The organism is Aquirhabdus sp., from assembly GCF_046462495.1.
In the GTDB taxonomy this organism is placed as follows: Bacteria; Pseudomonadota; Gammaproteobacteria; order Pseudomonadales; family Moraxellaceae; genus Aquirhabdus.
On record NZ_JBKGVE010000001.1, the window covers coordinates 1 to 41,032 of the forward strand.

The 41,032-nt window shown below is 45.2% G+C and carries 31 protein-coding genes, 4 tRNA genes and 1 pseudogene; 24 read left to right on the forward strand and 12 right to left on the reverse strand.

Annotated features, from left to right (window positions below):
* Together ACLHG7_RS00005 and ACLHG7_RS00010 are read right to left on the reverse strand one after the other, a co-directional pair.
* Window positions 1-639 (reverse strand): hypothetical protein (locus tag ACLHG7_RS00005; RefSeq protein ID WP_410209056.1); only part of this gene is annotated, 639 nt, incomplete at its 3' end.
* A 6-nt stretch (window positions 640-645) separates the two neighbouring features.
* Window positions 646-1,293 (reverse strand): hypothetical protein, encoded by a 648-nt coding sequence (locus ACLHG7_RS00010; RefSeq protein WP_410209057.1) that lies wholly within the window; start codon window positions 1,291-1,293, stop codon window positions 646-648.
* Between ACLHG7_RS00010 and ACLHG7_RS00015 the strand changes: the two genes are divergently transcribed.
* From ACLHG7_RS00015 to ACLHG7_RS00050, 8 genes are all read left to right on the forward strand, one after another.
* Window positions 1,280-1,852: a YadA family autotransporter adhesin gene (locus ACLHG7_RS00015; RefSeq protein ID WP_410209058.1), complete on the forward strand. Its 573-nt coding sequence runs from the start codon at window positions 1,280-1,282 to the stop codon at window positions 1,850-1,852. The genes ACLHG7_RS00010 and ACLHG7_RS00015 overlap by 14 nt on opposite strands.
* 267 nt (window positions 1,853-2,119) lie before the next feature.
* On the forward strand, window positions 2,120-3,250 hold the full coding sequence (locus ACLHG7_RS00020) for a DUF2827 family protein (protein ID WP_410209059.1): 1,131 nt from the start codon (window positions 2,120-2,122) through the stop codon (window positions 3,248-3,250).
* 70 nt (window positions 3,251-3,320) lie between these two features.
* The gene (locus ACLHG7_RS00025; protein ID WP_410209060.1) at window positions 3,321-4,457 is read left to right on the forward strand and encodes a DUF2827 family protein; all 1,137 of its coding nucleotides are present in this window, start codon (window positions 3,321-3,323) and stop codon (window positions 4,455-4,457) included.
* 35 nt (window positions 4,458-4,492) lie between these two features.
* Complete coding sequence (locus ACLHG7_RS00030; protein ID WP_410209061.1) at window positions 4,493-5,623, forward strand: DUF2827 family protein; 1,131 nt, start codon at window positions 4,493-4,495, stop codon at window positions 5,621-5,623.
* Window positions 5,624-5,686: 63 nt separating this feature from the next.
* Window positions 5,687-7,240 (forward strand): glycosyltransferase, encoded by a 1,554-nt coding sequence (locus tag ACLHG7_RS00035; protein WP_410209062.1) that lies wholly within the window; start codon window positions 5,687-5,689, stop codon window positions 7,238-7,240.
* 5 nt (window positions 7,241-7,245) lie between these two features.
* A complete protein-coding gene (locus ACLHG7_RS00040) occupies window positions 7,246-8,361 on the forward strand; it encodes a DegT/DnrJ/EryC1/StrS family aminotransferase (protein ID WP_410209063.1) in 1,116 nt (371 codons plus the stop codon).
* A 26-nt stretch (window positions 8,362-8,387) separates the two neighbouring features.
* Window positions 8,388-9,041 carry an acetyltransferase gene (locus ACLHG7_RS00045; RefSeq protein WP_410209064.1) on the forward strand — a complete coding sequence of 218 codons (654 nt, stop codon included), beginning with the start codon at window positions 8,388-8,390 and terminating at the stop codon, window positions 9,039-9,041.
* Window positions 9,042-9,113: 72 nt separating this feature from the next.
* Window positions 9,114-9,851: a class I SAM-dependent methyltransferase gene (locus tag ACLHG7_RS00050; protein ID WP_410209065.1), complete on the forward strand. Its 738-nt coding sequence runs from the start codon at window positions 9,114-9,116 to the stop codon at window positions 9,849-9,851.
* On the opposite strand, the gene ACLHG7_RS00055 is transcribed toward ACLHG7_RS00050, so the two are convergent.
* The 4 genes from ACLHG7_RS00055 to ompR all read right to left on the reverse strand — a co-directional run bounded on the left by ACLHG7_RS00055 (window position 9,848) and on the right by ompR (window position 15,318).
* Window positions 9,848-11,374, reverse strand: coding sequence for a hypothetical protein (locus ACLHG7_RS00055; protein WP_410209066.1), 1,527 nt, complete (start codon window positions 11,372-11,374; stop codon window positions 9,848-9,850). The two genes, ACLHG7_RS00050 and ACLHG7_RS00055, sit on opposite strands and share 4 nt — an antisense overlap.
* Window positions 11,375-11,436: 62 nt before the next feature.
* A complete protein-coding gene (locus ACLHG7_RS00060) occupies window positions 11,437-12,960 on the reverse strand; it encodes a hypothetical protein (protein ID WP_410209067.1) in 1,524 nt (507 codons plus the stop codon).
* 101 nt (window positions 12,961-13,061) lie between these two features.
* Window positions 13,062-14,519, reverse strand: a complete 1,458-nt coding sequence (locus tag ACLHG7_RS00065; RefSeq protein ID WP_410209068.1) for an ATP-binding protein — start codon at window positions 14,517-14,519, stop codon at window positions 13,062-13,064.
* A gap of 43 nt (window positions 14,520-14,562) precedes the next feature.
* Window positions 14,563-15,318 (reverse strand): two-component system response regulator OmpR, encoded by a 756-nt coding sequence (gene ompR / locus ACLHG7_RS00070; RefSeq protein ID WP_114899498.1) that lies wholly within the window; start codon window positions 15,316-15,318, stop codon window positions 14,563-14,565.
* Window positions 15,319-15,672: 354 nt separating this feature from the next.
* On the opposite strand from ompR, the gene ACLHG7_RS00075 reads away from it, so the two are divergent.
* Window positions 15,673-18,342: a helix-hairpin-helix domain-containing protein gene (locus ACLHG7_RS00075; protein ID WP_410209069.1), complete on the forward strand. Its 2,670-nt coding sequence runs from the start codon at window positions 15,673-15,675 to the stop codon at window positions 18,340-18,342.
* A gap of 88 nt (window positions 18,343-18,430) precedes the next feature.
* Here ACLHG7_RS00075 and ACLHG7_RS00080 read toward each other — a convergent pair whose 3' ends face one another.
* The gene (locus tag ACLHG7_RS00080) at window positions 18,431-19,333 is read right to left on the reverse strand and encodes an SDR family NAD(P)-dependent oxidoreductase (protein ID WP_410209070.1); all 903 of its coding nucleotides are present in this window, start codon (window positions 19,331-19,333) and stop codon (window positions 18,431-18,433) included.
* A gap of 687 nt (window positions 19,334-20,020) precedes the next feature.
* Here ACLHG7_RS00080 and ettA point away from each other — a divergent pair.
* A complete protein-coding gene (gene ettA / locus ACLHG7_RS00085) occupies window positions 20,021-21,682 on the forward strand; it encodes an energy-dependent translational throttle protein EttA (RefSeq protein ID WP_410209071.1) in 1,662 nt (553 codons plus the stop codon).
* Between the two features lie 45 nt (window positions 21,683-21,727).
* On the opposite strand, the gene ACLHG7_RS00090 is transcribed toward ettA, so the two are convergent.
* Window positions 21,728-22,903, reverse strand: a complete 1,176-nt coding sequence (locus ACLHG7_RS00090) for a hydroxymethylglutaryl-CoA reductase (protein WP_410209072.1) — start codon at window positions 22,901-22,903, stop codon at window positions 21,728-21,730.
* 155 nt (window positions 22,904-23,058) lie between these two features.
* Window positions 23,059-23,907, reverse strand: a complete 849-nt coding sequence (locus ACLHG7_RS00095) for an alpha/beta fold hydrolase (protein WP_410209073.1) — start codon at window positions 23,905-23,907, stop codon at window positions 23,059-23,061.
* A 467-nt stretch (window positions 23,908-24,374) separates the two neighbouring features.
* Here ACLHG7_RS00095 and ACLHG7_RS00100 point away from each other — a divergent pair, with 467 nt between their 5' ends.
* Together ACLHG7_RS00100 and ACLHG7_RS00105 are read left to right on the forward strand one after the other, a co-directional pair.
* Window positions 24,375-25,412: an AraC family transcriptional regulator gene (locus tag ACLHG7_RS00100; protein ID WP_410209074.1), complete on the forward strand. Its 1,038-nt coding sequence runs from the start codon at window positions 24,375-24,377 to the stop codon at window positions 25,410-25,412.
* Window positions 25,413-25,417: 5 nt separating this feature from the next.
* Complete coding sequence (locus ACLHG7_RS00105; protein WP_410209075.1) at window positions 25,418-25,819, forward strand: hypothetical protein; 402 nt, start codon at window positions 25,418-25,420, stop codon at window positions 25,817-25,819.
* A gap of 90 nt (window positions 25,820-25,909) precedes the next feature.
* On the opposite strand, the gene ACLHG7_RS00110 is transcribed toward ACLHG7_RS00105, so the two are convergent.
* From ACLHG7_RS00110 to uvrA, 3 genes and pseudogenes are all read right to left on the reverse strand, one after another.
* Window positions 25,910-27,277 (reverse strand): glycerophosphodiester phosphodiesterase family protein, encoded by a 1,368-nt coding sequence (locus ACLHG7_RS00110; protein ID WP_410209076.1) that lies wholly within the window; start codon window positions 27,275-27,277, stop codon window positions 25,910-25,912.
* Between the two features lie 128 nt (window positions 27,278-27,405).
* Window positions 27,406-28,124: pseudogene (locus ACLHG7_RS00115) on the reverse strand (MgtC/SapB family protein).
* Between the two features lie 146 nt (window positions 28,125-28,270).
* Window positions 28,271-31,105 carry an excinuclease ABC subunit UvrA gene (uvrA, locus tag ACLHG7_RS00120; protein ID WP_410209077.1) on the reverse strand — a complete coding sequence of 945 codons (2,835 nt, stop codon included), beginning with the start codon at window positions 31,103-31,105 and terminating at the stop codon, window positions 28,271-28,273.
* 477 nt (window positions 31,106-31,582) lie between these two features.
* Here uvrA and ssb point away from each other — a divergent pair, with 477 nt between their 5' ends.
* The 12 genes from ssb to ACLHG7_RS00180 all read left to right on the forward strand — a co-directional run.
* Entirely contained in the window at window positions 31,583-32,059 is a 477-nt protein-coding gene (ssb, locus tag ACLHG7_RS00125) for a single-stranded DNA-binding protein (RefSeq protein WP_410209078.1), read from the forward strand.
* Window positions 32,060-32,948: 889 nt separating this feature from the next.
* Window positions 32,949-33,284: an H-NS family nucleoid-associated regulatory protein gene (locus ACLHG7_RS00130; protein WP_114899487.1), complete on the forward strand. Its 336-nt coding sequence runs from the start codon at window positions 32,949-32,951 to the stop codon at window positions 33,282-33,284.
* 265 nt (window positions 33,285-33,549) lie between these two features.
* Window positions 33,550-34,335: a type II secretion system protein N gene (gene gspN, locus ACLHG7_RS00135; RefSeq protein WP_410209079.1), complete on the forward strand. Its 786-nt coding sequence runs from the start codon at window positions 33,550-33,552 to the stop codon at window positions 34,333-34,335.
* On the forward strand, window positions 34,332-35,222 hold the full coding sequence (locus ACLHG7_RS00140) for a type II secretion system protein N (RefSeq protein ID WP_410209080.1): 891 nt from the start codon (window positions 34,332-34,334) through the stop codon (window positions 35,220-35,222). The genes gspN and ACLHG7_RS00140 overlap by 4 nt, the downstream gene beginning before the upstream one ends.
* A 77-nt stretch (window positions 35,223-35,299) precedes the next feature.
* Window positions 35,300-37,564, forward strand: coding sequence for a type II secretion system secretin GspD (gene gspD / locus ACLHG7_RS00145; RefSeq protein ID WP_410209081.1), 2,265 nt, complete (start codon window positions 35,300-35,302; stop codon window positions 37,562-37,564).
* 60 nt (window positions 37,565-37,624) lie between these two features.
* Window positions 37,625-38,311 carry a phosphoglycolate phosphatase gene (locus tag ACLHG7_RS00150; protein ID WP_410209082.1) on the forward strand — a complete coding sequence of 229 codons (687 nt, stop codon included), beginning with the start codon at window positions 37,625-37,627 and terminating at the stop codon, window positions 38,309-38,311.
* Between the two features lie 183 nt (window positions 38,312-38,494).
* On the forward strand, window positions 38,495-40,012 hold the full coding sequence (gene trpE, locus ACLHG7_RS00155; RefSeq protein WP_410209083.1) for an anthranilate synthase component I: 1,518 nt from the start codon (window positions 38,495-38,497) through the stop codon (window positions 40,010-40,012).
* Window positions 40,013-40,097: 85 nt separating this feature from the next.
* Window positions 40,098-40,173, forward strand: a tRNA-Thr gene (locus ACLHG7_RS00160).
* Between the two features lie 111 nt (window positions 40,174-40,284).
* Window positions 40,285-40,368 (forward strand) — tRNA-Tyr (locus tag ACLHG7_RS00165).
* Window positions 40,369-40,409: 41 nt separating this feature from the next.
* Window positions 40,410-40,485 (forward strand) — tRNA-Gly (locus ACLHG7_RS00170).
* Between the two features lie 111 nt (window positions 40,486-40,596).
* Window positions 40,597-40,671 (forward strand) — tRNA-Thr (locus ACLHG7_RS00175).
* Window positions 40,672-40,891: 220 nt separating this feature from the next.
* Window positions 40,892-41,032, forward strand: a 141-nt coding sequence (locus ACLHG7_RS00180) for a GTP-binding protein (RefSeq protein ID WP_410209084.1), incomplete at its 3' end; no start/stop codon positions are given.

Genomic DNA, 41,032 nt, shown 5'->3' on the forward strand with positions numbered 1-41,032 from the left:
GTCAGATACAACTAGCGCTGTATCCAGTGTGTCTTCAGGGTTAAGCAACACCAATAGCTCAGTCTCAGCGATCAGCAGCGGTCTGTCAGATACAACTAGCGCTGTATCTAGTGTGTCTTCAGGCTTAAGCAACACCAATAGTTCGGTGTCTGCGATTAGCAGCGGTCTGTCTGATACAACCAGTGCAGTATCTTCAGTATCTTCAGGCTTAAGCAACACCAATAGTTCGGTGTCTGCGATTAGCAGTGGCCTGTCAGATACGACCAGTGCGGTGTCTTCAGTGTCTAGTGGCTTGAGCAACACCAACAGCTCAGTCTCAGCGATTAGCAGCGGTCTGTCTGATACCACCAGTGCTGTATCTTCAGTATCAAGTGGCTTAAGCAACACCAACAGCTCAGTCTCAGCGATTAGCAGTGGTCTGTCAGATACGACCAGTGCGGTATCTTCAGTATCAAGTGGCTTGAGCAACACGAACAGTTCTGTATCGTCGATCTCTAGTGGCTTGAGTAACACTAATAGTGCTGTATCCAGTGTGTCTTCAGGCTTGAGCAATACGAACAGTTCGGTGTCTTCGATCTCTAGTGGCTTGAGTAACACTAATAGCGCTGTATCCAGTGTGTCTTCAGGCTTGAGCAACACGAATAGCTATGTATCGTCGATTTCTAGCGGATTGAGTAATACCAATAGTGCGGTATCGTCGATTTCTAGCGGATTGAGCAATACCAATACTGTGGTATCTAACATCAGTGCTGGTTTGAGCAACACCAATAGTGCGGTGTCTTCGATCTCTAGTGGTTTAAGTAATACCAATAGTGCTGTATCAAGCGTATCTTCAGGCTTGAGCAACACCAATAGTTCAGTGTCTTCAGTATCGAGTGGCTTGAGCAATACGAACAGTGCAGTATCTTCGATCTCTAGTGGATTGAGTAATACGAATACTGCGGTATCGAGCATTAGTAGTGCGCTAAGTAATACCAATACTGCGGTATCGAACATAAGTAGTGGTCTGAGTAATACCAATACATCGGTATCGTCGATCAGTAGTGGTCTGAGCAATACTAATACATCGGTATCGTCGATTAGTAGTAGCCTCAGTAACTTGGCAGGTAGTATCGGCAACTCTTCAAGTGTGATCTCTGCAGTGTCAAGTGGCTTAAGTAATACCAATACTTCAGTCTCTTCAATTAGCAGTGGCTTGAGCAGTACCAATACATCGGTATCGTCGATCAGTAGTGCATTAAGTGCAACGAATGTTTCAGTCTCTTCGATCAGCACTGGTTTGAACACAGTCATTAATACCGGTACCAAGTACTACCAAGCGAACTCAACAGGTGAAGGTGCTAAAGCGGTTGGTACAGATAGCATCGCGGCTGGTCCTAATTCAGTTGCTACAGGAGATCGTTCAGTTGCCTTGGGTGCAAACTCAAAAGCAATCGGCAATGATTCTGTCGCTTTGGGTGCTGGCTCCGTCGCAGACCGTGCAAATACGGTATCTGTTGGCTCTGTCGGTAATGAGCGTCAGATCACGAACGTTGCACCAGGTACCAAAGGAACTGATGCAGTTAACCTCAATCAATTGAACTCGGTTCAGAATTCTCTGAATAACCGTATCGATGACTTGAATAATGTCGCTTCACGCGGTATTGCATCAGCGACTGCCTTGACTCAAATTCCTGAGATGAATGAACATCAACGGATGAACGTCGGACTGGGTGTTGGACATTTCAATGGTGTTGATGCTGTTGCAGTGGGTGCGAAGTTCAAGGTTGGTGATAATGCTCGCGTTAATATCGGTGCAGGTATTTCCGGCGGCGTCGCAACCTACGGTGCTGGTGTTGGCTTCGGTTGGTAATCTAATCTGAATAAAAAAAGCGCATGTTGATCATGCGCTTTTTTATTTTCAGTACGGTTTCGCCCCAAGGATCAAATGGATATTAATTAATGATAATCTCATGATTATTTATATCTATGTGTATACACGAAAATCGTGAGTCGATTAGAATGTGACGATGGTCTCAAAATCAGTGGTGGACTCGACGTCCATGAATGAGTAAAGCGAGAGTGTTCATATCAAAGATTTAAATATGGATTAAAGCACCATGAAATTCAGAGGATCGAAATGCATAAGCGGTTAACAGTCGGAATAACTTTCTTTGTCAGCACGCGAGTCTCTGATATTTGGTCAAATGGTGCAGTACAAAACATCATTTTTCTATATCTACTCATTCAGAAGATGCCGAGTGTGACAGAAGTCTTGTTAGTGAATGGTGGGGATGGCGATATCATTCCAGAAGGATTGTTACTCGATGATATTCCACTTAAAGTCTATAAGATTGAGGACGTTGTATCGCGCTTAGATGTACTGATTGATGGTAATGCCCAGATGCGCAGTGAGGATATGCAAGCTGTGCAAGCACACGGTGGTAAGATCGTGAATTATCTCATCGGCAATGACTTTGTAATTGATATGGAGCGCTGTTTGTTTGATCGACCCACAGGCACATTATTCAACGGTTTCAAATTTGATGCCGTCTGGACGCTTCCTCATCATGAAAAAACCTGTCGGTCATATTTTGAGGTCATGCATCGTTGCTCCGTAAGTGTTGTTCCTTATATCTGGTCACCGATGTTTCTGAAAAAAGGGATTGATAGTTTGGCGAATCCTGCGTCATTTTTTTATCAACCTACACCCGGTCCGAAGCGTATCGCAATATTTGAACCCAACTTAAATGTCGTGAAAACGTGCCATTACCCGTTGCTGGTTTGTGAAGCTGCGTATCGTATTGAACCTGAGTTATTCAAAGCCGTATATGTGACTAATACTTCACACATGAAGGATAATCAGACTTTTCAGCATTTTATCGGCACGATGGATGTCGCTATGAATAAGGTTGCGACCATTGAAGATCGTTTCAAAACCCCATACTTTCTGAGTGAGCATACTGAAATTGTCGTTTCTCATCAGTGGGAAAATCAGCTGAATAACCTTTATTTAGATGTGCTGTATGGCGGATACCCTCTGGTTCATAATTCTGAAATGCTCAAATGCGGTTACTACTATGAGCCATTTAATGCTAAAGCAGGAGCTGAGATTCTCCTAGATGTGATGCATAACCACGACAACCGAATCGAAGAATATAATGAAAAGACAAGCGCTTATCTAGAAACTGTTCAACTAGACTACCCAGATAATATAAGGCAGTATGAACAAGCGTTATGGGATTTGTTTAGTGATAGTGCAAGTACATAGTTCGTTATCGGGTCTCTAGATTTATTCACGAGTAGTAGCGTGAAATTATTAATATATAGGTTGAATGACATTGAGCGAGCAAAAAAAATTAGTCGTCGGCATTACCTTTTATGTCAGTCAGACCAATACTAATATTTGGGCGACTGGTGCGATCCAAAATGTAATCTATCTTTATCTCATGATGCAGAATATTCCATCGGTTGCTGAGGTCATACTCATCAACGGCGGGGATAGCGATGTACTGTCTTCTACACTGATGCTGGATGGAGTGGATATCAAAATCGCACGTTTGCCTGAAGTGATGGATCGATTGGATGTGCTGATTGAAGGGGGAGCTCAGGTTGATCGCGATAGTATTGTTGAACTCCATAAGCGAGGGGCAAAAGTTGTTGCCTACCGCATGGGTAATGATTTCGTGATTGATATGGAACGCGTTATTTTTAAGCAGTCTCCTGGTTATTTATTTCAACGTGTAGGCTTTGATGAAGTGTGGACTATTCCACAACATGAAAAGACCTGTCGATCTTATTGGGAAGTGATGGAGCGCTGTGCCGTTAAAGTCTTACCTCATATATGGTCACCGCTATTTATCGATAAAACGATTGTGGAATTGCCATCGAATTTAACCTTTGGTTATCAAAAGACTATCACTACGTCACCATCACCCAAAAAGATTGCCATCCTAGAACCGAATGTGAATGTCGTGAAGACCTGCCACTATCCACTTTTAGTTTGTGAAGCCGCTTATCGTCAAGATCCGTCATTATTTAAAGCGATCTACGTCACGAATACATCTCATATCAAAGATCATGTGACGTTTCAGCATTTCATCGGAACGATGGATGTGGGTTTAAATGGCATTGCAACCATTGAGGATCGTTATAACACCCCATTTTTCCTCGCAGCACATGCCAATGTTGTGGTTTCCCATCAATGGGAAAATGAGCTGAATTATTTATATTACGACGTGCTCTATGGTGGATACCCACTGATTCATAATTCTACGATGCTGAAGTGTGGCTATTATTTTGAAGCGTTTGATGCAGAGGCGGGTGCGACCGTGTTGCTGGATGTGCTACGTCATCACGATAGCAGAGCTGAGGAATATAAAGCCCAAGCTCAAGAATTTCTTAAAACGGTTCATGTCGATTATCCTGAGAATATTCGCCTGTATGAACAAGCCCTGCTTAATCTTTTTGCCGATTAGAATCATGATCTGGCGCATGAAAAGGAACCTTGCACTTGGATTCTCATAAAAGATTAACCATTGGCTTAACTGTCTTCATCGGGTCTGCTAATACCAGCATCTGGTCCAATGGGGCGATCCAGAATTTTGTTTTCCTTTATCTATTGCTCAATAAGATTCCGTTGGTGCAAGAAGTCATTTTTATTAATGGCGGTGATAGTGATGAGCTATCCTCGCTGATGCTTGATGGTTTACAGATTCGGATTGCACGTTTGCATGAAGTAGTTGATCAACTGGATGTGCTCATTGAAGGGGGGACGCAGCTTGATTGGCAAACCATTCAAAACTTTCGAGCCAGAGGCGGTAAGGTCGTGAATTACCAAGTCGGCAATAGCTTTATCATGGATCAAGAAACGGTATTGTTTAATCGAACTGCGACACGGGTTTTTGATGGTTCAATCTTTGATGAAGTGTGGACTATTCCGCAACATGAAAAGACTTGTCGATCGTATTGGCAAGTCATGCATCGTTGTCCTGTTCATGTCCTTCCACATATCTGGTCGCCTTTGTTTTTGGATAAGACGATTGCCAATATCCCTAATGGCGGGCACTTTGGTTATCAGCCTCGGGTTGGTAAGAAACGAATTACTATTTTTGAACCGAACCTGAATGTGGTCAAAACGTATCATTACCCTTTATTGGTTTGTGAGGCCGCCTATCGCCGTGATCCCAGTAAGATACAAGCGGTCTATGTCACCAATACCGCACACATCAGCAAGGATGAGACCTTCCAGAACTTTATGGTGAATACCGATTTGGGTGCAAATGGGGTGGCATCCATCGAGGACCGTTTTCCGATCGCACACTTTTTGGCATTGCATACAGATATCGTGGTCACTCATCAATGGGAAAATGAGTTGAATTATCTGTATTACGATGTTCTCTATGGTGGCTATCCCTTGATTCATAACTCATCAGCGTTGAAGTGTGGTTATTATTATGAATCATTTAATGCCACGTCTGGTGCAGATGTGTTGCTCGATGTTTTGACACATCACGATCAACGGATAGAGACTTATAAGCAAGAGACACAAAAATGGCTTAAGACGGTGGAAGTAGACTATCCACCTAATATTTTGGCGTATGAAAATGCACTGAAAAGGGTATGTGGTTTGTCGCGAGTTTAAGCAACTCTGAGCATGCGCCGTTTCAAAATTGCAAAGACAATGATTCAAATGGACGATATCAGTATGAAGTTACACTTAGCCTGCGGTGTCAATATATTGTCTGGCTGGACAAATGTGGACTTGGAACCTCAAGAGGCGAGTGTCATTCAGCATGACTTAACAGAGCCCCTGCCTTTTCCCGATGAAACATTCGATTTTATTTATTCTGAGTACTTCATTGAACATATCGCTAAAGAAGATGCCCATGCGTTTATTGCGCAGTGTTTTTTAAAGCTGAAGGCGGGTGGAGCGATTCGTATAAGTACACCCAGTCTAGAGCGATTGGTCAGGCAGTTTCAATATGGAAGAATGGATAGCTGGCGCAGTGTGAGTTGGATACCCTCTAATCGTGCGGATCTGATCAATCAAGGTATGACCGCTTGGGGTCACAAATATCTCTATGATTGGCAAGCACTCGAAACGTTATTTCGCCATCATGGTTTCATCAGTATTACCCGCAAGTCTTGGGGAAGCAGTAATTTAGGTGTTTTTAATGGCATTGAATCACGCCCAAATAACGGTGAAATTATTCTTGAGGCGACTAAACCCACATCCGCGCAACTTACTACCAAGCGTCCAAAAGTTTCCGTGGTTATCCCTTCCTATAATCATTGTGACTATGTTGCAGCAGCCATCAATAGTGTCTTAAATCAGACTTTTCAAGATTTTGAGATTATTGTCACTGATGATGGATCGTCTGATGGGACTCCAGATATCGTTGCGACCTTTACTGATCCACGGATCAAGCTCAAGCGTTTTGAAAAAAATAAAGGCGCATGCTGGGCAACAAATGATGCCATCCGCCGTGCACAAGGGGATTACATTGCCGTACTTAATTCTGATGATGAGTTCTTACCAGAAAAACTTCAGAAGCAAGTCGCTTTACTCGATAGCCATCCAGAATTTGGTGCTGTTTTTGCCTATCCTGAAATTATGGATGAAGAGGGCAATGTTTTGCCTGTTGAGGGACAGCAAAGACATGCGGGGATCTTTTACGAGAGCAATAAAACGCAAGCACAATGGCTGTCTCGTCTTTTGCAAACCAATTGTCTGTGTCATCCGACTGTACTCATTCGCCGAACTTGCTATGACGCAGTCGGTTTATATAGCCCGAATCTCAGATCACTGCCTGATTATGAAATGTGGGTGAGAGTGTTACTTCACACCAACATCTACATCATCCAAGAGCCCTTAATCCGGATGCGGATCTTTGCGTCAGGCGGAAATGAGAGTGGTCAACGCCCTGATCAATTCCGAAGAATGTATTGGGAGCATATCCCGATTATCAAGCGTTTATTAGCCGCCCCTCATGATTTGTGGAGGGAGATGCTAAGCCACTTTATGGATGTTTCTGAGCTACCACAAATTGAGAATTATCAGCGCGAGCTTGAGTTCTCAGTGCTTTGCACCAAGATCAATGGCTTATCACATTTAATGGCGGCGATGCAGGTCCTTAGCGCGATCAATGATGATTCAGAAGAGGCGGTGATTCCAATTTGTCGCATCTATAACGAACTCGCGGCACATTTGGAGTTTAGTATCACGCCTCATAAGACGTTGTGGCCACTGCGAGTATAAATGACATGAGCTCAAAAAATAATACCTATGTCACACAACCTTTTTTACCCGATTTGCAGGAGTTTATTCCCTATCTGGAGCAGATTTGGGATAACAAAATATTGACCAATGCAGGACCTTTTCATCAGCAATTAGAGGAAGAGCTCTGTCGATATTTAGGTGTTAAGTACATCTCTTTATTTTGTAATGGCACTCTTGCATTGGTTACGGCGTTACAAAGTTTGCGCATTACGGGTGAAGTGATTACGACGCCCTATTCATTTGTCGCAACCGCGCATTCACTGCTTTGGAATGGGATTAAACCGGTCTTTGTAGATATTGATCCTAAGACCATGAATCTTGATCCAGCAAAAATTGAAGCCGCTATTACGCCGTCTACAACAGCGATTTTGCCTGTGCATTGTTATGGGCATCCTTGTGATGTGCAGGCTATCGAGAAGATCGCAGATACCTATAATTTGCGTGTTATTTATGATGCTGCGCATGCTTTTGGGGTGAATGATACCCACGGCAGTATTTTGAATTATGGCGATTTATCTGTACTGAGTTTTCATGCGACCAAAGTTTTCAATACCTTTGAAGGTGGCGCAATTGTTTGTCATGATGCAAAGACCAAACAGCGCATTGATCACCTCAAGAACTTTGGTTTTGTCGATGAGATCACGGTGGTAGCACCGGGCATCAATGGCAAGATGAGTGAAATCAACGCAGCATTTGGTCTATTGCAGCTTAAGCATATGGATCATGTGTTAAATCAGCGGCAAGCCATTGATACTTTCTATCGTGAACATTTGCGTGATGTCAAAGGCATCGAGTGTGTCAGTCGCACATGTGAGACTAAAGCAAACTTCTCATATTTTCCGATTATTGTGGATTCTAATTATGGGCTTGGGCGTGATGAACTCTATGCTAGGCTAAAGGAACACCATATTTTTGCGCGGCGCTATTTTTATCCACTCATTTCTGATTTTCCGATGTATCGTGGATTACCTTCGGCGCATCGAGATAATTTACCCAATGCCAGTTATATTTCTTCTAAGGTGATTTGTTTGCCGATATTTCCAGATTTGGCGATAGAAGAGTGTAAGCGGATTGTTGATATCATTCGGATGACTGCGTAATCCATCCAAAAAAAGGATCAGACGCTATGCGACTGTATGGAATTGTGGGAGCTGGTGGATTTGGTCGAGAGGTTTTGCCTGTTGCCGAGAGTATGCTGAAAGCAGCTGATCCTGTACATGATTTTGAGGTCGTTTTTGTGGTCGAATACGGTCAACCGCAATCGATTAATGGACATCGTGTGTTGCTCGTGGATGAATTCTTAGCATTTGATGCAGAAAAGTATTTTAATATTGCAATTGCGGATGCTGTGGTCAGAGCTCGTATCGCAAAGCAAATGATCTCCCATGACATTACACCCTTCAGCATTCAAGCGTTAAATAGCATGAGTCTGAGTTCGAATCAGATCGGCGAGGGGGCAATTCTATGTCCATTTACGTTGGTCACGGCGAATGCCAGCATCGGTCGTTTCTTTCATGCCAATATCTATTCTTATGTCGCGCATGACTGTCAGATTGGTGATTTTGTGACTTTTGCGCCCAGTGTGCATTGTAATGGCCATGTGATTGTTGAAGATCATGCTTATATCGGAACGGGTGCGATTTTAAAGCAAGGCAGTGCAGAAAATCCATTGATCATTGGCCGTGGTGCTATCGTTGGGATGGGTGCAGTCGTGACCAAAAGCGTTGCCCCCTATACGACCGTTGTGGGCAATCCTGCGAAGCCGTTGATCAAGCATTGATGGTTCTATCATGACTGACTGCCTAGAGTAGGCTGTTTGATTTCTATTTCTGGAATGTCATAGGGGAAAAGCATGTATTTGTGGGAGTCACATTTAGATATTAGCCATAATCCCAGTGATCATGATCGCTATACCGATCAAGCTCGTTCTAATTTGGTCGATATGTTTTCCTCACCGCGAAAGTTTGTTTTGGAAATCGGATGTTCCACAGGTGCGACGGGCCGCTACTGTAAAGAGAAGTTCCCTGAATCCGTGTATTGGGGAATTGAGCCGAACCAGGATGCAGCAAAAATTGCGAGTACTCGGATAGATCATGTATTGGTCGGACTCTCCGATGATTTTGTATTATCAGAGCAGGGAGTTGGGTTTGGGCAGATTGATGGTGTCATATTGGCAGATGTCATTGAGCATATGTATAACCCCTGGAAAGCATTATCCAGTTTAAAGCCTTATCTAGCGAGTAATGCTGAGATTGTGACCAGTATCCCGAATGTACGCAGCATCTGGCTCTTAAATGAGATTGCATCGGGCCGGTTTACCTATCTGGATCAAGGCTTGTTGGATATTACCCATATTCGTTTTTTCACCTGGAAAGAAATCGTCGATATGATGCAGCAATGTGGCTATCAGATAGATTTTTTGACCTATGGCGTAGACGAGCGGTTATGGGCGACCTATCAGAATTATAAAAATATATTGCCTAGCACCGTTGAGTACGAGAATGTTGCGATTAAACATGTTAAAGATGAAAATGATCTACTCGAACTCTGTAGCTTGCAATATTATTCAAGAGCGATACTCCGCGCTTAATCATAATAAAATCGACCCCGATGAAAGATTTGATCTAAATGCACGACGGGGTTTGGATCATTTTTCTCGACGATGTATTCTTTAGACAGCTTAATACGCAAGGTGGTAATCGCATTTGGGGTTCTAGAAAGCTCAGGCAACTCCATCTGTTGTTCGGTATGCAGAGAAATGCCAAATGACTCCATGATATGTACCAGATTATCGACATGAAGCTTAAACTTTTTACCTGCGACATCAAATTGATATTGCTCTAAAAAAGAAAAACTTTGCTCGTTGAAAGCGCGCTTGGTCTGAGGGTCACGCCAAGCTTGAACCGCCAAATAATAGGGCACGTTGATATCAATTGTCCCTCCTTCAGCAAGCATATACCCGCAGTTTTTAAGTGCAACAATCAAGTCATCCACGGACTGAAGCACTTGATCGGCATGAATCGTATCGAAGTAACTTTCAGGCAAAGTCATATTGCCAAAACGCCAACTGTGATATTGCTGTGAGAAATCGATGTCTTTGCCAATATTGAGTGTTAAATCACTGCGAACATTGGGGTCGTGATCAATATTGAAAACATCAAAAGACCAGCGTGTTCCAGAGCCTAAACGCAGTTGTTTCGGGAGAGGGGGGCTTGGTTTGACAACCTGTGCTGGGTGCTCAGTTTGCGTAAGGTAACGCTCCATTGCTTGGCCGACTATCGGGGCTCCTGCGCGTTTTTTGAAGATGTCATAACCTTGCTTTTCGTACTGCAAACGGAGTTCGGGATTTGCGACAACACTGACACAGAAGTCGACCAGTTGATCATAGGGGCAATGTAAGACGGCATCTTTGAGATCGTCATCAATTTCACTATGGCTATTCAGTTCTGTGACGACAACCTTGTGGTTTGCCAGTGGTAGAGCCGCGCGCACGATTTCAAAAATATGGTATTGATCATAGTTAGTCATATTCAGGATGACTTTAGAGCGCGCAATCAGGCGATCTAAATCGCTGTATGCTGCGGATAGTCCAAATTCATTGACATGGACTTTTAGACCTCGTGCAATAAGCTGATCCACGATATGTTGACGCCTAGGACTTAAATAACCATAGAAGTAAACGTCAATATCCTGCTCAACCGTTGTGGGGATTCGTTCCAGCACGGGCATATACGTGACAGGAACATACTCGACTTGATCAATGCCTGCGGCTTGTAAGCGTGCTACATTCCCTGCTGCGTAGTCCCAAACTGGATTGTTTTTCATGAGGTTAAAGTAAGAGGGAAACATGCAGGGTCCAGTAGGGAAAACAGGCTCCAAATTGCGCACGATAACCCGATTAATGGGGCGCTCTAAACGTAAAGATTTCTGTAGATCGTGTCCGAGATTAAAACCGCAGAACAGAATATTGATGGCATCAGGATCGATGGTACATGGCTCAAAATGGACATGGTTAAAGCCATAATCTTTGAGTGCATGATAAAAAGTAAGCATCTCATCGGTAATAAAGTGTGGATTGAAGTAACTGGTTAGATGTATTTTTTGCTCGCGCATGTCCGTAAATTCCTATAGCCGCAAAACCGCGATGTGTCGCTCTCAATAATAACTTTGATTCATTAGCTCATAAACTTGTGGATAGGGAGGTGCTTAATTTCATCTGTCGTCAGCGCGCGTTTACGTAAAACAATACTTAAAGCATCGACAGCTCTCGGCATTTTAAGCACGACATCCCAATTATGATTGTGTTCTTGAAGGGCTTTGAATCCAACGTCATTGGTGCAGATAAAGCTTTGGCTAATGGCTTCGAAACGATGGGTTTGCCAACCATATTGCCACCAGTTATTCAGTAGCTTACCCCATGTATGTTCGTTAAAAGTCCGTTTGGTATCGGCTAAGCCCCACACACCATAGGAAAGGTCATGCGGTACTTCCAGCTCGAGGGTGCCATCTTCTTCTAAGAGCTCTAAACAGTTTGTCAACGCTTGGATAAAATGATTCACGCATTGAAAAACATCTTTAGCGACAATCTTATTGAAATAACCTCGCATGAGGCTGATTTGACCAAAACGCCATGAGGTGAGTGGTAAATCAAAAGGCAAGGGATAGCTGATATCCAGTGTGAGGTCCGGTGAGAAATCAGCACGTGCATCGATATTACACATGTCAAAACGCCAGCGCAGACCTGCGCCAATTTGCAAGGTTCTGGGGAGAGCCGCTAATGTGGGGATCGTCTCTTTGATTTCTTGTTGAGCCAGATAATTTTCTATTGCAGGACGTAAGATCTCTGCAGCTTGACGCTTAGAGAAAGCTTCAAAACCTCTTTCTTCCAGCGCTTTACGGCGGTCATGATCATGGACCAGTTGCCAGCAAAGCTCAGGAAGCTCATCTAGTGATCCTGAGAGAATAGCATCTTTGATATCGGGTTCAATATCGGTATGCGGAGAAAGCTCTGATACCACGGCTTTATGATTGGCGAGCAAATACGAGACTCGGACAATTTCGAAAATCCCCACGGTCTCATAATAATGAATATTGATAACAACTTTTGCACGGCCTATATATTCGGCACGTTTATCACCTAAAAACTGTCCTGTTTCGGTACTCATGACCGTGAGCCCACGGGCTCGAATCGCATCTAAGGTTTTTTTTCTTCTTGGGCTGATGCTGCCATAGAACAGTACATCAATATCTTGTTCAATCATGAGCTCATCGTCATGCTGCGTGGCGCTGAGCAAACGATGGGTAGTGGGCGAGATTTCAGTCATTTCTGGGCAGTAGCCCAATTGGACATGCTGAATGTTATAGACGCCTGCGTGTTGCAGCGCTTGAATATTCTTGAGGTTATAGTCCCAGACTTGGGTATTTAAGAATTGACGGAAATAGGCCAGATCAAACCAAGGGACTTCGGGGGAGACCTGCTCCATGTTATAAATAATAATGTCTTTTGCTTGAGCGGACAGCGTTGTCCAATTGGATGCCCCCGCCCCAAAGACGATATTGATGGCATCGGGGTCGATATATTCATCAATCCATGTGGCGGTATATCCTAAAGATTTTATCCCGTAATAACAGAACATCATGCATTCGCGAAAGGCCCCACCTGCGCCTAGTGCAGTCACATTAAACTTGATGGATGTCATCTTGTTGATTAAGCCTCGCCAGCTAAGGGGTTTTATTTGAGAGTGTTCAATAAAACCCAATCATAGCGAAGAATAATCTTAATGTATTCAGATTTAAGCAATTAATCGTGATCTACTTCACTATGTATCAAGTTAATCCGTTTGTTTTTAGGATTCGGGCTGGTCATTTTTGAGGGATAGATGGGAAGGGTAACACTCACCTCTAGTCCACCCTCATGATGATTGTGAACATTGACCATGCCGCCATGAAGACCCGCAATGCGTTTTACAATCGCAAGCCCTAGTCCACTGCCCTGAGTGGTTCTGGCACTCTCACCACGGACAAAAGGTTCAGTCAGGCTGTTCAAGTCATCGAGTTGGATGCCATCCCCGCAATCGCGAATAGTCAAGGTCAATTGAGTAGGCAGTAGCGTTGCCGAGATATAAATTGGTTCTCGACCATAACGCAGTGCGTTATTGACAATATTGCCTACCATACGTTTGATGGAGAGTGGACGTATGGAGATCTTGGGCAGGATTTGTGGCTGATAAAGAATGTTTGATGATTTATATTGAATCACGATCTCTTGCAAGATTTGGTTGATATCTGCAAGTTGGGTTTCTTCATCCGATCCGTCACGCATGTACGAAATAAATTGCGCCAGAATTTCATCCATATCCGCAATGTCGTATACCATGCCTTCACGTAAGTCTTCGTCAGGCATCAATTCTGCGGTCAGTCGCATTCGGGTCAGTGGAGTACGCAGGTCATGTGAAATCCCTGCGAGCATAATCGTTCGATCATGCGCAGCTTGTTCAAGCGAGCTAATCATCTGATTAAATGCAGTATTCACTTGGCGAATTTCTACTGGTCCTGAATCGACGCGTAGCTTGGGCGTCTCCCCAGTAATGGTGTAGCGCCGTGCTGAAGTCTGCAGTAAAGCCAATGGTCGATTAAGCTGGCGTACCAGAATCAGAATAATGATCGACGTCAGTAACGGAATCCCGAGCAGCCAGCCAATGATCAGCGCGGCATCGTACTGCGCATAAAATAGCAAAGGCTCACGAATCCAGACATTACCTAGGGAGGGGAAGTGAATCCATAGCTGGGGTGTCGGCTTGAATCCAAAAAAAACGCTGACGGGTTCTTTGAGTTCTGTAGACAGTTCTTTACTGAGTTCACTGGTAAAAAAATTGGCCAGCGGATTGGTTCGTTGACTTGGAAACTCCGCAGGATCGCGAACAAATTCGACGCCTACACGTTCAAGAATCCATTCGTGAATATCGAGCGCGAAGGGGTCGATCAAGACTTGTTGTTCTGCTTCACGAATGAGCTCAAGATTAATAGCGAGATAGTGCGCATGCTGGCGAATTTCGGGTAAATACAGTGTGCGCCAGAAGAACGCGAGCGACATAAATAAGCTAAATAAGCCAACGAAGGAGACCAGTAGCGTGGTTCGTACGGCCGTTGAATTCGGCTTTAACTTTTTTAAGAAACGATCAATCTGCTTAGACAACAATAACCAGCGTTGTCTAAGACTGATTGTCACTCGCGTCGGCTTAGGTTGTTCACTATTCACATAAAATCCAGATAGTTAGACTTGTATAGCCGATGGAATACCCTTATTCGGCACCATCGGGTACAAATACATAGCCGACACCCCATACGGTTTGGATATAGCGTGCACGTGCAGGATTTTCTTCAATCAAACGTCGCAGTCGTGAAACCTGTACATCAATGGATCGCTCCATCGCCCCCCACTCACGTCCACGAGCAAGATTCATCAGCTTATCGCGAGTTAAGGGTTCCCGTGGATGTTGTACGAGTGCCTTTAATACGGCAAATTCACCCGTTGTGAGCGTCACGACTTCGCCATTACGGGTCAGTGAGCGTGTAGATAGATCCAAAGACCATGAACCAAAGTTAATCACGGTCATCAGTTGGCTAGGTGCACCGGGCACTTCGCGGACCTGGCGGCGAAGAACTGCACGGATGCGTGCTAAAAGTTCATTCGGATTAAAGGGCTTGGGCAAATAGTCATCTGCACCAGCTTCAAGACCCGCAATACGGTCAGAGTCACTACCGCGTGCCGTGAGCATCACGATAGGGGTGTTGATATTATTGCTGCGCAAACGCTTACAGATGCTGACACCATCTTCAATGGGCAGCATAAAGTCCAATACAATCAGTGAAAATAATTCACGTTGCATGAGACGATCCATCTGCGGTGCGTCATGGGCAGTGCGAACGACAAATCCCTTGTCTTCGAGAAAGCGCTGTAGCAATGCGCGTAGACGAGCGTCATCATCCACCACCAAAATACGCTCACCGGTTGTGGTGCCGCGGGGTGCTTCATCAGCAGGTACTACTAAACTCATAAACTTTCTCCCTAGTCGGTCGATATGGTTTTGCTGTTTTCATCCATTATCCGAATTTCTTAGTCATTTCATTTGTAATCTGTGTATTAAAAACAGTCGTCAATGTTTTTTCGGCAGATGTTGCGTAAACAGCACATCATTCTAAAGAATCTTACAAATAAAATAATGTATAGCTTACATTGGGTAATATACACAACTAATTCAATGCCTAAATGTCTCTAGATACTAAATCCATACAGCACGGACGTCCACAACTCGTTGTATGAATTAAATGAATTTATGTATGCAACGGGTAGGCACTCAGCGGTTGGCACCGTATAATCGGTGCTTTATTTTCTTTCGGAACACCGCTGTATGACTGCGCCCGATAACTTGCTTGATGAAAACCAAGCACCTGATGTGACCCAAAACGTGAGTGTAGAGCCTGCACTTGAGCCTCTTGCAGAGCAATCTACACCGACTGAAGCAATCCAAGAACCTGCTGTGACCGCAGCGCCTGAAGAAGCGCAAGCGATTGATACGGCAGCGCCTGCAACAGAAGCGCCAATCACGCGTTCTGAAAAAGTGCTTACAGTGACCACGACTGCGACTGAGTCTGCCCCTAAACTCCGTTTAAAATCAGATGCTGAGTTGATTGCTCAAATTGCCGGTGAACTCAGTGTACGTCCTGAACAAGTCGCTGCTGCGGTAGCTTTGCTGGATGAAGGTTCTACCGTACCGTTCATTGCACGTTATCGTAAAGAAGCTCATGGCTTAGATGATGCACAGCTTCGCGAACTTGAGCTCCGTTTGACTTATCTACGTGAGCTGGATGAGCGTCGTAGCAAAATTATCGAATCTATTCGTGGTCAAGGTAAGCTGACCGAAGCTTTACATGCACGATTGAATCAAGCAGACAGTAAAAATGCGCTTGAAGATTTGTATCTTCCTTATCGTCCAAAACGTACCAGCAAGGCACAATTGGCGAAAGATGCAGGTCTAGAGCCGATTGCGCTACGTGTATTGAATGAAGAGATTGAGCCTGCCAAAGCCCTTGAAGGCTTTAGTCATGAAAGCTATCCAGATCTAGACAGTCAGCTTGATGCGATTGGTCATATTCTGGTGGACGTCTGGGCGGCTGACCTCGAGTTGATGGAAAGTTTACGTCGTCGTTTTGGTGCTGAAGCGCAAATTGTCAGTCGTTTAGCCGGTGAAGAAAAACGCGAAGTCGGTAAGAAATTCCGTGATTACTTCGAAGCTCAAGAATCATTGGCAAAGATTGCTTCACATCGTTTGCTCGCATTATTGCGTGGTCGCCAAGAAAACGTGTTGACGCTCAAAGTTGATGGTACCAATGAGACCCATGTACAAACCATCAAAGACAAATTCAGTGTTGGTAGCGCTCAGCCTGAAAGTCGTCAATCGTTCTTGGCGCAAACCGCTGAATTATTATGGCTCGGTAAGCTGCGCCCACACTTCGAGCATTCGTTACTGACCGAAAAGCGTTTGGCTGCTGAAGCCGAAGCGGTGAGTGTATTCGCTGAAAATATGCGTCATCTCTTATTGTCTGCTCCTGCAGGGGGCAAAGTGACATTGGGCATGGATCCTGGTATCCGTACCGGCGTTAAACTTGCGGTTATTAATGCTTCTGGTGATGTGCTAGCGCACTCCGTGATCTATCCGTTTGCTCCGCGCAATGAGCGCGATGCATCCTTGGCAACTTTAGATAATCTGTGTCGTGAGCACGGTGTGGAACTGATTGCCATTGGCAATGGGACTGCAAGCCGTGAAACAGATAGTTTGGTTCATGACTTCCTTAAAGCACAACCTGACCTATCTATCACCAAAGTAGTCGTGAGTGAAGCAGGTGCATCGGTTTACTCAGCAAGTGAGCTTGCAACCGCAGAACTGCCTGATCTGGATGTGTCCATTCGCGGTGCGGTGTCCATTGCTCGTCGTCTACAAGATCCGCTCGCTGAATTGGTGAAGATTGATCCTAAGTCGATTGGGGTCGGTCAATATCAGCATGATGTGAATCAACCGACATTGGCGCGTCGTCTAGACGCTGTTGTCGAAGATAGTGTGAATGCGGTGGGTGTGGATGTGAATACTGCATCTCCAGCACTGCTATCACGTATCGCGGGTTTGAATAAAAATATAGCCCAGCAGATTGCGGACTATCGCCGTGAAAACGGGGCGTTTGCCAGTCGCGATGATTTGAAGAAAGTCCCACGTTTGGGTGCCAAAACCTTTGAACAAGCCGCAGGTTTTTTGCGCGTGGTCAATGGGGCACAACCACTGGATTCTTCAGCGGTGCATCCGGAAGCTTATCCGTTAGTGGGCAAAATTTTGGGCAACCTGAAACGCTCATTGGCGGACGTACTTGGTAAAGCAGGTGCCCTCGACGGCTTTGATCCAGCTACTGTTGTGGATGATAAGTTTGGTCTACCGACCGTCCAAGACGTGATTCGTGAGCTTGAAAAACCCGGTCGCGATCCACGTCCAGAGTTTAAAACGGTTAAATTCCGTGATGACGTGAATGAAGTTAAAGACTTGGTTGATGGCATGATTCTGGAAGGTGTGATTACCAACGTCACCAATTTCGGTGCGTTTGTGGATATCGGGGTTCATCAAGATGGTCTCGTACACATCTCCGAGCTTTCTGATCAATATGTGGATGATCCGCATAAGTTCGCTAAACCGGGTCAGATCGTGACAGTACGCGTGATGGGAACTGACGGCGAACGTAAACGTATTAGCTTGAGCTTGCGTCTCACACCGACTGAGCGTCCTGCCAAAGCCGAACGCCCCGAACGCAGTGAGCGCCCAGCGCGTAAACCTGAAGATCGTCCAGCACGTGCTGAGGGCACAGAAAAGCGGGGAGATCGTCAGGATCGCCCACGTTCAGACCGTCCTCGTTCAGATAAGCCACGTGATGAGCGTCCTCGTCAGGAGCGCCCAGTCCGTGAAGAAAAACCGAAAGAAGAAAAGATTGGCTCATTCGGTGCTTTATTGGCTCAAGCGGGGATCAAAGGCTCAAAATAATGAGCCTTTGATGTCGTAAAAAAACCTGCTTTTCATGAGAATGAAAAAGCAGGTTTTTTATTGGAGCTTCGATAGAGGTCTATCGATATTACCAGTGCTCACCCGGACGAATCAGTGTGAATGCACGTTGTACCAGAGTCGGTTTCTCATTGACAGGGGGGGCATTTTTGCCTAAAGATGCCGCCGAGCTTGGGAACATCCGATAAGCAACCGATAGGATTGAATCGTTGACCTTCGGTGCAATCGCATAGCTGAGTGCACCCAATGAACCTGCGGGGGTCGCAATACTCTTGGCTTTGCGAATCAGTGCTTTGCCGACCAGATCTGCAGCTTGGTCTGGAGACAGGGTTGGCAAGTGATCATACATTTTGGTCGGTGCGATCATCGGTGTGCGTACGAGCGGCATATAGATGGTCGACAAGTGAATATTTTTGCCTTTGACTTCGGAAGCAAGGCAACGGCTGAATGCATCAAGTGCGGCTTTACTGGCTACATAAGCAGAGAAACGCGGTGTATTGGTGAGTACACCGATCGAGCTGATATTAACCACATGACCACGCTTGCGTTCAATCATGGTCGGTAGAAGTGCAAGGATGAACTTCACTGCACCAAAGTAGTTAAGTTGCATGGTACGTTCGAAGTCGTGGAAGCGATCAACGGATTCGGAGACCGCGCGACGAATCGAGCGTCCTGCATTATTGATCAGAATATCAATAGCGCCTTCATCGGCAAGAATTTGTTTAGCGCAGGCATCGACAGCATCCATATCGTTCAAATCACAAGGATAAACTGCAGCGCTCCCTCCAGCGGCTTCAATCTCTGCTTTGACTTCTTCAAGAGTTTCGCGTGTGCGCGATACCAGAATGACATGGGCGCCTGCTTGAGCGAGTAGATGGGAAACTTTAAGGCCGATGCCGCTGGATGCGCCAGTCACGACCGCTTTTTTTCCTTTAACCGCATTACGCAGTGCATTTTGATTTAACTTGGTCATTTTCGATTTCCTCGAGTATTTTTGTAAAGTTTATTAATGAGTGCTCTCGCTTAAAATTGATTGTTTTAGGCGTGAAATTAATTTAACAATTTTTGTAAAAAATAAATAGACCAGTCGTCGGATGTTAAATATTTTTAAAAATTAAATGTTATTAATTTACAATTATTTAAATATATTTGATAAATATGTATTGTTTATTTTTTAATCGAGTCTTTGCTCTATTTTATATTAGAATAAATGCTCTAGGTATATTGGATTATTTACTCTAGGGTTTTAGATTAATTGCTCTAGTTATATTAGGTTAACTGCTCTATTTGTTGAAATGAATTAAATCCCAACTGATGGAGTCTTTGCTTCTGTCTACATATGATGTGCTTGATGCTGATCGAGTAACTACTTCTTTTTTGCATCCAATCGTTGCCATAGAGATTGGGTAGCGTATGTTGGTTCTTCTGGGCGTTTTTAATTTTGTGTCTGATGGAGACGGAAAGTTAAAAAAATGCTGTCGTTGATTCAACGCGAGTATCGGCAAAACGGCTATACTAGCGTCCATGAAATTTGCGCTTGTTTTAAGTGCTCATAAAAAATTTGATTTAATGTTCGTTCTGATCTTTAACTCGATTTTTATTAATCCATTTTTAATCTTTTGTTTTTCGTTAAATGTTGGTCTAATCGGAGAAATGCCGCGTGGCACAGTATATTTACACGATGAATCGTGTGTCGAAGATCGTTCCGCCTAAGCGAGAGATTCTCAAAGACATTTCATTGTCTTTCTTTCCCGGCGCCAAAATTGGCGTGTTGGGTCTCAATGGTTCAGGTAAATCCACTTTACTGAAAATCATGGCGGGTATTGATAAAGATTTCCAAGGTGAAGCGCGTGCGCAGCCAGGGATCAAAATCGGTTACCTTGAACAAGAACCACCACTGGACCCGACTAAAGATGTGCGTGGTAATGTGGAAGATGGTGTACGTGAAGCATTAGATGCGCTTGAACGCTTGGATCAAGTATTTGCTGAATACGCTGATCCTGATGCTGATTTCGACAAACTTGCTGTAGAGCAGGGCAAGCTTGAAGCAATCATCCAAGCGTGGGATGCACACAACCTTAATAATCAACTCGAGCAAGCTGCCGATGCACTGCGCTTACCGCCATGGGATGCCGATGTATCACTGCTATCTGGTGGTGAGAAACGCCGTGTGGCACTGTGTCGTTTGCTGTTGTCCAAGCCTGACATGTTGCTGCTCGATGAGCCAACCAACCATTTGGACGCGGAGTCCGTGGCATGGCTTGAGCAGTTCTTAAAAGGCTTCCCGGGTACGATCGTGGCCATTACCCATGATCGCTATTTCTTGGATAATGTGGCTGAGTGGATTCTGGAGCTTGACCGTGGACATGGGATTCCATACCAGGGCAATTACAGCACATGGTTAGAACAAAAAACAGCGCGCTTAGAAATTGAAGGCAAGCAAGAAGAGTCTTTTGCAAAAGCCTTGAAAAAAGAGCTGGAGTGGGTGCAGAAGAACGCCAAAGGTCAACGTGTCAAATCCAAAGCACGTATGGAGCGTTTTGAAGAGCTCAACTCTAAAGAGTTCCAAAAGCGTAATGAAACTTCTGAAATCTATATTCCACCAGGCGAGCGTCTAGGGAATATCGTTTGTGAAGTGGAAGACATCAGTAAGTCTTTTGATGGTCGTCTGCTATATGAACATCTGTCATTCAATGTTCCGCCGACTGCGATTGTCGGTATCGTTGGCCCAAACGGTGCAGGTAAAACCACACTGTTCCGCATGATGACGGGCGAGCAAGTGCCAGATACCGGTTCAGTGCGTCTCGGTGACTCGGTCAAAGTCGCATATGTCGGTCAGTTGCGTGATGAGCTGGATGACAAGAAGACCGTCTGGGAAGAGATTTCTCAAGGACTCGATATCCTGAAGATTGGCGAATATGAAATCCCTTCACGGGCATATATTGGTCGCTTTAACTTTAAGGGCTCGGATCAACAGAAGCGTGTGGGTGAGTTGTCCGGTGGTGAGCGTAACCGCTTGAAACTGGCTAAGGTCCTGCAAAAAGGCGCCAACGTGATCCTCCTCGACGAACCGTCGAACGATTTGGACGTTGAAACCTTACGCGCACTGGAAGATGCGATTTTGGTCTTCCCAGGCTGTGTCATGGTCGTTTCGCATGATCGCTGGTTCCTCGACCGTATCGCAACCCATATCTTGGCATTTGAAGCAGAAGGTCCAGAGTGGTACGACGGTAACTATACCGAATACGAAGCCTATCGTAAGGCAAAGTACGGTAAGGATGCCGGTCCAAAACGCACCAAGTTTAAGAAGATTGGTGGTTAATTAAAAAAAAGCGCTTCGAATGAAGCGCTTTTTTTTGCCTGTTGTCTATGGTCTATTCCGTCCATAGGTATCATGACTCGACACCCATTCATTGGACACAATCGCTGAAGCTAAAGACAACTCGCCGCAGAGCACGGTTGCAGCGATAATTTCTGCCAGTTTGTAGGCTTTGCCCGTACCGTAGCAATTCATCGATTCCAGACATTCTCGCTGTGTCGGGAGCCCAGTGCCACCGCCATAGGTTGCGACAATCAATGAGGGAATGGTGGCAGACATATAGTAATCGCCATTTTCCATCAGTTCGGTATAGACAAAACCTGCGCTGGATTCGGCAACATTGGCAATATCCTGCCCGCAGGCCAAGAATACCGCCGCAACGCCGTTGGCAAAATGCGCGCCGTTGCTCACAGCCCCTGCCATAAATGCGCCTAGGTTTGATAGCCCGCGCTGTTTGGATAACGCTTGTGCCGAGCAGTGCATGATCGGTTCAAGTAAGCCTGCGGGAATGGTAATTTCAGCGACGACGCGTTTGCCACGACTATGCAAGTTATTCACGACTGAATGCTTCTTATCGGTATCGAAGTTAGCGGCAAGAGTAAAGTGCTCAAGGTCGACAGGCTTTTGAGCCAAGATCCATTGGCAGGCAGCATGGGTCGCTTTGGAGACCATATTTTGTCCTGCGGCATCGCCTGTTGTCATATTGAAGCGTAGCCAGCGCATCTTGCTGGCTGCATATTGCTCAATATCCCGCAGTTTGCCACTGTGGGTTGTTGTTTCTGCCGCAGCTTTAATCTCGTCAAAATGCGCCGTGACCCAAAGACCAAAATCACGTGCAGCGCGGGCATTTTTAAAGACAAATACCGGGGCGCGTTGCATGGCATCATCAATAACCGTGGTGGTAATGCCACCTGCTGCCCGCGTAAGCGCCATGCCGCGACTATAACAGGCAACAAGCGTTCCTTCCGTTGTGGCCATCGGCACGTAAAATTCACCTTGTGCGTGTTCACCGTTAACCAGTAAAGGACCCGCAAAACCCATAGGCACTTGCACGATGCCGCTAAAGCCTTCGATATTGCCGGGCAGGGCCGCTGGTGGGATGGAGAATTGACCTGTATGAAAGAGAGGATGTCCACTGTGTTTTTCGACGATCGCACGTCGTTCGGCAGCCATTTCTTGCGTGTAATCGTTGGTTTTATTGCGCGGCAGTTTTTCGAGTGTCATCACATATCCTTATTTTGTGGTTTTGTATATATGGGGTGAAGTTATAACACCCCTTGATGTCTATGCATCATGACTTTACCTTTATATGTTCCATGCGCTAAAGCCAAAGATAGCGTATCACAGTGTCGTCTACAGTGAATTTATTGCCGCGTTGATCATTTGTTTGATGACGATCCAGCGGGAGTCGATGCGGCAACCGCAGCTTGTATCGCATCAATCACAGCCTGAGGCTGCTCATGGGGGATATCATGGTTACTGTCGACCCAGATCTGCTGGCTACCCGGATAGAGTTTAGGCAGATCCCAGCGCATTGCATTCCAGTCATTGGCAAGCGGTGAATGATCGTTGAGCGCTTTTGCAGCATTGAGAATGATGACGGGTTTACCTGTGACTGTGGGGAGGGTAAGCATCTTACGACCCGTACTGAACATGCCGAGATACTCTTCTTTAGTCGTTGGCGATGCCAACCAATCAAACATTAAACGAAAGACGAGCGGATAGTGTTCAATAGAGCCATTGCCCTCAACTTGTTTCGGGTGAGCTGAATCAACTAAAACCAGTGCTTGGACCTCTTCGGGATAACGGCGAGCAAAGTATTGCATGTAAAACCCACCCATCGAATGACCCACTAAAATATAGGGTGGCGTGTAGCCTTGCTGACGCAAGAGCAAGCGTAACTCGTCAATGATGTGATCGCCATCGCGTGGGCTTTGCGTGGTGACACTTTTTCCGTGTCCGGGGCGATTATAGGTCAGGGCACTATATTCTTTTGAGATAGTTGGAAAAACATCTGACCATTCATCAATCGTTCCAGCAATACCACTCTCAAAAACGATAATGGGTTGACCATGATGGGTTGCGACGTATTCGACTTGTCGTTGATCAAGTTGTGTCACGGTCTTGTTGGGGAGGCTTGCACAACCGATTAGAAAGCTTGCATAACCGCAAAGGAGAGTCAGTGCAATACTGTGCCAGATGCCTTTCGGATGGATTTGAACATTCACAGGATTCGACCAAAGGAAAGAGTGGAGATGCAGATCATCTTAGCAAAATAAGATGGGCATTGATTTCACCTGCTGTATTTCTTGAGTAATGAGTATGATCCCAGTATCAGGTGTGTTGAACGTGTTTTAAGCAGTCTTACAACAAAAAATGTTTTCCAAGATTTAAAAAAAAGATGGTTTATTTTTGTACAATTTTATATATAGTAGGGCGAGTTTTTACGTTATCTGCATCTAATCGCTTGTTCGAATGGTTTAAAAGTGACGCGTGTAAACATGTCTCTAAAAAAAATTAAACAAATAAAGTCTGCTTTTATCAAGTTGTCCTAACTTAACCCAATTATGTCCTTTATTAACCTATTTGAGACTCTTCAAACCAGTCATAGTAATTGTCGGTAAATTATTTTTTGGTTTCATAGGAACGCCATATCGATAAACAAAGCGAAGATCATCAATAATTAAGGAATAAAATGACGAGCACCGCTACTGACCTCAAAAGTATATTTTATCCGTCATTTATCACAGTCATCCTTATGAATGAGCTTGCCCAACTTGGGGTCGATACTCAGGAGGTGCTCAGGGTTTGTGGTATTGATGAGAGAGACTTAATCAGCCCTGCACCAAGAGTGACCTATAAACAGTTACAACGTTTCATCCATCATGCAACAAAATCTCTAGATCCTTCTGCCGCTTTTCACGCGGGTTTATCTGTGCAGATCACCGATTTTGGCATGTGGGGATTTGGGTTGCTCTGTAGCGAATCTTATCGTGATGCAATCAAGTTTGGATGCAAATATCAGTTGTTACTTGGACCCCTTGCTGAGGTTGAGTTTAGTGAGGTTGACCACCTTGCAATTTGGATATTTAGAGCAATACTCGACTTTAACAAACAAGACCGTGAGCATTTGTTTTCGATAGAGTTTCATCTCAGCACATTGTTATCGATCTTACGGATTGCATACGGGTCTGATATCGCACTTAAACAGGTGACGTTAACTTACGATGAGCCTGCACATGTGGCTTTATACCATCAGGTTTTTGGTTGTCCAGTTTTATTCAACCAACCAGTCAATACACTCAGTATGAGTGCTGAATATTTAGATAGGGTATTAATTACCGCTAATCCGATTACCAAGCAGATTGTTATAGATTATTGTAATAATGAGCTCGTTAAAATTTATGCAGATATTGGTATTGAGGCGCATATCCGTAAATTATTGATTGCACAGACTGAGCATTTTCCCGATATCGATGAAATCGCTGCAAGCTTGGCTATGCATCCACGTACGCTAAGAAGAAAGCTTGGGTTTGCAGGAACGTCATATCGGAAAATTTTAACGGATGTGCGGAAGTATCTAGCGATTAAATATCTCATTGAAACGGATTTAACACACAGTGAAATTGCGATCAAACTGAATTTTAGTGATAGTGCGAGTTTTCGTAAGGCATTTAAGCGATGGACCAATAAGCAACCGAGTGCTTACCGTCGACATATTATTGAGGGGTGAGTCCAATGATGGATCAAGGAAATTCGAACGATGACTTCGACACTTGGGATGATTATTACCAAATCGCAGTGGATCATTTCAAAAAGCATGGTCAGTTAAAGGTCTTACCCGACTCTGTACTTGGCCCATGGCTCGCCATGCAATTTGCCCGTACTGATTTCAATGTGGATGAAATTAATAAACTGCGTGAGATTCGTTTCTTTGATGCACAAGAAGCTTTTCAATTTGAAGAAATCATTAAGCAAAAAATGATTGGAGAGAATTGGACGGAGTCCGATGATCAGTTCTTACTAGATCATCAGGATTTTACGATTTTAAAACTGGCTCAAGTGCTGAACAAACCGACGTCTATAGTTCGCTCGCGTCGTCGACACTTGGGCATTTTACGGACCATTCGGCGCAGTTAAAGTTCGTTTCTGTATCTCATATATTTTTATGCTATAGCAAAAAATCCCCGATGCCGCTCCAGCATCGGGGATTTTTTTGTTGAGAGAGGTTTAGCGTCCAACCGACTTCAAGTAAGCGGCACGTGCGGCAACGCCAGTATTGGTGAAGTCAGTAAAGACACCATCTATACCTGCTTTAAAGTAAACCTGATATTCAGCGATTGGATCACCTTTAAATACGCCTGCCAGATACTTGGCTTCATTGCGGAAGGTGAAACTGTGAACAAACAGACCCGCTTGGTGCGCATTTTCAATGACGCCAGTAGAGGTCAAAGTATTCACATCAGCCAAGGTACTACCTTCTTTCCATGGAGATACGGTCCACTTCATCAATTCAGGTTTCCAAGGACCAATGCCGTCGGCATAGGTTTTTATTTCAGCAAGACCTGACGGGGTGAACATGGCCGCAAAGGTTCGCGCGTCACCATTGATCGTCCAGCTATATGGACGGGCACTGACAAAGGTATCCGAGTCATTGGTAATGAAGTTCACTTCACCGGTTTGATAGTTCACGCTATTGCCATCAATCAGCTGTACCGCTTTGGTTTTAAGGCCAATACTGCGCAGGTATTTTAAGCTGGCTGGGTCAAAGCTTTGCACATAGATTGCTGCATCTTTGCTATTTAAGTTATTGTCTGTAATTGCTTTTAAAATGGCATCTTCAAAAGGATGTTTCGTGCCTTTGCTATCGCAACCGTTAGCAATCGCCTGTGCATTATTCCAGTATGGGTTTTTGCTTTCTGGATAGATCGAAATGGTTCGTCCGAGTGCTTGGCTCTTGGCTTTGGCAATGTCGATTAGATTTTGAAAGCTGATCGGTGGATATTTGCCATTAAGGTCGCTAGGGCGTTGGTCTCGGGCATCGTATGTGGTGCCACCAATCCACTGTGTGAGTTCCGCCATGGTGAAGTCGGTAATTGACCAATCATTGGTATGATCTTCGCCATCTACGATTAAGGATTTCAATACGGATTTTGGATCTTTTGGATCGGTGAGGTCGCTTAAGTATTGTGCAGGACCATTTGCAGGAATCGCAGGATAGGTCACATTGACCAAGACGCCCGGGACGGTACGTTTACGTGCAGCAACAACAGGATTGGTCTTGGCGATGTCTGCAATATTGGTATTGTCGCTGAGCCACGGGTTATGACGCGCAACCAACACACAGTCTTTGGTTAGATGAAGATCGGTTTCAAGGGCGTCACCACCTGCATCCGCAGCTTTCTCGTAGGCAATACTGGTTTCTTCTGGGTAGAGTCCAGGTAGACCGCGATGGCTAATGATGAGTGGGGTCTGGCCTCCAAGAGTAGGGAGGGCGGCATCTTGTGCATCATCTTTATTACCACAAGCTGCTAGCGAGGCAACCAGACTTGTGACCATGATGATTTTTAAACGACTGTGCAGTATTGATGGGCGCATGCGCTTTATTCCAGATCAAGAAATTGATAAGGCTTGAATCTAGCGTGTGAACGTGTCAGTTCCGTGAAAAGAGGCTTAAGTTTCCTACCGTTTGATCATCAGCCTCCTACCATTCGATAAAAGCTGATCTACTCTGTCGTACTGGGGTTCCAAAAGGCCTGCTTCACATACGGCTTTTCAACCAAACGTGCGGTAATCCGATCAAGGACTTCAGATTTTGCGGAAGTAGAAAGCAGAGTGGCCGTGATTTCCACTTCATGTTCATTAAAGGATTCGACATCCAGATGAGCTAAAGGGTACTCGGCGTGATCCAGCAGATGTTCCAGTGTGACCATGGCATGTTTTTGTTCATCGTTTTCAACAATCACATGAAGTTGATAAGTGACTTCACTGGTTTCATCATTGATCGGTGTACGGTTGATGGTGTTGACTACGGGGCGCAGCAAGGTATTGGCGGCAAGAACAAAGATTGCGGCGAGTAAAGCATTGACAATCAAATCCGCCCCAGCACAAGCCCCCACTGCCGCAGATCCCCACAGCGTTGCTGCTGTATGAGCCCACGGACATTCAAGCCCTCCTTCATAATCGTGCCAGCACCCAAGAAGCCGACGCCCGAGACGACATAGGCCGTGACTTGAGTTGCACCGGTATTGCCGTTTAAGTGCGATGCCAGATCAACAAATGAAGCCGCAGCGACGGCAACCAGTGCATTGGTTCGCAGGCCGGCCGTGCGCTGACGATACTGACGTTCAAAACCAATAACTGAACCCAGTATGAATGCGGTGGTCAGGCTGATAAAAGAATCAAGGGAATCTGCAGAATTTAGATTTTGCCACGCTTGCAGCATGTGAGCTCTCCCTTTTTACTCGGTGTTAGTGATGTTGACGAGCAGATTATTTTGCTATCAAATCATCGATTTGAGTTATCTTACGAATACAAGATAAGAAATGAAGATAACTTATCTTGTATGTCGTACTGATGACGAGCCAAACGTTAAGCTTGTTTTAACAGCGGACCTAGAAACTGCCCAGTGAAAGAACGTTTAACTTTTGCCACTTGTTCAGGCGTTCCTTCAGCGATGATTTCGCCGCCACCGGAACCGCCTTCAGGACCTAAGTCCACAATCCAATCGGCGGTTTTGACCACGTCAAGATTATGCTCAATCACCACGATCGTATTCCCTTTGTCGCGCAGGTGATGCAGGATCTCAAGTAACTTGGCAATATCATGGAAGTGCAGACCTGTGGTCGGCTCATCCAGAATATACAAGGTCTGCCCCGTATCGCGTTTAGCCAGTTCACGGGCCAGTTTGACACGTTGTGCTTCACCACCTGAGAGCGTGGTTGCCGCTTGCCCCAGGCGGATATAACCCAAGCCCACTTGAATGAGTGTTTCCAGCTTACGCGAGATCGTTGGAATCGCATCAAAGAACACTGCAGCATCTTCAACTGTCATATCGAGGATATCACTGATATTGCGGCCCTTATAGGCGACTTCCAACGTCTCTCGGTTATAGCGTTTGCCATGACAGACATCGCAAGGCACATACATATCAGGCAAGAAATGCATCGCAACTTTCAGAACGCCATCGCCCTCACAAGCCTCACAGCGTCCGCCTTTAACATTGAAGGAAAAGCGTCCAGGCATATAGCCTCGTGCTTTGGATTCAGGCGTCTGCGCTAGTAATTCACGAATGGGGGTGAATAAACCCGTATAAGTTGCGGGGTTACTGCGTGGTGTACGTCCAATCGGACTTTGATCAATATCCACGACTTTGTCGAGATATTGCAGACCATCCATGGATATGTGTTTTTCTGCGGTGAGGGTTGTTGCACCATTCAACTGAGTGGATGCCAGCGGCAGCAAAGTGCGATTGATCAGTGTCGATTTGCCTGAGCCCGATACGCCGGTGACACAAGTCATGAGACCTATCGGTAGCCTTAAGGTCACATCTTGCAAGTTATGACCTGTTGCGCCAGTCAGGGTCAGCATTTTCTCAGGATCGGGTTTATTGCGGACTTTGGGAACGGCAATTTTTTTCTTGCCTGAGAGATATTGCCCTGTCAGTGAGTTTTCGTTGGCGACGATATCTGCCATTGTCCCTTCAGCAATGATCTGTCCACCATGAACCCCTGCGCCGGGACCAATATCAATCACATGATCTGCTGCTCGGATAGCATCTTCATCATGCTCAACAACCAGCACGGTATTCCCCAAATCACGCAGGCGCACTAAGGTGCCAAGTAGTCGATCATTATCGCGTTGATGGAGTCCAATCGAGGGTTCGTCAAGGACATACATCACGCCCATGAGACCCGCGCCAATTTGCGAAGCGAGGCGAATGCGCTGTGCTTCGCCACCTGAGAGAGTGTCGGCTGAGCGTGCCAAACTTAAATAGTTGAGTCCAACACTGACCAGAAATTGCAAGCGTTCGCGAATCTCTTTAAAAATCTTATCCGCGATCTCACCTTTGGCACCAGATAGTTCTAAGCCTTGATAGTATTGTTCAGCGGCACCAATCGACTTCTGTACGATTTCGGGCAAAGTGACATCGGCAACTTTGACATGACGCGCTATTTCGTTCAGGCGAGAGCCATGGCAAACATCACAAGGTGCATTCGATAAGTATTGCGCCAATTCATCACGGACCAGATTACTTTCAGTTTCTTTATAACGGCGTTCAAGGTAGGGGAGTACACCTTCAAAGACCATGGTGCGCTTTTGACTACGACCCCGTTCATCGGTGTAGTGAAAGTCGATTTTATCCCGCCCCGAACCAGTCAAGATAATGGCATGTTGTTTTTCATCAAGGGTTTGCCATGCCGCATCCATATCAATCTGATAGTGCTCTGCGACGGTATTGAGCATTCTGAAGTAATACGGACGCTGTTTATCCCAGCCGCGTATAGCGCCTTGGTTCATGGACAATTCAGCGTTGTTAATCAGTTTTTCTGCGGCAAAGTGACTACGGTGACCTAAGCCATCACAGACGGGGCATGCACCTGCGGGATTATTAAATGAGAATAAACGGGGTTCGAGATCGCCAACTGCACGATCACAGACAGGGCAGCTATGACGGGCAGAGAACGTTTGATCCGGCTGATTTTCATCCATCCAGCTAAGCAGTGCCAAACCATCGCCTAGACGCAGTGTCGTTTCAAAGGATTCTGCTAAGCGATTGCCTAAGTCATCGCGCACTTTAAAACGATCGATTACCACTTCAATCGTATGTTTTTTCTTTTTATCAAGATCGGTAACATCATCTAAGTCGATCAGAACACCGTCCACGCGTGCGCGTACGAAGCCTTGTGCGCGGAGTTGTTCAAACAATAGCGCATGTTCACCTTTACGATCACGAACGACAGGAGCCATCAGCATCAGCGCAGTGCCTTCTGGCATGGCTTTGACGGTATCAACCATTTGACTGACGGTTTGGGCGACCATCGGCAGGTTGTGTTCTGGGCAGTAAGGCGTGCCAACACGTGCATATAGTAAGCGCAGATAGTCGTAAATTTCGGTGATGGTGCCTACCGTTGAGCGTGGATTATGGCTCGTCGATTTCTGCTCGATTGCAATGGCAGGTGACAGCCCTTCAATGCTATCCACTTCCGGCTTATCCATTTGCGATAGGAACTGGCGAGCATAAGCAGAAAGGCTTTCAACATAGCGCCGTTGACCTTCGGCATAGAGAGTGTCAAAAGCAAGTGATGATTTCCCAGAGCCCGACAATCCTGTAATGACGACGAATTTATCACGTGGAATATCAAGAGAAATGTTCTTCAGATTATGCGTGCGGGCGCCGCGAATGCGGATATAACTTTGACTCATTATCGATTACTCGGAAAAAGCGGAGCTTGGAGACTTGAACGTTCAAAAGATCAGTTTTGATCCATTTGTTCAAATCAACCCAGCAAAAAACATCATTGATTTTGGATATCCCAATTGTGACTCAAAACGACCGCAATGTGCATAACATTACGTGAATAGATGTGATCATTGATAAGGGATTTCTTAAGTATTCATTATCTTAAATTGTAAATAATTTTATATCCTATCGATGATTCTGTGAAGGAGTAGGATTGTGATGAGGCATTACGACTCAAGTCCTTGTCGCTGGGATGTCAAATTTTAGACGACAGGCAAAAAATGATGAAACAGGCCGATATCCATACGGGACAATGCGATAGCAGGTGCTTGCGGATTTTAAATCACTCATCCCGAGTTGATTAGAAGTGGTATTTTTGAAGCAACTGGTTTACAGTTTAGCGATTCAAAAAGTGAAGACTTAGGATTAAGGGAAAAACTATGCGCGGCGTTAATAAGGTTATTTTAGTCGGTACACTCGGTCGAGATCCGGAGACCAAAACATTTCCAAGTGGTGGTTCCGTTACGCAGTTTTCGATTGCGACCAGTGAAAGCTGGAAAGATAAAAATACGGGTGAACCTCGTGAAGAAACGGAATGGCACCGTATTGTCTTGAATAATCGTTTGGGTGAAGTGGCTCAGCAATACCTCAAAAAAGGCAGTAAAGTTTATATTGAAGGTAGCTTACGGACCCGTAAATGGACCGATAAAGAAGGCGTAGAGCGTTATTCAACAGAAGTGCGTGGTGACTCTATGCAAATGCTCGACAGCAAGGGGCAAAGCAATTCTAGTGGTCAGAATGATTACGAGCCCTATGCGGCAGCACCGCAAAATAATCAAGCTAAACCTTCTTCAAATAATGCACCTGCACAAAGTAGCTATTCTGCAGGTGATTTAGATGATGATTTGCCGTTTTGATATCGATAAGACGGTTATCGTTTATCTAAACGTTGTATCTGTGTGCCTTTGGAAGCAATAGATAGTTAGAAGCATATAAAACCAAACAGCCTTCTCTAAACGACAAAGATTAGAGAGGGCTGTTTTTTTGAGTAGAGATATCGTTTTCTACGTCGTTGTGTATTACAGAGTGCTTACTCTCTTTGCCATCTTGGCTAGCGGTCGTTTTATATAGCAATAGGTATTTCCTAAGATATAAGACTTTCCATCTCTCTATTTTTCAACTCAACATCAGTGTCTATGCCTGCATTAAAGTTGGTCAGTACTCTAATCGACATTCTTGTACCGGTTAATCGTGATCGACATTAAATCTCATATTTAGTTGTGTTATTTGTTTTGTTTAATTGTGATGAAGTTGTCGAAATTAATAGACAGACCGGTCTGTATTAATAAAAATAAATTAAGATAATCTTAATGTTAAAAGATCATTAACTAAACTAACTTATACAGTTATCAATTTAATGATTCTCGTAGTCTTAATGCTGCTATTACAGGTTGTCTGCTTGTATTGCATATGTGAACTTTAAAAAATCAAGAAACAGCTAACCTATATGATGTAAATCAGATCAGAAGATTTTAAGTCAGTAATGAGGTGTTAATCGATTTGATTCATGTCTGGTGCTGCTGAGAGAGTTAAATTGTGGAGATAGTCTCCTTAATTTAAAGTGCAAATAAGAGGTTTTGTCTGATGTGTGTATAAATGAAAATTATAATATAGATTTATTTTTAGCCTTTTGATATTATGTCTTAGCGGAGTTTTTTGGTCTCTATATATATTCGCTATAATTAAACAAGTAGATCAAAAAAATCAAATGACTTTATTGGCTGTTTTAAGTGAAGGGGAGATGTTATGAGTACTGATTTAAGTCAATTATCGGTTGCGGAACTTGAGCGTGTCATTAATCAGGCCAAAAGCTTGGTTGAGGTGAAGCAGGTTGATGCCATTAAAAATGGTTATGCACAAATTGAAGCAATTGCAGCAAGTTTAAATATGACGCTGGATGAGTTAGTTGAAGCGGGTCGTACCCGTGGATCACGCCGTACGTCAACTGTGCGTAAGCCAGTAGAGGCACGTTATCGCAACCCACAGAATCCTGCAGAAGCATGGACTGGCCGCGGCAAACCGCCACGTTGGCTTGCGGCAAAAATTAATGCAGGTGCCAAGAAAGAAGACTTCTTGATCTAAACGTCCTGATTTTATCCTGTGATGTCTGAAAAAAAACGCCCGATCTTTCGGGTGTTTTTTTACCTGTAGGTTTATAAAAAAATGAGATAAGGATATGGTTACCGTTCTAAATGGATCGATTTGTTGTTTTAATGAGCGATTTGCTGTTGTAGTTTAGTGTTGATCGGCAACTGATAGGCAAATCTTCCTGTCGCAGGGATTTTGTTTGTCATAATTATTGCGCATAATCAGGGATTATTTTGAATTCATATTGGATGAGTGGTTTGTGACTCGAGTTGCGCAAATAGGGAAGAAAAATAGGCCGAGCTGGCGTTGGTGGATTCTGGCGGCAGTGTTGTTGTCATTTTTTATCATGCTGCAATTACCTGCAGCATGGATTTTAGCGCGAGCATTACCGAATAACCCTTATCTTGATAATGTGAGCGGAAACATCTGGCGTGGCCAAGGGGATTGGCATTATCAAAATGTACAGGGCGTTGTGTCCTGGCAAGTGCGCCCGTGGATGTTTCTGTTGTTACGCCTGAGTGCAGATGTCGATATTAAAACAGGCGATACGCATCTTCATGGCATATTGACCCGCAGCTCGAAACGTTTGCAAGTCGATGGGCTCAGTGGACGAATTGAGTCTGATACGTTGCAAGCCTTGATGCCGTGGCAATGGCCAGCAAGTCCAGTTATTTTTAAAGACATCGCCTTTGTTCAACAAGATATGAAAGGGTTCTCATCGGTTCAGGGTGAGCTTAACTGGGGTGGTGGGCTCATTGGCTATCCTTATGAAGGTCATACCGAACGCGCCACTTTACCCCCGCTACGCGGTGTATTAAACGATGATCACGATCGTCTGCATCTTGCAATGACCAATGGACAGAAAGAGCGGATGGGTGATTTGTATTTGTCGACAAACAGCGCTACTCAAAAAGACATGATGCTGGATGTGCAACTCACACAGCGCCTATTGCTCAATGTTGCGGGCTATCATGGACAAGCAGGATTGGATACGGCAGTGATTTCAACACGGCAGCCTTTAGCAGCACTAGGGGCAGCACAATGATCAAACGCTTTGTCAAACATCGCCCATCTTTTACGCGTCCCCGATTTGATCTTACAAAAACTGATTCGATTGCTCCGTGGATATTGTTTATCTTGGTGGGCTGGTTATGTTGGCAATTGGCCAGTTTATTCTGGCTTATGCTCAATCCTCCAACGGCACCTGTGGCGCGTATGGTTGCATTGGGTGGGAATGCATCTGCCAATATCCCAAATATCATTGGTTTTAAATTGTTTGCAGAAAATAGTGTCAGCACCGATGTGCAGTCCAATGTCCCTATGCATTTAGAGGGCGTATTTGTAGCGCAGCCAGCCAGCCAATCTGCTGCGGTGATTAATGTCAATAATGTCTCAACTCGCTATCGTGTTGGGCAGCAAATTGATGGCACGAATTATCAGCTCGCTGCGGTTAGTTGGAATGTGGTATCACTGCAGTTGAGTGATGGCTCGATGCAACAGCTCAAGTTTGGTGATGCCAATGCTTCGGGAATCAGTAATGACCCTGTGCAGCCCAATCAAGGGATTGTTGCAGTTGCCCCTCCGCCAGCAGTTGTTCCACCTCGTGCGGCGATGAATCCTGCCCAGCAAGCACAGGCTGCGCTTGGCGATGCGGTGCGCCAGTTGAAAGAAAATCCAAATGGCTATATTGGTCAGATGGGTCTGGTTGCCTCGGGTGCAGGGAAAGGGTATGAGGTGACGAATAATGTGCCTGCAAATATCCGCTCGCAATTGGGTCTGCGTACCGGGGATAAAATTATCTCGGTCAATGGACAACCTGTTGGTAATCCTGCGACTGATGCACAATTGGTGCAGCAGGTTCAGCAGAGCCATTCAGCGCAAGTGCAAATTCAGCGTGGCGATCAGACATTAACGATTCAACAAAGTTTTTAATGATTGATTTTGTTTTATGAGCGAAATGAGTGAAATCGTTTTAAATCTATAGAATTTTAGAGTTTTAGATAAGTAATATGAACAAGCCAACAACCCCTACAGTCATGGATTCACACGATATGAAGCCAAAGCAACACCTTACTCATCGCCCGCTGTTTTGGCTTGCGGTTCCATTGCTGACATCACTGGCTTTTCCCGCTTTCGGTCAGACTTGGAAGATTAATTTACTTAATGCCGATATCAATGCGTTTGTGTCTGAGGTTGCAGACATTACCGGCAAGAACTTTGCAGTTGATCCTCGTGTCAAAGGCAATGTGACCGTGATTTCCAATAAAGAACTCAATAAGCAGCAGGTTTATGAGCTCTTTGAAGGGGTGCTGAACGTTAATGGTGTAGTGGCTATTCCTTCAGGAAACACCATTAAGCTGGTTCCGGACGTCAATGCAAAGCAATCGGGCGTGCCTTTCGACTTTAGAAATAAAGCACGTGGGGATGGCGTTGTGACGCGAGTGATTTGGCTGGATAACACCAATCCCAATGATCTGGTTCCGGCTTTACGCCCATTGCTATCGCAGTTTGCTCATCTGGCGGCCGTACCGGGAACCAATGCTTTAATCGTGTCTGATCGTGCACAAAGTATTGATCAGTTGGCTGAGTTGGTGAGAAGCCTAGATGGGGGTGCAGATGATCAGATGGATATCATTCAACTGAAAGAAACCAGTGTGGATGATATTGTCGGTCAGATCGAAGCATTGACTTCAACATCCCCTTCTAAGGATCCTCGCGGATCACGTTTACGTTTAATTGCCGACAGTAAAAATAATCGCTTGTTGGTCAAGGGTAATGAGAAAGCACGTAATCGCATCAAGAATATGGTCGCCCAACTGGATGTCGCCAGTGATCGCTTAGGCGGTCTCCGTGTCTTTCGTTTGAAAAATGCCAGCGCAAAATCCATGGCGGATATCCTGCAGGGGATAGTGTCTGGAAGCAGTAATGGCAGCCGCAGCAGCTCCGGCTCTTCGGGTTCAAACTACTCAGGAAGTTCGACGAGTAGTCTGGGGAGTAGTAGTACCAGTCCAACAGGATCGACAACCGGTTCAACAGGGTCGAGCGGTTCTGGGTCGAATAGTACTGCACAATCCAGTGTGTTCTCGGCCAATGGTGTCAGTATTATCGCCAATGAAGAACTGAATTCAATTGTAGTGAAAGCAGATCCATCGATGATGCGGGAGATTTCTAGCACCATTGAGCAACTTGATGTTCGCCGTGCGCAGGTTTTGATTCAAGCAGCCATTGTTGAGGTATCCGGAACGAACGCGCAACAGCTAGGCGTGCAATGGGCGCTAGGGAATGCATCAAGTGGCGTGGGATTGGTGAACTTCAGTACAGCAGGAACCGGAACGAGTTTGGCTAATATTGCAACGGCTATTGCAAGTAAGACGTATACCGGTATTAACCCAGCGGGAGCCTTGGTTGGTTTGGGGACCAGCAGAACAAATAGCAAAGGCGAAACCAGTTTTTATGGCGCTGTGTTAAATGCTCTTAATTCCACGACCAGTAACAATCTGATTTCGGTCCCTTCTGTGATGGCGCTGGATAATGTGAAAGCAGAGATGGTCGTGGGACAGAACGTTCCCTTTATCACCGGAACGCAAGCGAGTACGACGGCGGGTGTTGCCCCTTTTAACTCGATTGAGCGGAAGGATGTTGGTACCACGCTGAAGGTCACTCCACATATTGGCGAGGGTGGCACAATTCGCTTAGATGTTGAGCAAGAAGTCTCTTCAATCGCAGCAGCCAGCTCAATTGGTGCCACAACCTCTGATCTTGTGACTAATAAGCGTTCGGTGAAAACAACGGTATTGGCTGATGATGGGCAAACCATTGTACTCGGTGGCATGATGCAGGACGACAATACCCAACAGATGGATATGGTGCCGGGATTAGGTCGCTTGCCGTTGATCGGCGGTTTGTTTCGTTCTAAAGCTAATTCAACCACAAAAAATAACTTGCTGATTTTCTTACAACCGACCATTCTTAGGGACGGCAGTAATGTGGAAGCGATTAGTCAAGATCGCTATGAACGAACCAGAATTTTACAGTTACAACTGGATCCTAAAGGGCAATTCACACGTTTACCCGCAAACGTGAATGACATTTATGCCAGCGCTGTGACCAACATTACTCCGTCATTTAGGGCAGCGTTGAATAATAATTTAGGACGAGATAAGCCTGCTGCTGTCGTTCCGAATGAATCACAGAATACAAAGCCATCCAGTACTGTCCCGGTGACCCCTGCAGCTTTGCCGGAGAAGACACCGCCGACACCAACTCAGCCCTGATCAAGCGGGCTGATTTGCGAAGTGTGAGATGGAAATGATCATCCAAGAGGGAGAGTTTCAATGTCACAATCCACCGTGGAAAAAGGGGTATCTGTAGCAAGCTTTGACCATATCCAAGCGATCTTTTTTGATCTGGATGGAACGCTAGTTGATTCTGCCGCTGATATTTTACGCGCTGTGAACTTTGCACTTTATGATATTGGCGTTGATCCAGTAACCAATGTTCAGGTGCGGCTCTGGGTCGGGCGTGGGGCAGGTCGCCTGATTCAATGTGTCCGTGAGTATCGCGGTATTGCACCAGAACGTCATGAGGAGCTACTGGCTTCCTTTATGAAGCATTATCAGGCAGATGTTTGTGTGGACAGTACAGTGTATGCAGGTGTCCGTGAGTTCCTGATCTGGTGCCAGCAGCATAAAATTCATGTCGCTTGTATTACCAATAAGCCTTATCAACCCGCTTTAAAGCTACTCAAAGCGCTAAATCTACTCGAGTATTTTTCTTTGGTCCTGGGCGGTGATAGTTTGGAGCATCGCAAACCCCATCCAGCGCCTTTATTGCATGCGTTATCTCATTATGGTTTAAAACCTGAACATGCACTCATGATTGGCGATTCACGCAATGATGTGGAGTCTGCACGTGCTGCATCGATCCGCAGTATTGCTGTCAGCTATGGGTATAATCATGGCGAACCCATTGCCGCCAGTGAGCCTGATTTGTTGCTTGATTCATTGGCAGAATTGTTATAGATTTAGTTTTGATTTCAAAAAATGACCGCACCATTGACTAACAGTATTGTATTAGAGGACATCATGATTCTTTCAACAGGCGGATTTCGCTGGCGTCGCTAATCATTTGCTCATGCCTAATGAGTTCTTATAGCGCGACCTTGCGTTGATTTTTTCAAACCCCTGATTTGAGTTGAATTAAAAATGATGAGCCTTTCCGAGTTTCAACGGCTGGTTGCAGCTGGTTATCGCCATATTCCCGTATTTCACCAACGCTTAGCTGATACAGATACCCCTGTATCGGTTTTTGCACGTTTGCGCGCCAACGGCGACGATCAAACCGCCCGGTACTTATTTGAGTCTGTACAGGGCGGGGAGCGTTGGGGCCGCTATTCCATCATTGGTTTAGGTAGTGGTACAACCTTGCAATATCGCCAAGGCGAAATGCGTATTCAAAAACCTCATCAAGCGCTTGAGGTTACGGAGTGTCGGGATCCTTTTGCGTATATACGCAAGTTTCAAGCCAGTTTTAATTTGCCACCGGCGAGCGAGACGCCCGCACTGCCGAATTTTACCGGTGGTCTGGTGGGCTATTTTGCTTATGATTCTGTGCGCTATATCGAGCCACGATTGAAGAATGTGCCGGCACAGGATCCGATCAATCTACCAGATATCTGGTTGATGGTTTCAGATACGGTGATTGTGTTTGATAGCTTACGCGATACCTTGTCATTGATCACCCATGCCGACAGTAGCGAGCCCGATGCCTATCAAAATGCTATTGCACGATTAGAGACATTGGAGACGCTACTGGCTGCACCACTTGATCTTAAAGCAAAGCCACATACCGCTCCTGTTTTTGTATCGCATACGGGCGATGAAAAATTCAAGCAGGATGTCGCGCGGATACAGGAATATATCAAAGCTGGCGATGTCATGCAGGTTGTACCGAGTCAGCGCATGACCAGCGACTTTGATGGTGATGCGTTATCTGTGTATCGCGCGTTACGGCATTTGAATCCGTCGCCTTATATGTTCTTGGTGGATGGTGTTACTTTGCCTGACACCAAGAGTGCTGCAAAGCCTTTTCAATTAGTGGGCTCTTCACCAGAAATCTTGACGCGTCTGGAAAATGGAATTGTGACAGTGCGTCCGCTTGCAGGAACGAGACCTCGAGGTAAAACCCCTGAGGAAGAAGCCGATCTTGAAGCGAATCTATTGGCGGATGGCAAAGAGATCGCTGAGCATTTGATGCTGATTGATTTGGGTCGGAATGATGTGGGCCGTGTGAGTCAAATTGGGCAAGTGAAGGTCACCGAGCGGATGAGCATTGAGAAGTATTCACATGTGATGCATATCGTGTCGAATGTGGAAGGGAAGGTGCGTCCAGAGCTGGATGCTTTAGATGTGTTTAAAGCCACCTTTCCTGCGGGAACCTTGTCTGGAGCACCGAAGATTCGTGCAATGGAGATCATTGATGAATTGGAACCGGTAAAACGCGGTGTATTCGGCGGGGCAGTGGGCTATTTAGGATGGCATGGTGAGATGGATACCGCCATCGCAATTCGTACTGCGGTCATCACTGGTGGGCAAGTTCATGTGCAGGCCGGTGCGGGGGTGGTTGCGGACTCAATTCCAGTTAGTGAATGGAATGAAACGCTTATTAAAGCTCAAGCCGTGATCAGAGCGGTTGAATTATCGGCAAACGGACTGGTTTTTTAGTTTTTTTGAAAAAACGGGGTTGTAAGATTAAAACTCTCTGCTACAATGCACGCCGCTTCGATGCAGTTATTGATGTGTACTTTTAGCCGGTATAGCTCAGCTGGTAGAGCAACTGACTTGTAATCAGTAGGTCCCGAGTTCGATTCTTGGTGCCGGCACCATATTTAAGACATGTTTGATGATGATGTTGATGTGAAATAAACTGATGTTATTCAGGGCTTGTTTGAAGTTTTAAATGGATAAGCAAGTGCTGGTAATGTGGGTTTGATGTAGGTGAGGTTCCCGAGCGGTCAAAGGGATCAGACTGTAACTCTGACGCGAAAGCTTCGAAGGTTCGAATCCTTCCCTCACCACCATATTTAGATGTAGATTGTTTTAGATGTAAGTTGCCAGTTGTGCGGGAGTAGCTCAGTTGGTAGAGCGTCAGCCTTCCAAGCTGAATGTCGCGAGTTCGACCCTCGTCTCCCGCTCCATATTTGTAGATTTGTGATTAGGTTGTTTGCGGTTTGTTGATCTGGATCTGCTGTATTAATAGATTTAGTGTTCTGCTGCATAATAGCTGTTTTGTCGCATTTAGCAGTTGCGCTCTTATAGCTCAGTGGTAGAGCACTCCCTTGGTAAGGGAGAGGTCTCCAGTTCAAATCTGGATAAGAGCTCCATTATTTGTTGGTCGTACTGATAAATAGTGAGTTTGTTGAATATTGTTGTAACGGGCAGGCCTAGTGCCTGCTTATTGTTTTGTGTGAAAGATTTGTGTTGTTAGATTGAGATTTGATGTTTGTTGGGTGGTAAATTGCAGTTGGCAATCATGCCAGTATTGCAACGAATTTTCTAAATAAGCCGGATAGTTGACATCCGACGTGAACGAGGGAGACTCTCATGGCCAAGGCCAAGTTTGAACGTAACAAGCCGCACGTTAACGTCGGCACCATCGGTCACGTTGACCATGGTAAAACCACACTGACTGCTGCAATCAGCTTGAACTGTGCAAAAGCTTACGGCGGTGACGTCAAAGCATTG

Coding starts and splice junctions, on each gene's coding strand:
- ssb (WP_410209078.1), top strand. CDS start 31,583: ATGCGCGGCGTTAATAAGGTTATTTTAGTCGGTACACTCGGTCGAGAT.
- ACLHG7_RS00110 (WP_410209076.1), bottom strand. CDS start 27,277: ATGCGCCCATCAATACTGCACAGTCGTTTAAAAATCATCATGGTCACA.
- gspD (WP_410209081.1), top strand. CDS start 35,300: ATGAACAAGCCAACAACCCCTACAGTCATGGATTCACACGATATGAAG.
- ACLHG7_RS00075 (WP_410209069.1), top strand. CDS start 15,673: ATGACTGCGCCCGATAACTTGCTTGATGAAAACCAAGCACCTGATGTG.
- ACLHG7_RS00090 (WP_410209072.1), bottom strand. CDS start 22,903: ATGACACTCGAAAAACTGCCGCGCAATAAAACCAACGATTACACGCAA.
- ACLHG7_RS00050 (WP_410209065.1), top strand. CDS start 9,114: ATGTATTTGTGGGAGTCACATTTAGATATTAGCCATAATCCCAGTGAT.
- ACLHG7_RS00010 (WP_410209057.1), bottom strand. CDS start 1,293: ATGACTGTGTTCAAACCAGTGCTGATCGAAGAGACTGAAACATTCGTT.
- ACLHG7_RS00020 (WP_410209059.1), top strand. CDS start 2,120: ATGCATAAGCGGTTAACAGTCGGAATAACTTTCTTTGTCAGCACGCGA.
- ACLHG7_RS00140 (WP_410209080.1), top strand. CDS start 34,332: ATGATCAAACGCTTTGTCAAACATCGCCCATCTTTTACGCGTCCCCGA.
- ACLHG7_RS00105 (WP_410209075.1), top strand. CDS start 25,418: ATGATGGATCAAGGAAATTCGAACGATGACTTCGACACTTGGGATGAT.
- ACLHG7_RS00035 (WP_410209062.1), top strand. CDS start 5,687: ATGAAGTTACACTTAGCCTGCGGTGTCAATATATTGTCTGGCTGGACA.
- ACLHG7_RS00040 (WP_410209063.1), top strand. CDS start 7,246: ATGAGCTCAAAAAATAATACCTATGTCACACAACCTTTTTTACCCGAT.
- ACLHG7_RS00045 (WP_410209064.1), top strand. CDS start 8,388: ATGCGACTGTATGGAATTGTGGGAGCTGGTGGATTTGGTCGAGAGGTT.
- ACLHG7_RS00055 (WP_410209066.1), bottom strand. CDS start 11,374: ATGCGCGAGCAAAAAATACATCTAACCAGTTACTTCAATCCACACTTT.
- ompR (WP_114899498.1), bottom strand. CDS start 15,318: ATGAGTTTAGTAGTACCTGCTGATGAAGCACCCCGCGGCACCACAACC.
- ACLHG7_RS00080 (WP_410209070.1), bottom strand. CDS start 19,333: ATGACCAAGTTAAATCAAAATGCACTGCGTAATGCGGTTAAAGGAAAA.
- ACLHG7_RS00060 (WP_410209067.1), bottom strand. CDS start 12,960: ATGACATCCATCAAGTTTAATGTGACTGCACTAGGCGCAGGTGGGGCC.
- ACLHG7_RS00130 (WP_114899487.1), top strand. CDS start 32,949: ATGAGTACTGATTTAAGTCAATTATCGGTTGCGGAACTTGAGCGTGTC.
- ACLHG7_RS00100 (WP_410209074.1), top strand. CDS start 24,375: ATGACGAGCACCGCTACTGACCTCAAAAGTATATTTTATCCGTCATTT.
- uvrA (WP_410209077.1), bottom strand. CDS start 31,105: ATGAGTCAAAGTTATATCCGCATTCGCGGCGCCCGCACGCATAATCTG.
- trpE (WP_410209083.1), top strand. CDS start 38,495: ATGATGAGCCTTTCCGAGTTTCAACGGCTGGTTGCAGCTGGTTATCGC.
- ACLHG7_RS00150 (WP_410209082.1), top strand. CDS start 37,625: ATGTCACAATCCACCGTGGAAAAAGGGGTATCTGTAGCAAGCTTTGAC.